The organism is Pseudomonas sp. CBZ-4, from assembly GCF_000346755.1.
Classification (GTDB): Bacteria; Pseudomonadota; Gammaproteobacteria; order Pseudomonadales; family Pseudomonadaceae; genus Aquipseudomonas.
In genome coordinates this window covers 171,424-228,928 of sequence record NZ_ANNV01000164.1, presented here as the reverse complement: position 1 = coordinate 228,928, position 57,505 = coordinate 171,424, and the positions used below count along the sequence as shown (strand labels likewise).

Below are 57,505 nucleotides of genomic sequence, written 5' to 3'. Positions count from 1 at the left end.
ATGGCGCTGCCCGCACTATTGATCAATGCTGTGGCTTTAACGGTGGCCTTCCCGGGGGCGGCGCTGCTGGCGATTACGCGCCTGCGCGAGCAGCGCGCGATGGCTGACCTGACCACGCAAAGCGAACAGCGCGCGATTGACCAGCCGATGCTGTTTCTGGATGTGCGCACCGAACGGGCGCATCGCTTGGCATACCGTATCGGGTTCGCCTGTCTGGGGTTGGCGCTGCTTGTTTCTTGGATCAGCACCCGCCTCTAAAACACACCACAAAACCAAATGTGGGAGCGGGCTTGCCCGCGAAAGCGGTGTGTCAGGCAAAGATGCATTCACTGACCCACTGCAATCGCGGGCAAGCCCGCTCCCACACAAGCTATCTCCCACATTTTTACAGCGGGATGCCCGCCTTGACGCGATACTGATTGCGCACCGGCGTCGCATACTGCACCACCAGAAACGGCCTATGCTCAACCGGGCATTCGTTCAAGCGCCGTTCCCACTCCGCCTTCGCCTTGGCCAGTTCGTCCGCCGGGAACACCTCGGCCGCCGTCGGCACCTGCAATTGCGGGTCAGCCTCGCTCCACTGCGCATACGCCAGGTAATGCACCGGAAACAAGCGATAACCGCCGAGAATCTGCCGGTCCATTTCCATCGCCAGCACTTTGGTGTCTTCAAAACGCTCGGTGATTGGCGGCGCGAAGTTCACATGCACCCGGCCCTTGTAGCCGGTGATGCCCAGGGCGATGCTCACGTCATCTTCGCCCGGCGCCTTGCAGTAGGTGCCGGTGGTGGCGCGGATGTACAGCTCGCGGGCCTTGGCCGAATCGCAGGGGTCGTATTCGTAGCTGATGGACACCGGCGTCAGGTTCAGCGACTGGATCACCTCGGCAAACGGCTCGTCCTTGCGGCTGACGTGGAACATCTTGAGGATCGCCGACTCGGTACGGTCATCCCCATCCTTGGCGCGGCCTTCGGCCTGGGCGATCCAGATCGACTCGCCGTCGTTGCGGATCGAATGGTTGATATAGGCCGACAGCAAGTTGAACGCCGCCATCTTTTCTTTTCGCCCGGTGATCGAGCGGTGCACGATAAAGCTCTTGTTCAGGCGCATCAGGTCGCTGACAAACGGCTTTTGCAGCAGGTTGTCGCCGATGGCGATGCGCGGCGTCGGCAGGCCGGCGTGGTACACGGCGTAGTTGACGAAGGCCGGGTCCATCACGATGTCGCGGTGGTTGGCCAGGAACAGGTAGGCGGTGCCGGACTTGAGCTGCTCGACGCCGGTGTAGGTCACGCCGTCGGTCGCGCGGTCGATGGTGTGATCGACGTAGTACTCGACTTTGTCCTGCAGCGTCGCCACGGTGGTGACGCCGGCGAATTCACGGCGCAGCTTGCGGGCGATCATCGGCTTGAGCAGCCAGCCCAGGGCGCCGGCGAAGCGCGGAAAGCGGAAGTGGGTCAGGATGTCCAGAAAGGCCTTGTCACTGAACAGCCGGTCCAGCACTGCCGGGACTTCGCTGTCGTTGTAAGGTCGGATGGTATCGAATTGGCCCATCATGCTCTCTTGTTAGAAACGGCTAGGGTAAGTAAAGGAAATGCCAGGGAGCGGTCCGGGAAATGGGCCCGGCCGGAAATAGCCCTGTAAATAGACCGGCGATTATACGCACAAGTCACTCTGGAGGCTGCGATGCTGGAAACCGCGACGTACGATTGTCCTTATTGTGGTGAAGAGGTTGAGACAACGGTGGATTTGTCTGGCGGTGACCAGAACTATATAGAGGACTGCCAGGTGTGTTGCCGCCCGATCATTTTCGATCTACAGGTCCATGGCGACGAGTGGATGCTTGAAACCCGCAGCGAAAACGAATGACAGGACCGCCCATGCAGCGAATCTACGAACCGGAAAACCTGATGGAGGGCGAGTTGCTGCAACAGATGCTCGCCAGCGAGGGTATCGAGGCGCATCTGGTGGGGCGCCATCTGCTCGGTGGCACGGGCGAGCTGCCGATTTTCGGCCTGCTGGGCCTGGAGGTGGACAATGACCAGGCCGTGTGCGCCCGTGAGTTGATTACCGCCTACATCGGCGCGCAACCCATGCCGGGCGATGAACCCGACAGCTTCCCCGACGTGTTGGTCTGTTAGGCTGTCGGTCGGTTTACCCAAGAGTCGTGTTGCCCCATGTGTGGACGTTATGCCCTGTTTCGCTGGAACCCCTCGTTTGCTGCCTTGCCGGGCTTTCCGGCCGACCAGCAGGCCCAGTGGAACATCTCCCCGAATGACTCGGTGCTGATCCAGCGCGCCGACGCCGGCCAGCGCACCCTGGCCCGTGCGCGCTGGGGCCTGACGCCGCCCTGGCTGACCGACCTTTCGCGCACGCCCGCCCATGCCCGCGCCGAAACCCTGGCCGAGCAACCGATGTTTCGCGAAGCGTTTCGCCAGCGCCGTTGCCTGCTGCCCGCCAATGGCTTCTACGAATGGCGCGGCACCCAGCGCAAGCGCCCGTACTGGTTGACGCCGGGGGAGGGTTCCACGCTGTTTTTTGCGGCGATCTGGGAAGCCTATCCGGTGCAGGAGCAAGTCTGGCTGAGCACGGCGGTGGTCACCCAGGCGGCGCAGAGCCAGCGCCGGCCGCTGATCCTGGATGCGGCGGGGCAGGAGGCCTGGCTTGATCCCGAGACGCCTTTGCACACGCTCCAGGCGTTGCTGGCCAGTGAACCGGCTGCGTTGCGCGAGCGCGTGCTGGCCAATATGGTCAATGACCCGAAGCTGAACGGGCCGGAGTGTTTGACGCCAGGTTGAGCGCTGCGTGGGACGTATCTGAAATTCTGCGGTTACACGTCTGTTGTATCTGGCGTCGATACAAATGACCGCCTACGATACGCGCCATGTTTTCAGGGAGAGTGTCATGAAGAAATCATTGGCGATAAACGTTTTGGCAGCCGCGCTGCTGCTGGCTGGTTGCCAGTCGGTCAACACCACCAGCGGCGGTGCCGTCGGCGTGGAGCGCAAGCAGTACATGTTCAGCATGCTGTCGAGCCAGGAAGTCGACCAGATGTACGCCCAGTCCTACCAGCAGACGTTGGGTGAGGCCAGCAGCAAGGGCCAACTGGACAAGAGCAGCGCCAATGCCAAGCGTGTGCAGGCCATCGCCAACCGCTTGATCGCCCAGGCACCGACCTTCCGCCCCGATGCGGCGCAGTGGAAGTGGGAAGTGAACCTGATCAAAAGCGACGAGATGAATGCCAACTGCGGGCCTGGCGGCAAGATCTTCGTTTACAGCGCGTTGATCGACAACCTCAAGCTGACGGATGACGAACTGGCCGCGGTGATGGGCCATGAAATCGCCCACGCCTTGCGCGAGCACGGCCGCGAAGCCATGTCCAAGGCCTATGGTATCCAGATGGCGAAGCAGGGCGCGGGCGCGCTGTTCGGCCTCGGCCAGGACAGCCTGGCATTGGCCGATACCGTGGCCAACTACGGCATGACCTTGCCCAACAGCCGGGCCAATGAAAACGAGGCAGACCTGATCGGCCTGGAGCTGTCGGCTCGCGCCGGTTACAACCCGAATGCGGCGATCACGCTGTGGAACAAGATGGCCAAGGCTTCGGAAGGGGCGCCGCCGGAGTTCATGAGCACTCACCCGGCGTCGGATAGCCGGATCGCTTCGTTGCAAGCGGCGATTCCGAAGGTGATGCCGCTGTACCAGCAGGCCAAGAAATCTTGATCCTGTGAAGATCCAAGTGTGGGAGCAGGCTTGCCTGCGATAGCGGTATGTCAGCTTGCACATCCCTAGCTGACCCACCGCAATCGCGGGCAAGCCCGCTCCCACATGGGATTGGGTTTACAAATCTAGATCCAGCCGCTGCTCTGCATCGCCTTGTACACCGCAACCACCGCCAATACGAAGAACGCCGTCGCCGCCAATCGACGAATCAAGGTCAGCGGCAGCTTCTCGGCCGCAAAATTCCCCGCCAGAACCACCGGCACGTTGGCAATCAGCATGCCCAGGGTGGTGCCGATAATCACCAGCCACAACTCGGGATACTGGGCCGCCAGCATCACCGTGGCGATCTGGGTCTTGTCACCGATTTCGGCCAGGAAGAACGCGATCAGCGTGGTCAGGAACGGCCCGAACTTGCGGGTGGTGCTGGCTTCGTCGTCGTCGAGTTTGTCTGGCACCAGGGTCCACAACGCGGTGGCGCAGAAGCTTGCCGCGAGGATCCAGTGCAACACCGCATCCGAGAAGAAGCTGCCAAACCACGCCCCCACGGCACCGGCCGCCGCATGGTTGGCCAGGGTCGCAGCGACGATGCCGGCGATGATCGGCCAGGGTTTGCGAAAGCGTGCGGCCAGGATGAGCGCGAGCAGTTGCGTCTTGTCGCCGATTTCGGCCAAGGCAACGATTGCGGTAGGAACGAGTAATGAATCCAGCATCAGGTAGGTTTCCAGGGGCGGGTCGACACGGCTATGACACGTACAGCCTTCCCGCCCCGGGTAAGGTGTGCGTGTCATAGGTCTTGTCAAACCCCGGTCCGTCTGTGCGGACACCTGGGTCGCATACGCCATGGCCTGTTGACCAAGTATGTTGACGTATGCCGGACGAGCATGGCGCTCGTGGGAGACTACTCCCCTAGGACGGAGCGGATTCTGCCTAGGCAAAACCCATTCGGCAAGCCTTCTTTTTCAAACGCCCGTCAGCCGCGCTTGGCACGGTAGATGCGGAAACCATTGCCTTCGGCCTTGATTGCGCACACGCCCAGATGCTCTTCGATCAGCGGTTGGTACTTCAGGAAGCTATTGGCGACCAACCGCAGTTCGCCGCCTTTTGCCAGGTGTTTCGCCGCTTTTCGCAGCAGGTTCTCCGTGGCGAAATAATCCGTGTGCACGCCGACATGGAACGGCGGGTTGCTCAGAATCGTGTTCAAGCCCATCGGTGCGGCGTCGATCCCGTCGCCGGTCAGCACCTCGGCTTCCAGACCATTGGCTGCCAGGGTCAGGCGGCTGCTGGCGGCGGCGAAGGCATCCACGTCGAGCATCGTTACCGTGTTATGCGGGTAACGCCGCTTGACCGCAGCGCCCAACACGCCCGCGCCGCAACCGAAGTCCAGCAGGTGACCGCTGGGCAGTTTGTCCAGATGCTCCAGCAGCAGTTCAGTGCCGCGATCCAGGCGACCGTGGCTGAACACGCCCGGCAGGCTCACGACCTTGAGCGGCCCTTCAGGCAGCGGCACTTCGAAGACCTGGGCCAGGCTTTCCAGCTCGGCCGCTTGCGGCGCGTTGGCCACGGTGACTTGCCACAGTTGGCAATGCCGCGCGTTGTCCAGCTTGCGTGGCTTGCCGAAAGGGATCATCTGCTTGGCGGCGCTTTCGATACCGCCTTTTTTCTCGCCCACCAGAAACAGCTCGGCGCCGGGCAAACGTGCGGCCACGGCATTGAGCAGGTAGTCGGTGAGGTCCTTGGATTTGGGCAGGAAAATCACCGCCGCATCAAATGCGCGCTCGGGCACATTGACCCCGAACTGGCTGCGTTCGGGGAAGCGTGCATCGAGTGCCGCCTGGTCGCCGGCGTGCCAGCACCAGCCGTGGGCGTTGGGCAGGCGACCGAGCAGGTCGTCGGCGGGCAACCCTACCAGCAGCAGGTTGCCTTGAAAAAGTTCGGCCTGACGAAGCAGTACTTCACTGCGCGGATCCATGGTCTGCTCCTTGAAAAGGAGCGCAGTTTATCAACTGACGACGCGTAGCGGGGCGCCGCTGAAAAAGCCCCGGGCGTTTTCCGCCAGTTGGCCGACGATGCGCTGGCGCGCTTCGCGACTGCCCCAGGCGTTGTGGGGCGTGACGATCAACCGAGGAATGTCGCCGGCCAGCAGCGGATTGCCGTTGACCGGTGGCTCCACGCTGAGCACGTCGGTCGCCGCGCCGCCCAGATGGCCGTTGCGCAACGCATCGGCCAGGGCCTGTTCGTTGATCAAACCACCGCGTGCGGTATTGACGATAAACGCGCCCGGCTTGAGCAGCGCCAACTCACGGGCGCCGATAAAGTCACGGGTGTGTTCGTTGAGGGGGCAGTGCAAGGTCAGGGCATCCACCTGGGCCAGCAGTTCATCCAGCGGCACGCGATCGGCGCGGGCAGGGCGCCCGGGAATCGCCCCGAGCAGCACGCGCATGCCAAAGGCTTCGGCCAGGCGCGCCACGGCGCTGCCCAACTCACCGTGGCCGAGCAGGCCGAGGGTCTTGCCTTCCAGCTCGACAATCGGATGGTCCAGCAGGCAGAACTGCTTGGCTTGCTGCCACTGGCCGGCACTGACGTCCCGTTGATAGTCCTGCAAGCGTGTCGCCAGGTTCAGCAACAGCATGATCGTATGCTGCGCCACCGACGGCGTGCCGTAACCCTGGCAGTTGCTCACGGTGATGCCCAGGGCGCGGGCGGCTTGCAGATCGATATTGTTGGTACCGGTGGCTGACACCAGGATCAGCTTTAGGTCCGGGCAAGCCGCCAGGGTTTCGGCGTTGATCGCGATTTTGTTACTGATCGCCACCTGGGCGCCCTGCAGGCGTTCGATCACATTCTGCGGCGTGGTCTGTTCGAATAACTGGAGGTTGCTGAAGCTGTTTTGCAGCTCGCTGAGGTCGAGGTCTCCCAGGTCCAGGGAGGGGTGATCGAGGAAGACCGCGCGGCGATTGTTCGTCATCAACTGTACCTTTTGCGACAGGGTTCGAAGGCGTAATCTCCCGAGCCTATCAGATGAAATAATCAGTTACTTGAATTGGAGCGCGCATGTACGTCGCCGAGTTTTTGACCGTGGCCTTGATTCACTTGTTGGCGGTGGCCAGCCCGGGCCCGGATTTCGCCGTGGTGGTCCGTGAAAGTGTTACCCACGGCCGCCGTGCCGGGACCTGGACCGCGCTGGGCGTCGGCTCGGCGATTTTCCTGCACGTAGGGTATTCGTTGCTGGGGATTGGCTTGATCGTGTCCCAGTCCATCGTGCTGTTCAACGCGCTGAAATGGGCCGCCGCCGCGTACCTGCTGTACATCGGCTTCAAGGCCCTGCGTGCCAAGCCGGCAGCGCCTGCCGCCGAAGGCGAGTTGCACCGCGAAGCCGGCGAGCGCACCCCGCGCGGGGCCTTTACCGCAGGGTTCGTGACCAATGGCTTGAACCCCAAGGCGACGTTGTTCTTCCTGTCGCTGTTTACCGTGGTGATCAATCCGCACACGCCGTTGGCGATCCAGGCGGGTTATGGCCTGTACCTGGCGGTGGCGACGGCGGTGTGGTTCTGCCTGGTGGCGATGTTGTTCAGCCAGCAGCGCGTGCGCGCGGGGTTTGCGCGGATGGGGCATTGGTTTGATCGGACGATGGGCGCGGTGTTGATTGCTATCGGTGTAAAGCTGGCCTTCACCAGCATGAAATAAGACGTGAGTGAACACAGTCCCTGTGGGAGCGGGCTTGCCCGCGATGGGGGCCTGTCAGCCGACACATTTGTTAGCTGGCATGCCGCAATCGCGGGCAAGCCCGCTCCCACATTTGATCTTCATCTACCCACGATGATGGCGCAAAGCTAGCATTCACCCCCTCTGCAAATCATTCCTTTGGCTGATTTGGCTGAAACATAAGCGCTCTACAGTGCAGATCTTTCAGCCAAGACCGTGCAGTCATAAAAAGGGATTCGTATGTTGCAGACCCGTGTTATCCCGCCCGCCGAAGGCGCGTACCAATACCCGTTGTTGATCAAGCGCCTGCTGATGTCCGGGGCCCGCTACGAGAAAACCCGCGAAATCGTGTACCGCGACAAGCTGCGCTACACCTACCCGACCCTGATCGAGCGCGTCGCGCGCCTGGCCAATGTGTTGAGCGAAGCCGGGGTCAAGGCCGGTGATACCGTGGCGGTGATGGATTGGGACAGCCATCGCTACCTGGAATGCATGTTTGCCATCCCGATGATCGGCGCGGTGATCCACACCATCAACGTGCGCCTGTCGCCGGAACAGATCCTCTACACCATGAACCACGCCGAGGACCGCTTCGTGCTGGTCAACAGTGAGTTCGTGGGCCTCTACCAGGCGATTGCCGGGCAGCTCACCACCGTCGACAAGACCCTGCTGCTGACCGATGGGGAGGCGAAAACCGCCGAGCTGCCCAACCTCGTCGGCGAGTACGAAACCCTGCTGGCCGCCGCCAGCCCGACCTACGATTTCCAGGACTTCGACGAGCATTCCGTCGCGACCACCTTCTACACCACCGGCACCACCGGCAATCCCAAGGGCGTGTACTTCACCCACCGCCAACTGGTGCTGCACACCATCGGTGTGGCGACCATCATGGGCAGCGTCGACAGCGTGCGGCTGCTGGGCACCAACGATGTGTACATGCCGATCACGCCGATGTTCCACGTGCATGCCTGGGGCCTGCCGTATGTGGCGACCATGCTCGGCCTCAAGCAGGTCTATCCCGGGCGCTACGACCCGGAATACCTGGTGGAGTTGTGGCGCAAGGAAAAGGTCACGTTCTCCCACTGCGTGCCGACCATCCTGCAAATGCTGCTCAACGCCAAGGCGGCGCAGGGCGTGGACTTTGGCGGGTGGAAAATCGTCATTGGCGGCAGTGCGCTTAACCGCACGCTGTACGAAGCGGCCAAGGCGCGTGGGATCCAGCTGACGGCTGCGTACGGCATGTCCGAGACCGGGCCGTTGGTGTCTTGCGCCCACCTCAACGAAGAGTTGATGGCCGGCAGCGAAGACGAGCGCACCACCTACCGTATCAAGGCCGGCGTGCCCGGTCCGTTGGTGGAGGCGGCGATTGTCGACGGTGACGGCAACTTCCTGCCCGCCGATGGCGAGTCCCAGGGCGAACTGGTACTGCGCGCGCCGTGGCTGACCGAAGGCTATTACAACGAGCCGCAGAAGGGCGCCGAGCTGTGGGAAGGCGGCTGGATGCACACCGGCGACGTGGCCACACTGGACGCGTTTGGGGTGATCGATATCCGTGACCGCATCAAGGATGTGATCAAGACCGGTGGCGAGTGGATTTCGTCCCTGGCCCTCGAAGACCTGGTCAGCCGTCACCCGGCGGTACGCGAAGTAGCGGTGGTGGGGATTGCCGATCCGCAGTGGGGCGAGCGCCCGTTTGCCTTGCTGGTGGTGCGTGATGGCCATGTGATAGGGGCTCGCGAGCTCAAGGAACACCTCAAGCCGTTTGTGGAATTGGGCCATTTGAGCAAGTGGGCGATCCCGAGCCAGATTGCCGTTGTTACGGAAATTCCCAAGACCAGTGTCGGCAAGCTCGACAAAAAGCGTATCCGCATCGACATCATTGAATGGCAGGCCAACAACAGTACGTTCCTGTCCACCCTCTGACGCCCCTCGCCGTGCCCGTTCGGGCACGGCAACGCTCTATCTGGCACCTTTACTTGTGATTTGCCGATTTTCAGCCATCCTTGCCGCGTCGGCCCTCGCCGACGTGGCGAAAGGGTTGAGGCAGACGGGTCGGTGATGCAAATCACACTTTAGAGGGATCAAGCACTACCCCCTGCTGGCTATAGTCCCCCCTGAGTTTTTCAAGGATGTTGCGCTTCGGGCCATGGGGGCTCGGTTGCCGTCCGGCATTGGAATCGTTGTATTCCGGCCGTTACATGCATCCAGAAGATTGAACTCACTGCCATAACAATAATGCACATGGAGTAGCGTCGATGACCTCAGTAAACCAGTTCTGGCGCCGGGCAAGACTGCCCCTGGCCGTCAGTCTCGCTTCTACGCTCGCCGGGCCCGCATTCGGCGTCAGTTTCAACGTCGGTGAAATCGAAGGGAGTTTTGACTCGTCTCTTTCCGTGGGTGCCAGTTGGTCTACAGAAAAAGCCAACAAGAACCTCATCGGTTCCAACAACGGCGGGCATGGTCTCTCGCAGACGTCTGACGATGGGCACTTGAACTTCAAGCGCGGCGAAACGTTCTCGAAGATCTTCAAGGGCATCCACGACCTGGAACTGAAGTACGGCGACACCGGTGTATTTGTGCGTGGCAAGTATTGGTACGACTTCGAACTCAAGGATGAAAGCCGTCCGTTCAAGGACATCAGCGACAGCAACCGCAAGGAGGGCGCCAAGTCCTCGGGCGCGCAGATCCTCGACGCCTTCATCTACCACAACTACAACATTGCCGACCTGCCGGGTTCGGTGCGTTTCGGCAAGCAAGTTGTGAGCTGGGGTGAAAGTACCTTCATCGGCGGCGGTATCAACTCCATCAACCCGATCGACGTGTCCGCGTTCCGTCGTCCGGGGGCCGAGATCAAGGAAGGCTTGATTCCGGTCAACATGTTCTACCTGTCGCAAAGCGTGACGGACAACCTGTCGGTGGATGGTTTCTACCAGTTGGAATGGGACCAGACCGTTGTCGATAACTGCGGGACATTCTTCTCGCAGCCAGACGTGATTGCCGACGGTTGCGACAATAACCTGGCAGTGCTGCGAACCAAGCAAGGCTTGTCCAATGCCTTGCCGGCGCCGTTCCGGAATGCGGCATTTGGCGCACTGGCGGCCCAGGGCGTGAACTTCGGCTCACCGGATGAAGGCGCCATCGTGCGTCGTGGTCCTGATCGTGATGCACGGGACAGCGGTCAATTTGGTTTCGCCGCCCACTACATGTTCGAGCCGTTGGACACCGAGTTCGGCGCTTACTTCATGAACTACCACAGCCGCGCGCCGATCTTCAGCGGGCGCGGGGCGGCGGCGAGCAAGTACAGCCCTGCCAACCTGGTTAGATCATTGATGGGGCAGGGTTTGTCCCAGGGGCAAGCCAGCGCGATCGCACCATCGCTGTTGCCGTTCGTGGTTGCGGGCAATTCGAGTTACTACGTTGAATACCCTGAGGACATCCGTCTGTACGGCCTCAGCTTCTCCACCACATTGCCTACCGGCACCGCGTGGAGCGGTGAGATCAGCTACCGCCCGAATGCGCCTGTGCAGCTGAACACCACGGACATTCTGTATTCGGGGCTGACGCCTCTGGCCGCCGTAAACCCGGCAGCCGCCAACTATTCGGTACTGCAAGGCAAGGCGGATCAGGATCAACCGGGCTATCGCCGTAAAGAAGTCACCCAGCTGCAAACCACCTTTACCCACTTCTTCGACCAGGTGATGGGCGCTGAACGACTGACGGTTGTCGGTGAAGTCGGCTTCACCCACGTGGGCGGCCTGGAAAAAACCTCCAAGGCCCGCTACGGCCGCGACCCTAGCTACGGCCCTGGCCCGCTGCCAAACAACACGTGCCAGACCTTGAACAGCGGAACCTTGACTGGGGCCGCACAGAACAACCTGTCGCGCTACTGCGAAAACGACGGCTTCACCACGGCCAACTCCTGGGGTTACCGCGCTCGCGCCATCTGGGATTACAACAGCGTGTTTGCGGGTATCAACCTCAGACCGAGCGTGGCTTGGTCCCATGACGTGAGCGGCTATTCGCCAGGCCCTGGTGGCAACTTCGAAGAAGGCCGCAAGGCTGTCAGCCTTGGGTTGGATGCGGAATACCAGAACACCTACACCGCCGGCCTGTCGTACACCAACTTCTTTGATGGCAAGTACACCACGGTGGATGACCGGGATTTTGTTGCGCTCAGCTTCGGCATGAACTTCTAAGCGACCGTATTTCAGGAAGAACCAGCATATGAAAATAACCAAAAGTCTGTTGCACGTGGGTGTGCTTGGGCTGTCGATCCTGGCGAGCAACGTCATGGCGGCAGTCTCGGCGAGCGAGGCCGCCAAGCTCGACACAACCCTGACCCCGATGGGCGCTGAACGCGGCGCCAACGCTGCGGGCACCATCACCGCCTGGCAACCCTTGGCGACCAACGCCGGCGGCGTTGATGCCCGTGGTTTCCTGGCCAACCCTTACGCCAGCGAGCAGCCCAAGTTCGTTATCACCGCGCAGAACGTCGATCAGTACAAGGACGCGTTGTCACCTGGGCAGTACGCGATGTTCAAGCGCTACCCGGACACGTTCAAGATGCCGGTCTACCCGACCCATCGTGGCGCCACGGTGCCGGCTGATGTGTTTGCCTCGATCAAGAGGAACGCCACCAGCACCAACCTGGTGTCTGGCGGCAACGGCCTGGAAAACTTCGAGTCCGCCATTCCGTTCCCTATTCCGAAAAGCGGCGTCGAAGTCATCTGGAACCACATCACCCGCTATCGCGGCGGCAGTGTGACGCGCCTGGTGACCCAGGCTACTCCGCAAACGAACGGTTCCTACAGCCTGGTGTATTTCCGCGATCAGTTCGTTTTCCGCGACAAGATGAAGGACTACGATCCGAAAAATCCGGGAAACATCCTGTTCTACTTCAAGCAGGAAGTAACCGCGCCAGCACGCCTGGCGGGTACCGTGTTGCTGGTGCATGAAACCCTGGACCAGGTGAAGGAGCCACGTTCGGCGTGGGTCTACAACGCTGGCCAGCGCCGTGTGCGCCGGGCCCCGCAAGTGTCCTATGACGGCCCGGGTACCGCCGCCGACGGCCTGCGCACCTCCGACAACCTCGACATGTACAACGGCGCGCCGGATCGCTACGACTGGAAGCTGGAAGGCAAGAAAGAGATGTACATCGCCTCCAACAGCTACAAGCTTGACGACCCGAAACTCAAGTATGCCGACATCATCAAGGCCGGCCACATCAACCAGGACCTGGCCCGTTACGAGCTGCGTCGCGTCTGGCACGTGGTCGCCACCTTGAAGGAAGGCCAGCGTCACATCTACGCCAAGCGTGACTTCTACATTGACGAAGACACCTGGCAGGCAGCGGTGATCGACCAGTACGACGGTCGCAACCAGCTGTGGCGCGTGTCTGAAGCCCATGCCGAGAACTACTACGACAAGCAAGTGCCGTGGTACGCCCTGGAAGCCATCTACGACCTGCAATCCGGTCGCTACCTGGCCCTGGGCATGAAGAACGAAGAGAAGAAGGCGTATGACTTCGGCTTCACCGCTACCACCAGCGACTTCACCCCAGCGGCCCTGCGCCAGGATGGTGTTCGCTAAACCGCGATAACTCACCCATGTGGGAGCTGGCTTGTGTGGGAGCTGGCTTGCCTGCGATAACATCACCTCGGTATGTCTGATAGACCGAAGTGATGCTATCACAGGCAAGCCAGCTCCCACATTTGCTTGTGTCGAATTTTTTTGTCGCAGTTCTTTTTCAGGCAAATGTTGCAAAGATCTACAAACCTGCTGCTTTTACCGCTAGTCTGCGGACATCTGCAATGCCGACAACAGCCTTCTACAAGAGCCCGGCGATGACTGATCTGTCCCGAATCCAAGGGCCTGCCAGTGCGGTGATTCCGACCCTGGAAGGTCGCTTCTACAGGCCCCCCCTGCCTGACGGCTACGTGCTGCGACCGCGGCTGTGCGAACGGCTGGCTGCCGGGCTGGACGGGCGTCTGTTGCTGGTCAGCGCGCCGGCGGGGTTCGGCAAGAGTTCGCTGGCGGTGGAGTTCTGCCAGAGCCTGCCCGCGCACTGGCAAAGCCTGTGGCTGGGCCTGAGCCCACGGGACAATGATCCCGGCCGCTTCCTGGAGCGCCTGCTCGATGGCTTGCAGCACTATTTTCCGCAACTTGGCGCCCAATCCCTGGGCCTGTTGAAGATGCGCCAGCGTCATCAACCGTTCGCCTTTGAAGAATGGCTCGATGGCCTGCTCGACGAGTTGACCGTCCACCTGTCCACCCGTGCGCCGCTGTTGCTGGTGCTGGATGACTATCATCTGGCCCAGGGCCCGGTGCTCGACCGCTGCCTGCAATTTTTCCTCAATCATTTACCCGATGGCCTGGTGGTATTGGTCACCAGCCGCCAGCGTCCCGATTGGCACCTGGCGCGGCTGCGTTTGTCACGGCACTTGCTGGAGCTGCATGAGCAAGACCTGCGCCTGACCCATGCCGAGTCCCTGGCCTTACTGGACCGCCACAGCAGCTCATTGCGCGGCGAAGCCCTCGACAACCTGATCCGCCGCAGCGAAGGCTGGGTGGCTGGCCTGCGCTTCTGGGTGCTGGCGGCTTCCGAAGCTGGCAGCGACGGCGCGTTGCCGCAAAGCCTGCATGGTGGCGAAGGGCTGATCCGCGATTACCTGCTGGAAGAGGTCATCGACTGCCTGCCCCCGGAAGTGCAGGCGTTCCTTTACGACACCGCGCCGCAAGAGCGGTTTTGCAGCGAATTGTGCGACGCCGTCCGCGAAGCCCACGACAGCGCCGAAATCCTGCGCTACCTGCAAGCCCACCAAGTGTTCCTGGTACCGCTGGACGACCAAGGCCACTGGTACCGTTATCACCATCTGTTCTCCGACTTGCTGCGCACCCGTCGCGCCAGCAGCAACGTGTTGCCGCCCGCCAGCCTGCATTTGCGCGCCTGCCGCTGGTTCAATGCCCAGGGCTTGATCGACGAAGCAGTGGAGCAGGCGTTACGCGCCGGTCACCTGGATGTGGCGGCCAACCTGGTGCAGAACCTGTCCGAAGAGCAACTGCTGGCCGAGCAGAATGTCGGCATGCTGCTGCGCTGGAAGATGGATTTGCCTGACAGCCTGCTGATCAGCACGCCGCGCTTGATCGTGCTCTACAGCTGGGCCCTGGGCCTGGCGTGCCAACTGGATGCGGCGGAAGAATTGTCCGGCTACCTCAGCCGCTTCCTGCCGGCGCCGTCGGCCACCGCGCAAAAATCGATGCTGGCCCAGTGGCTGGCGCTGAGCGGGATCATCGCGCGCGGCCGGGGTGATCGCGAGCTGACCCAGCGTTATTGCACTGAAGCGCTGGAAAGCCTGCCGCAGCGCCGTTACGGCCAGCGGTTGATGTGTCTGTCGACGCTCTCCAACCTGGCCATCGTCGATGCCGACCTGTGGCGCGCGCGGGGCCTGAACCGCGAATCCCTGGAGCTGGCGCAGCGTGTCGGCAATCCACTGTTTGAAGCCTTGGCCCACTACGATCGCGCACGCGTCCTACAGGCTCGGGGCGAAATCCTGCGTTCTTTGGACGAAGTCCGCCAGGGTTTGCAGCGTTTGCAAGGGCTGGCACCGCAGCGGCTGTACGCGGTGCGCGCACGCCTGGCGCTGTACGAAGGCTACTTGTTGCTGATGCGCTGCCAGCCCGAAGCCGGGATCGTGCGTTTGCGTGCGGGCCTGGCCGAAGCCCGCGCTTGCCGTGATATCAGCGTGCTCATCGGGCATTGCGTGATCGCCAACTACGAAGGGCGGCGTGGCGAGTTCCCCAAGGCATTCGCTGAACTGGCCGAGGCCGAGCGCTTGATGCATATCTGGGACGTGCCGCCGATCTACTACCTGGCGATGATCACCCTGATCAAGTGCGAACTGTGGCTGGCACAGGGCCGCACCGACCTGGCCGATGCCTGGTTGACCCGGCTGGGGCAAACCTACAACGGTGAACACGCTGCGGCCGCGCCGGAATTTCATCCACACCTGCCGCAGCATATCGGTTTGCAGCAGGCCGCGCTGGATGCCACGCGCCATCAATCTGCTGCCGCCCTGCATCGCCTTGAAGAGCTGGCGCAACAGGCACATAACAGCGGCCGGCAGATGATCGCCCTCATGGCCCTGACCCAGCAGGCGCAGTTGCTGCTGGAGAGCGGTCAAGACGCCAGGGCGCGCCTGATCGTGGCTCAAGCCCTCGAGTCGGGCGCCGGTGGCGCTTTGCAACCGTTCCAGCGCCTGCTGGAGAACCACCCCGAGTGGATGCGCGAACAACTGGGCAAGGATCCCCATGGCCTCTTGAACCTAGCGCTACTGGCGATGTTGCCGGCGGTCGTAGTGGCGGACGCCGTGCCGATGCAGGAAACCCTGAGCGCGCGGGAGATGGCGGTGCTGCAATTGATCGCCGAGGGCTGTTCGAACCAGGAAATCAGCAACCGGTTGTTCATCTCCCTGCACACGGTCAAGACTCACGCGAGCCATATCAACAGCAAGCTGGGCGTGGAGCGGCGCACCCAGGCGGTGGCGCGGGCGCAGGAATTGCGGTTGATTGGCTGACGCCTGAGGCCAGTCTGGTTTAATAGTGCAATTGTTCCGGCGATAGTCGCCCGACAACGCCATGTGATTTGCACTAGAGGACCGTTCATGGAAACCCTGACCCCGACACTTATCCGCGAAACCTTCCCCGTCGGCCCCTTGCAGTGCAACTGCAATGTCACGCGACTGGCGATGACGTTGATTTATAAGGTGTTTGTATAAAAACCTCTTTTATTTCAAATGTTTGTGTTCTTGCAGTGATGTGCGTTTCTAAGCGTACTTTTGCAGTGTTTTGCTCTCGCAGTGTGCCAAAATTGTGCCCGCATAATTGTTGTGTCAGAGCTCTAGGCCTTTCTGAATCCTCTTCAAAAACCCTTCTGATGTGAACCCTCAAAACCAGTCACTGGCAGGGTGACCCGACTCGGGCACTTTCTAGCACTCTGTAGCAATGTCCTGCTGTGCGTATCTGTGCGATGCGGTAATCAAGGTAAAACTCTTTCCAAATATTCACCTACAAGCGAAGTAGGTAACTCGAGAACCTGTGCGCATTCGAACCAACCAATGCGTGTCGAGGCCTGTATGGCCTGGCCAGGAGTCTTGAGGATGAAAGCGCTACTTACCGTTGATGATCTGTCTGGTTGCATTCATAAATCGGTCACAAGCATTCGCAGCGACGTAACCCGCAACCCGCTGTCCTTGCCACCGATCTGTCGGCTACCTGGCACCAAAAGGCTTCTATGGCGCGCAGAAGACGTAGAGCACTGGTTGGCAGATCACGTATCAGGTTTTGCTCTGACGACAGGGACAGCCACCGATGAGGCTGTTAAAGCCAAGCCGGGTCGGCCTACAAAGTCGCAACAAATCAGAAAGCAGAAGACTCGTTTGCCTTCATCAGGAAGCCACAGCAGCACAGCCTCTGTTGGTGTCTGATCATGAGTTTTGGCTGTACTTCCAATCCTCCAGGTACATTCGACGCACGCATACAAAAAATTCGCGCCAAGTCGCCGCAAACGGTGACACCTCCGGTACAGCTCCCGCTTTGGCCGGACTCCACGCGAGGAGTCCCGAATGTTTGGCTGCGGTGCGCATTGTTTGCAGGTATTCAAGGCAAGGGGCGAAAGGCCTTGAAGCGTGAACTGCTAGCTACTGTCGATGGAGTCGAGATTCGCTTTTCTGGATGGCAGCTTGACCAATCAGATTTAGACGTCTGGGAAACGGTCATTCATTTGGCACGCCATCATAGGATCGGCAACCGAGTTCAGTTCAGCGAAGTTCAAGTGTTAAAGACATTGAAGCGCTCCACAGGAACCAGCGATCGATTGTGGTTGAGATCAGCACTGGTCCGTCTTGCGGGGGCAACAATTGAAATGAAATATGGCAACCTCATGTTCTTTGGAGCATTGCTCAAAGGGGCTGGGGACGAGATGACCGGCTTGTACGTCATAGAGCTTGAGTCACGGCTTGAGGCGCTATACATGGCAGGCTGGACTCAAATCGAATGGGATGAGCGTGTACTCCTCAGACGCAAACCACTTGCTCTGTGGCTCCATGGTTGGTTTTGCAGCCATGCCGAACCTTTCCCTCTTGGCATAGATACAATTCAACGGCTGAGTGGGAGCGTGAACGCGCATCCGGCCAGTTTTAAACGTCAGCTGAGTAAAGCGCTTGATGAACTTGTTTTGATTGGGGCTCTCGTCTCATGGAGGTTGAGTGGTCACCGGGTATGTGTGATTCGCACACCAACATCAAGCCAGCAACGTCATTTGATTAAGAAAAAACGTAAAGGGGGTCGGTAAACACACCTACCGCCCCCAGCCAATAAGGACGATTGTGTCCGCGTAAATCTTTGCGTAGCCGATGGACATGCGTGCAGGCACTGAGACGGCGCTGGCAAGGTAGTCGCTGTGTTCGGAGCGGCGAAGTCGCACTGTGCTTATCTGTTCGCCAACCGCCACGCCAGGACTAACGGTGCGATCAATTTGGTTGACACAAGTCTCACCTTGTATACGATGCAATCGAGCGCGAAATCAGTGGCCTTCAGCGGCAATGACTTGCGTAGGAACCCCGGCGATGGCTGAACATTGGCGTAGGGTGAGACCTCCACACCCCTGCTTGAGGGTGTGTATATGAATATCAAGCTCCAAATTCGAGGGCTACTGTCACCAGTAGCCCTTTTCTTTGCCCTCAAAAAACCGTGTAGCGCTTGTAGAGCAACTCGCCATAACAATGCTTGTTGAGCGATTTGGCGTCGGTGGGCATGAGGTTCAAAACATCTTTCCATCGATGACCAACGCTTACATCCGTCCGGCCAAGTCATCTAAGTGGCCGCCCATTTATCCATGCAAGGTTTGTTGGGCAGACGCTTACAAAAAACTGGGTAGGTGAGCCTGTGGATAAGTGCATTTTTGGACGTGGGATACGATGCACCAGGACATGGGATGCGATGCACTCGAAATGGGATACGGTGCACAGAGTTGTGGGATACGATGCACGAAAGTATGGGATACGATGCACACTATCCACAGGGTATAATCGGCTGTAGGCCTTGCGCAGCAAGGGATAGCGCAGCGTGGAGAAAATGCCCTAATCCTTTTTTAATCCTTATTTAATCAAAGAGATCTCACTGTCCCTCTTGTGTTAACAACTCTGAAGCTAAGTGGGCCGTGCTGTTTTGTCAGCAGAATGGCCGGGACGCTGACACTTGAGTGATTCAGCGACGTCACCATCACGCATCGCTACTGACCCAGTCGAACTTCAGGTCATCCCATCGTTTGGAATTGGGATGGATCGCTAAAGGGTCGCTAGCATATTTTCTGGCAGCGTCGTCAGATGGTGGATACCTCAATCCAGCCTTCTCACAGTAATCTGGATACGATTGTAGCTTTATGGTTTCCATCCGAATTAGTTCGTCTTTTAGGTCGTCAAGTATGCCTAGTAGAATTAGCCTGAGTTGAATGTCGGAATTGGATATGCATTGAAATAGGCCTCTATAAGCTCCTATTCCATCGGAGTTTATTTTAAATAATCTGATCGCGTGAGTGTGCAACCTGTAAAGGGCAACGGCCTCTATAAAGTATTCGAACGGCAGCTCGTGAAAATTTGATTCCGTTGCGAGCATTACTTCGCCTTCGAATATCCTCAATGCTTCGCAAATGTCGTATTGGTTGTTTTGGTTGTAAAGTTCATCATTGCATGACTTGTCATTCATGAAGTGCGCATCTACATTTATCCTGGTTTTGCAAAGTTTCCAGAGCTGGTCGGGCTCTCCCCATAATGCATGCCAAATGTTTGATGGACCTTTGTGAAAGAGGTCTTGTGCATCGCTAAATAGTTCCTGTAATAGATCCAGCTGCTCATTCTGTAATGCTGTGCTTCCTTTAAAGCTACCTGTCCATCTATTGCTCTCGGCTGTATTGGCTCGGTTGTATAGTCCTTCTTTTATCATCTCTTGGTCGAACCACCTTGCGAAAGTGTCCGCGAATGGCAAGGTAACTCGCAACGATAGCTCATTTACGAGCGCCTTTGTTCTAAGGCGATTTCGGAAAACTCGAGTCTGTTTCTCGGAAAATGAGGTTGTCATGGCCATCAAGGTGGATTTCCAGAAAAATTTATACCTGCAAATCTATACCAACCTGACGCAATCTGCATCTGTCCAAATCGCTTTCGATATTGTCTGGGAGCTTGCTGCCGGTATATCGAAATTTATCCATTCGATATACCGGAATCATATGAAGTCAATAATAGATTTTCTACAGGGTAAATACGGCTCACTGATGACCATTGATCAGTTGGCACAAGCCCTAAGTCGCAAGCCATCAGGGCTTCGTGGCGTACTGCAGAAACCAACGGAGCCCTGGATGTTTGAATTGAATCGGGTTAAGCGGCGTATTGGGCGACGTATTTACTTCCCTACGGATGCTGTAGCCGCATTGCTTAACGGCGACCTTGATCGCCAAGATTATGATTAATTCGATATGCCTGGCCAATTAAAGAGTATTGGCTGTAATAGAGCATCAGCGCCGACCGGTGGCCATAAAAAATTGAGGGGCAAAACGCAGTTGAAGAATCTAGCTTCCCTAGGAGCGATCATGAAGTCATTGTCACTGAGAATAGCGGAGCGCGTAGCAGCTTCGATAGACGCATCAACAGGGGATAAAAATCGGGCCGCATTCATCCTGCTGAGAGCCGAGATCCAAAGCGCTATTGATCACGGTTGCTCGATTTTAAAAATATGGGAGGTACTACGAGATGACAATTCAATCAATTTTGGCTATCAGGCGTTTCGGCGTTACGTCCACCAGCTTTGCTCGAAATCAGATGGGTGAGTGTCGCAATCGCTAATAAAGCGTTGCTAAGCCGATCCTCTACCTTTCTTAAGTCGATCAACCGTTCTTAGTACGGTCAAAACCTGATTAGGAGCGTTCTTATAGCGAATAATATTGATTGTCCGAGATAAAACACCGCATTACTTACCAAAACAACACCCGATTGAAGGCTAGAGGAGCATCGAAGTGCAGGGCAAGATAGGTGAGGTTAGCTAACCGGCAAGCCGGTCAGCCAATTTCACTATCACTCATTCGCGCCTGCCGGCACTCAACGTGGACTTGCTCTGCGAGGCCATTCGCATCCGCGAAGTGAAGTTCACCATGAACATATGAGGAAACCGTTATGCAAACGAAGAAGCCTGGTCTCGACACCAGAAAACATGGCAAGCACTTGCGAGTGCCCGTTCTACCCGACGAGGAAACCCTGATTAAAGAAAATGCTGCCCGCGCAAGCCTGACTGTCGCGGAATATCTGAGGCGCCTTAGTTTGGGGCATGTGATTAAGGGGACGATCGACTCGGAGAACGTGCTGAAGCTCGTAAGGATCAATGCTGATCAAGGACGTCTGGGAGGGCTCCTTAAGCTCTGGCTGACTGACGACCCTAAGCTGGCGTTAGCCAACATCGCTTGGACGCCGGGCGTTGTGAGGGCACTGCTGAAGCGCATAGAAGCCAATCAAGACAAAATGCTACGACTGGTGCAGTCACTCAAATTTTAGCCGCTAAAAAACCAATCTTTCAGAAACGTGCTTCCCTTTGGATGTTGGCGCAGCCAGGAAGGACAATCGGCACGCAGGCGACGAAATACACATTAAGGGCTGGCCACCCAGGTCGGCGCCAAAGCAGACCATAGCTACAGACCCGGTGATTCGGTCGTGATGCTGCTTGCTGGCAAGTCTGGTTATGCTAGGGACTTTCCACTGTGTTTCGATGGTTGACTCATGGCGATTATCCCAGGCTTTCCCGAAGCGGCTTTTTGAAGGGGTGGCGACCCCACCAAGGCTTCGCCTCTCGTTTGGCTCGCTCCCAGTCGTGCTTGAGTAAGAATGCCAGTCGCTTGGAAAACTCAGGGAGTCGCTTCGCCGGTTCTTTGCTGTCATCAAGCTTCTCTATGCACTTGAGTATGGCGACATCCTCAGGATCGTGCGGATTCAGCAACAACTCAAATACCATCCGCAACTCGACTAGCGATGGGTTTTCACCCTCGAGGGGTATCTTACTCGCCACCCGGTGCACCTTGATCGCATTGACCCTAATCTGCTCTCGCCATTTAGCGCGCTCTTGAGTGACATTCTCGATTTGAATCTTCCGCTCTGAGTTCACGAGACTGACATAGCCTCCGACTAGAGCGGCCACTACTGCGGATGTTAGCAATGTCTCAATCATCGACACATTTTTTTCCTGGTCACCGTGAATGTCATGTTCAGAGGGGGGCATCAACAATCAAGTCGACAGCGTTGTCCACTATGGACGGACGGCGCGCAGCACCGGCAAGCTTGCGACCATCGGACAGGACCAAGCCACGACCCCAAAAGCGCAGCCCGGTACCTAGCTGCTGCCCCGGTAGCTAAACCGCCACGTGGAATCGGGCGGTCCCTCGAACGAAGGTCTGCGTTGTCAGTTTGCATGGAAGCGGCGTAGCACCGACCACAAGGTCGAAGCGGCCTAACGCGCAAGCCTGCAATCTTATCGTGCCACTATGCCAAATTTCGGTACTATTCGGCTATGCAGGATTCTCCGAAAGGTCGCGAAATGGACTTCACCCTTGTTATTTCCCATGCGCAGTGCACGCGGAAGCTCTACATGAGCACAGACAGGCTCCAGAACTCGCTTCGGAAAAAGTGCCAATACCTCAGTAGCCTTGTAAACCCACCTCAGAGCCAACCCAAAGCATCTGTGCTCGAGCATCAACCTCACAGGTGGCCGCCCTTACAAAACCGAAACGTCGTTAACGTTACCCAAAATTTTGACCTTTTCGACGTCAGAGCGGCAATGCTCGAACTGCGGAAACGCGCCACACGTATGCACCATAAAATCGGATACAAACGCAGCTCAGCCATCTTGAGACTGCTAGGGGTTTTCCAACTACCCACCGAAGCAGAGCAAGCTAGCGATACAAAAGTTGGACTTAAAAAGAGGCGCATCCCATTTTGACAAAAATGCACAACGCCCACGCTGTTAGCGTCCTAGTCCGAGGGGCAAACAATAGAAATGAGCGCATCAAATGTTCACTTCTTACTGCGCAGCGCACAGAGCTAAAGCAAATTAAAATGTTTCTGGCTTTAAAGGTGAGACCTTGACCAAGACAAATAAAGCAGCGAATTCCGGTGTAGAAGCCCTGCTAGGTTTTGAGTTTCAACGCAATTGCGCGCTGTACTTATTGCTTAATAACTACGCGCAAATTAGCAGCCGAGAATTTTTCTTATGCATAGAACATCACGATGACTTTTTATTTTGCTACAGATCGGACTGCCTCAGCAACATAGAATCGATTGACTCATATCAAGCAAAAAAACTTTCAGGCGGGATGTGGACGATTGATGCGCGATTTGCCGAAATCATAGCTAAGATGCTTGACGTTGGAAATGATTTAAGAAACGATCCATCGCCAAAGTGCAAAGATTACGCGCATAGCTTAACTTTCATATCAAACACCGACATCAAATTAAGCTACGTACCAAAAAAAGCAGAAAAGCAAAAAGGCAAAACTGACGTAATCCACCTTCTCAACGAGCAAAACAGCGAAAGCCGTTATGATGACATCCCTGAAGAGATAAAAAACAAAATAAAAGAAAAGGTACGCGAACACTGTACCAAAGAATCAAGCACCTTCAACGAGGCAGAATTTAGCAATCTACACATCCAGTGGGTAGATTTTCCCCGTAACAAAAACTCTCAAAAAGATATATTAGTCGGTTTGATGCATAGAGAATTTCCTCATATTCCAGACCATTCAGCAGCGGTCGAACTGCTTCTAAGTCTCTTTAGAGATGTCGAAGCCGTATACAACCAGCGCAAAATTATCAACCTGCTCGACAAAACCAAAAGGGTTGAGGGCTTCGAAATAAAAAAAGCAATTAATGTTATTGAGACAGAGCAGAAAGCATTCGAACTATGGCGCGCCAACTCAGTAGAGCTAACACGGAAGTTTCGCGTTCCTCTAGGAGTTCAAAGGAGTCACGAAAATTACATCAGAAACACCTTCGAACTCCTAAAGGATATGAGCAACAACGAACACCAAATAATAAAAACCTTTATCAAAGAAAATGATTACACTCTCGATTTCTACTCTTATGAAGAAATGTTTGACGCGTACACAATCAGCATCAAAAATACTAATAACATAAATCTAAAAGATATTGATATTTTCTTTGCTGCGCTATGTGCGTTTGTAGAATACTACAGCGGGAATTAAAAATGAGTGCAACTCTAACGTTTGACCGGCTATTTGTCAGTTCCGAATCACATGACGTCTGCTTCTACGGTGAATTTTCGCCAGGTGCGAATATAATCAGCGGCCGTAATACTTCGGGAAAGAGCTCACTCATACAGAGCTTACTGTACACATTCGGCGTTAATGATCTCAAAGAGAACCTTAGTGAAATCCTTAACTGTCACCCAACATTCAGAGTAGACTTCTCCAAGACAGTTGAGGGTCAGAAAGACAAATACTCAATTATAAGAACACAAAGTTCGATTTACGTTAAAGAACCGACTGGAAAAGTAGTCCCTTTCCATGGCATCAATGCTGACAATAGTGCCGAGCACATCGCGCTGAAGGAATACGTGCGAAGCCTGGTCGGATTTAATCTGCAGCTTGAACAGAAAGGGGAGCTAAAATCAGCCCCTCTCGAAAGCATGTTCCTGCCGTATTATATTTCTCAGTCTGTAGGCTGGGTGTATTTGCGAGAGTCGTTTTCAAACCTTCAATACTACAAAGGATTCAAAGACGACTATCTAGACTACTACCTAGGCGTAAGCAATAATTTTGATCGTGTTGAGCACAGGCAGCTTACACAAAAAAGAGATAAATTATCATCCGACGTTAGCAATCTCAGACGATACGGAAAAAAAGCAGAATTCCAATTCGCAAACCTTGTCGACGAAGAGTTCGGAGCACAGGCAGAGGAGTACATTGATAGCTACATAAAAATGTCGAGCTCACTGGAGGAAGAAAGAAGAAAGTACATAAACCTTTGCAATAAGCTTTCCTTGCTGCAAAATCATCACAAGATTCTTAAAAGAACAAAAAGCAACATCAAGAAACAAAACTATAATGATGTGGATCGCTGCCCGGCCTGCACACAAGTTCTTACCTACTCGCTGGAGGGCTTATACAGCCATTATCAAAAATACAATGACACCGTAGAACTTGAGTCACACATCACAGAGCAGTTAACAGATAAGAAATCAGAGATTCATACGTCCAGCAAGAAAATTACGAGCATATCCAATGAAATACTTAACAACTACGGCACACTACTAAACAACACCATTGATGGAGTTACTTTTGATCGGTGGATGTCAAACAAAGCTAACGTCGTGCTATACAGAAAAATGCAAGCCGACATTGAGAGGTTCGGCGATGAGCTAGAAAACATAAAGACTTCTCTTGGCTCAATGGCTACAGAAAAGGAAACCTTATCCAAGCGAGCCAACAAAGAAACTGAATTTAAAAGGCTTTTTGTAAAATACATGTCGCTATTGGAACTCAAACCGCTGACCGACAGTAGATATCTAGATCTTTACAAAATCAGTTCTTTCCCTAGGCAAGGGGTTGAACTTCACAAGACCGTTATGGCTTATCACTTTGCACTTAACTCTTTAATCGCAAATTCAAAATCTGCTCATAGGCTACCATTCTTGCTAGATGCGATACTCAAAGAGGATATTGACGAAACGAACCTCAATATTATCCTGTCATTCATTGGTAATAATCTACCTTCGGACACCCAGGCTTTCATCTCTATATCTGAGCACGTCAAAGACGAAGCCGGTTCTGATGAGACTTTAAACCCCATAGAAAGAATAAAAGTCAGCGCAATAAAAGATACTTATTTCCCGGAAAACTCGAAACTTATTTGCATTGGAGGAGGCAAATCAGAACGTAGCTTCCTTTCTCAGCCTCTCAATAAGCATCAAGAGATGCACATGAATACCGTCGAGATAACGGCAGTTTGATATGCTAAAGAGCCCTACTAATGAGAAGACAACTTACTCTGACCCTAGGCCTCTGCCTGCTGAACCGCGAGGAACGGTCTGACTACCGTTTCTCGTCGCAAAAAGGTACACTCTCAGGTTTCTGCGAATTTCACGAAATTTCGCTCAAGCCTAGTAGTTACGGTAGCTACAGCTTATTTTACCTGCTCTATACTACTACCAGTTTCATTAGGCTTGCAGCGTTCACAAGCAACTCATAATCCTTTGGTCCACGATTCGAGTCCGTGCGGGTCCATCGTCTTGATATCCGCCTGTTACACGCCTTTTTTCGTCTAGGGATGGGTAGCTTCGAATCGCTAGCCTCCGTTAGCTCCAAAGGCCGTAAGCCAAAACCAGGCTTAGCTCTTTATCGTGCAAGCCGATAGAATCCAATCCCTTAATGCAGTCAGAGCACTACTGTGATGGAACACCTGGACACCATTCTCATCCGATGGGGCAAAACAGGCGGGACTGAACCTGCCAGGTACCAGCTGAGTCAGCTTGGTATGCCGCTGCAAGAACCAGCTGGCGATGACGCCTACGTGGCATACCTACGTCCGTCATCAACCAGTCAGGGCAGTCATCACTCTCGATGTTCTGCACAGCCTCGGCTAATGCGCTACTCAAGTGACCGAGGTTGGATAGCGAATTATTCGACGAAGCGTACATTAAAAACAAAATAATTCTCTGCCGAGTCTGAGCGGACCGTATGTATTCGGACGTGGGGACAATATCTACAGCCAGCTTCACTTTTCACAAAGAAAAAAGCATTATGAATAAAGCACAGAATTTCAGGAATAAAATCTGCAAGTGTCTCGATTACGAGAACACAATACAATGTCAGAAGATAACGATAAACAGGTCAGACTTAAAACTTTACATCAAGGAATATGATGAAGTTCAAGACGCAAAGAAATCCTGGCACTTGCCGCTAACAGTGCTAATTTCTCTTTTAATAGCGCTAACAACCACCAGCTTCCAGCCAAGCGTAACTATACCAATACTGAACCATCCAATTCAGATGCCCGATGGAATGAGTGCGGTCCTATGGTGTGCGACCATTGTGTTCACCATCTGGACAGTACTTGCAATTTTTAAATCTGCTAAGGCGGAAAATCCACTCGAACTCCTTTTAAGAAAGATAGATACATCAATCCTAAACAAGCCGGACAGAACGTCTATTTTCATAATAAAACGAGATGCTCATAGCAAAATTGAACTTCTCGTAGAAAAGAAAGGATCTTGGGCATGCTATTTTTTGCCCTATGTTAAACAGGTAGCGCTAACGGAGTACACAAACAATCAAAAAGAAGGTACCACTAAGTCTTTAGGTGATAAGCTAGGGATTGATGCAAAGAATATTAAAATCGATTTGCTGCAAGAGTTCAATTTTAAATCAGAAAAATTTGACCCTCCGCAAAAAGTAGTAAAGGAATATCACTTCGAAGTTTTTCATGTAAAAATCACCGGTAGTGGACTGCAGGGCGATGTTTTCAATGTTGGTGATAGAGTTTATCACTGGAAGACATTGAATGAGCTAGAAGAAGACCAGAACACAAAAAGAAATAACAAAGATATTCTGAATCATCTGAGAGACAACTACAACGATTTAGTCTTGAATGTCAGCAACCACAATGTCTAGTCATATGCTTGATGTAATATGGAATATTACTTTAGTCTGTCCATGGGATTGCAAATTTTGCTGCACCGATGCCGTCCATGTCGCCTCAAAAAACAGTAATATAATTGTAAGGGAGCACTCTTTAAGAAATATCACATTTGTCGAAAAAAGCACTGAATCATTATTTAAAGAAAAATATCCAGAAGTGATTCCAACTAAGTTCGACCTTGCACTTCTGGATAGACAAATCTCGGGAAAAGAGCCTACGTACGAGGAGAAAATTAAAATACTGAACCATCTAAAAGGTTACGAGGTAAAAATCGATTTTGCGGGTGGTGACCCCCTAGCATGCTATGAAAATTATTTGCTAATAAAAGCAGCTTCAAAGTTATTTGGAAAAGAATCTATATCAATAACGTCCACTGGAGCCTTTATAAAAAAATATGGTGCTCAAGAAGTGGCTAGCTTCATTGGAGAGTACGAATTTACTTATGATGAGCCTTCTGGTAGCCCCCAAGGTTCTAGACCTTTAGGGTATAACTCGTCAAATCTTAGAATTGCAAAAAAGTTTTCAGACCTTGGTGTCCGTACAAAAGCGCAGCTACCAATGCACGCCGGAAATATGGCGGTACACAGAATTAAAAGAATATATTCAGATCTTTGCGAAGCTAATATTAGCGAATTATTATTAATGCGAACATTTCCCGTGGGGCGCGGCGAAGAGTATCTGCGTACACATAAATTAACCAGGGAGGAAACAATTGACATCATTGAAAACTTCAAAGGAATAGAGGATAAAACAAAAACCAATATACGCCTCCAGTGCGCATTAAAGCATCTATACAGCCACAAGGAAAAAAGCAATCCTTGCGATCTCATGCATAAGTCATTTGGTATAAATTTTATGGGGGACTTGCTAATTAGTGCGTGGGCTAATAATGAAAAAGGCTTACCCCTCAGTGAGGACTTTGTATTAGGCAACCTTTGCAAGCAAAGCTTTAAGGAGATCTCTAATACTGATAGGTTTCATAGATACAAAAAACGGCTTGACGAAAATTTTGGTCACTGCAAGATATTTTCGTACATGGCGGCAACTAAAAAATCTGAGGACGGTATCTTTCAGAAAACTGATCCTTTGTATAGCGAATTATAAGTAGTAATAGTAAATTGTTAGCGGGTTCGGTTTAATTTGTAGTGCGCGGGTATAGCTTAAGCCTAATTAGGCCGAAGCACAAAAAGCAGTATCCGATCGGTGTTGTCCTCCGTTTTTATTGATTGCGTTAAATTGCGCTCAGCCCATCTATCACTCTAATTTCAACTCCATTATACCTACGATAATTTAGGCGCGATTTCACAGGGCTCTCTGCGCTTCTAGTTAACTCATAATCAGCAAGTCGAATTAAGTGAGCTTCTTGGCTAAGTCCTCCGTTTTTGGATGGTAATAGCGCATGAGCATGCGCGTATCTTGATGGCCCGTGATCTTGGTCAGTTCGTGCAGCGGGAAGATTTCCGCTAGACGCGAGGTTGCCTCATGGCGTAAATCGTGGAAGCGCAAATCCATTAGGAACGGATCGGCCTCGATGCGCTTGTCGATATTTTCCTGTGATAGTTTCTTGTGTTTGAGGTGAAGGGACAGACCTTCCGTGTAGGCGTGGCGTGCGTTGGCGATAGCGTTTGCAAATGCCTTAGTTATTGAGTCCGGCCGACTCCGAAAACAGCGACCGTCGTCTCGCTCAGCAAGGTTTTTCAATATGCCCGCTGCCTTGCTGGAGAGGGGGACGCCGCGGGAAGAGCCGTTCTTGGTTATCAGCAGCAGAGCAACTCGCTTGTCTAGATTGACGTTAGCGCTTTGCAAGCTAGTAATTTCACTGCGGCGCATTGCTGTTTCCACTGCGAAGGTCATGATCTGTGGTAGCTCGGTCGAACGAGAGTAGCGGCAGATCATTTCGAGCTCGTCCACGTGTTCGTACAGCAGCTTCCCACCTTTTTGTGTCCATACATCGGCGCTGAGAATTCGTCGCTCGCGTGAGTCGTCAACACTTGGTTGGCGGATGAGTTCGACCGGATTGGTCAGAGACTCCATACGCCACTCTTTCCGGGCGATGGTGAATACGTGAGAGATCAAGGCGAGTTCGCGGCGCACCGTGGCTGGAGCCAGGCCCTCTTCGAGGCGACTATCACGGTAACTCGCCATATCGGAGCCACGAATGCTGGCAAGGGAGCGAAGGGCCAATGGATGACGTTGCATAGCTTGGATGCGTGACAGCTCGGATGCACTACTGCGTTTTTTGCAGGTTATCTCTTTGGCGTACAACTCCAAGGCGCTGGCAAAGGAGGTCGCTTCAGCTTCGCTGCGACTGACGAATACTCCAGCATCCATTTCACGCTCAATCATGGTTGCCCAAGTTTTTGCTTCGAGCTGGGTATTGAATGTGCGTGTCTGTTGGGGCCACCCTTTACGTCTGATCTGGGCGTGCCATTGGTGGGGGCCTTTTTTCCTAAACGTCGCCATCGTTTTTCGCACTGTGCCAAAAATGTGCCATTAACTTTACAGGAACACCCATGGAACCCGCAAAGCCCGCGATAATCCGCGAAACCTTCCCCGTCGGCCCTTTGCAGTGCAACTGCACCATCATCGGCGACCCCATCACCAAAAAAGCCATCGTGGTCGACCCGGGCGGCAACCACGAATTGATCCTCGCGCGCCTGGATGCGCTGGGCCTCAAGGTGGTGAGCATCATCCATACCCATGCCCATCTGGACCACTTCCTGGCTTCCGGCCAGTTGAAAGAGAAGACTGGCGCCACCTTGCACCTGCACAAGGAAGACCAATTCCTGTGGGACAACCTTGAGATGCAGTGCCAGATGTTTCGCGTGCCCTACACCCCGGTGCCATCGCCGGATCGCTGGCTGGAAGATGATGAGGAACTGGCCTGCGGTTGTGGCGTAGCGCTGCATACCCCGGGGCATACACCGGGTTCGATGAGCTTCTGGTTTGCCGATGCCAAGCTGCTGATTGCCGGTGACACCTTGTTTCGGCGCGGCGTGGGGCGTACGGATTTGTGGGGCGGCGACCAGGCGACCATCGTGCGTTCGATCAAGCAACGCCTGTATACCCTGGACGAAGACGCGACGGTCGTGACCGGGCATGGGCGGGACACGCGACTGGGTGACGAGATGCGTGAGAATCCATTTGTCAGGGCTTGAGAGCCCCTCGGTATTTTTCTGGAAACCCCGTGGCCACTCTCCGACGAAACTTACAGAGAAAAAGACAATTCCCGTTCAGCCAGCGTCTGCTAGGGTTTTAGTGTGCTCACCTGTTGTAGCGCGGGTGCCTGCCGCCCATGGAATTTTTGCCCTTTCTCGTGTTCCAAGCTCGGCACAGGTCCATTGCCAATGTCCTCTGCATCACAGAATGCAAAAGTAGGAGCTTCCTTCATGTTCACTTCCCGTCGTCTGCTTGTTGTCGCTACCGTCGTAGCCCTGTTATCCGGCTGCGCTACGCCTAACCCTTATGACGGCAGCAGCCAGGGGCAGGCAAGTAATGAATCCGGCGGAATGAGCAAGACCGCCAAATACGGTGGCCTGGGTGCCCTGGCCGGTGCATTGGCCGGTGCGGCCATCGACCATAACAACCGTGGCAAGGGCGCGTTGATTGGTGCCGTGGTGGCCGGCGCGGGTGCTGCGGGTTACGGCTACTACGCCGACCAGCAAGAGAAGAAGCTGCGTGAAAGCATGGCCAATACCGGGGTTGAAGTGCAACGCCAGGGCGACCAGATCAAGCTGATCATGCCGGGCAACATCACCTTTGCCACCAACTCGGATGCGATCTCCAGCAGCTTCTACCAGCCGCTGAACAACCTGGCCAACTCCCTCAAGCAGTTCAACCAGAACACCATCCAGATCGTCGGCTACACCGACAGCACCGGCAGCCGCCAGTTGAACATGGACCTGTCCCAGCGCCGTGCGCAGAGCGTGGCCAACTACCTGACCTCCCAGGGTGTGAGTTCGGCCAACCTGAGTGTGCGGGGTGCCGGCCCGGATAACCCGATCGCCAGCAACGCCGACGTCAACGGCCGTGCCCAGAACCGTCGCGTAGAAGTGAACCTCGGCCCTATCCCTGGCCAGCAGTACGGCCAGCCAGGCGCTCAGGCGCCGCAGCAGAACAACCAGTTCCAGGGCAATCCGTACTCGCAGTACCAGTAACGCCGCAGCAATAAAAAGGGCGCCGTGCAGTCAATGCACGGCGCCCTTTTTTGTGGCCGTCGGTTACATCAGTCGATGTACTCGAACACCTTGACGATCTTCTGCACGCCGGACACGCCCTGCACCAGGTTGGCCGCGCGGGTGGCTTCCGCCTGGGTCAACAGGCCCATCAGGTAGACGATGCCGTTGTCGGTGACCACTTTGATCCGGGAGCCGGGAATGGCGTTGTCGGTCAGCATCTGGGCCTTGATCTTGGTGGTCAGCAGCGCATCATTGCTGATGGCCAGCAGGGTGATCGGGTCCATGACCTGCAGTTCGTTGTGGACCTTTTTCACGCGCTGCACGGCCGAGGCGGCTTGTTCAGCCTGGGTCTTGAGGTCGGCACGCGGGGTTTGGCCGGCCAGCAGGACTACGCCGTTGAAGCTGGTGACGACGATGCGCGAGGCGCCGTTGCCCAGGTCGGTAGCGGCTTTGGCGACGTTGACCTCGACCTTGGTTTCGATCAACGAGTCGTCGATCTTGCTGCCGAAGGTGCGAGTGCCCTTGTCGTCCTGGATCGGGGTGTCACGTGTTGCGGTGATGGCGGTGCTGCAACCGGTGATAGCAAGGCACAGCGTGATGGCCAATAGGCTGAGGCGGTTAACGGTCATTCTTCACTCCCAAACAATTGGCTGTCGATCAGATCGCACAGGCAGTGGATCGCCAGCAGATGGACTTCCTGGATACGTGCGGTGACATTGGCCGGGACGCGAATCTCCACGTCCTCTGGCAGTAGCAGCGAAGCCATGCCGCCGCCGTCGCGACCAGTCAATGCTACGACAACCATTTCGCGATCATGTGCGGCCTGGATCGCTTGAATAATGTTTGCCGAGTTGCCGCTGGTGGAAATCGCCAGCAGCACGTCGCCGGGTTGGCCCAGGGCGCGGATCTGCTTGGAAAAGATTTCGTTGTAGCTGTAGTCGTTGGCGATCGAAGTGATCGTCGACGAATCGGTGGTCAGGGCGATGGCTGGCAGGCTCGGGCGTTCGCGTTCGAAGCGGTTGAGCAGCTCGGACGAGAAGTGCTGGGCATCACCCGCCGAACCGCCGTTGCCGCACGAAAGCATTTTGCCCTCGTTGAGCAAGGCGTTGACCATGACCTGACTGGCTTGCTCGATGTGCGGTGCAAGTACGTCCATCGCCTGTTGCTTGGTGTCGATGCTGGCCTGGAAAAGCTGGCGAATTCGGGATTGCATGTCCATCTGTGTGACCTTAAGTAGCGCGGCTGTTTGGCACAGGAATGTGCAGCCCGCAAAGCAAAGAGCAAAAGTGTGTGGTGAAGATGTCCGGCGAATCAGCTGTCGAAGGCATCTTTGAGCCAGTTCAGATCAGCCTGACCAGACGGTGTGCGTTCTATGGCAACCACATCGAAACGGCAGGGGGCGTCGGCCCAGCGATGCTCTTTTTGCAGGAAAAACTGCGCGGCGAGTATCAGCTTCTGACGCTTGCGCTCGTCAATACTGGCGAGCGCGCCACCCCATTGTGCGTGTTTTCTGTAGCGGACTTCGACGAATACTACTGTATCGCCCTCAAGCATGACCAGATCAAGCTCACCGCGTTTACATAACCAGTTCTGCGCCAGAAGGCGCAGACCCTGCTGTTGCAAATGTTTCAGAGCTTGCAGTTCGGCATCCTTGCCGCTTTGTGCGCTGGACCGCTCGGGCATCAGCGCGGCGTGTCGGGCAGGCGCTGGATGTCACCGCCGACGAACTTGGCCCATGGCATCTGGCGGTCAACACGTTGGCTGGCGCTGATGCCCAGGTTGCCAGAGAGGCCGTCGATGCGGGTGTCCGGCAATGCCTTGAGCTGACCCAGGCGCGGCGCCAGGCGATAGGCGTCAACGCCCATCGCGTACAGGCGACCCAGGCTGCCATTGGCTTGCGGCCATTGTGCGGCAACCTGGTTGCGCAGCGGGTCGGTGCTGTTGAGCAGCCAAGGGGTTTCGCAGAACATCACGTTGGTCATGTCCAGGTACTGGTTCTTGTCGCCACTGGCGCTGAATACGTGGGACGTCGCATACACCGGTACGTCACCGGCGTACTGGAAGTTCAGGGTCGGCTTGATCTGCTGGGCCAGTTGCGGGGTCACGGCCAGGAAGATGAACTCGATGTCCTGGCGGCGCGAAGGTTGTGCGGCAACGTCGGTGCCGACGGTGCTTTGCAGGCTCTTGGCGCGACCTTCGCTTTTGCGCAGCTGGAACAGGTCGGCGATCTGCTGGGCGAGGGCGACGGGTTGATCGACGTATTCGACGCCGACAACGGTGCCGCCATTGGCTTCCCAATCCTGACGGAAGGCTTTGTAGACACGCTCGCCCCATTCGCCACGCGGGACCATGGCGGCAGCGCGATGCAGGCCGTCGGCACGGGCGCGGCGCGAGACTTCGCGGGCTTCGTCTTCAGCCGCCAGGCCGAACTGGAACAGCTGCGCCGGGTTCTGGTCGGCCTCGCTGTAGTTCAGGGCGAGGGTAGTGATCGGCAATTGCGGGCGGGCGCTCAGCTGTTTGACCAGTGGTTTTTCCAGCGGGCCGACCACCAGTTGCACGCCGGCCGCCTGGGCCTTGGCGTAGAAGTCATCGATGGAGGTCAGGCGCGAGCTGTCGAAGAACTCGATGACCGGCGGCTTCTGCCCGGCTTGCTCAGCCTGGTAGTGCGCGGCCATGAAACCTTCGCGCAGTGCCTTGCCCACGGAAGCCAGCGGGCCCTCCTGTGGCAACAGCAGGGCGATCTTGGTCAGGGGCTGGCTGGCCAGCTCCTTGAGCTTGGTCAGCGGTGTCGGCAGTTGCAGTGCTGCCGGATGGCCCGGGTTCTGCGCGCGCCAGGTATCGATGGCAGCTTGTTGTTGCTCCAGGGTACCGGCGCCCTTGACCGCCTGGGCCAGGGAGATCCAGCCGTCGAGCGTCGGGTTGCCGCTGGCTTGCAGCTGGTCGGCAGGCACTGCGGCAATCAGGGCCCAGATGGCTTCGTGATTGCTTTTGGCGGCATCGCCGCTGAGCAGCGGAGCCATGGCCACGCGCTCGCGGGCAGCGGCGAGTGTCTGGCCGTCTGCTTCATAGGCGCGGGCATGCACGCTGCCGGTGCGCAGCTGCTGCTCGGTCGGCAGGTCCTTCAGGCTGAGCAGGCTGGGATGGCTGAGCGCCGTCAGTGCGGCCTTGGGCTGGTTGCGCGCCATGGCCAGTTCGGCGGCCAGGGTGCTGGCAAAGACTTGCGCGGCGGGCTTGAGGACATCCAGGGGCACTTGCGCAAGAATCTGCGACGAGCGGCCAGGGTTGTTCTGCTTATAGGCCATGTCTGCCGCACTCAGGCGCAGCAATGCGGCCTTTTCTGGCGTCTTGGCGGAGGTGGCCTGTTCGAGCAATTGCTCGATACTGGCATCCGGGGTCCGTGGAAGGTCGCCAAGGCTGGACGAGGGCGAGCTGGCGCAGGCCGCCAGGAGGGCAGCGAGGCAGAGGGCGGAGAGCAGCCGCAGGCAAGCGATCATGTAAGTGTTCCTGATACCGATCAAATTAGCGTGGAATTGTACCCAAGCACTGGCCCAGGCGCGATGTTACTGGCGTGAAACCGTCGAATTAGGTCGTGCAAATGTTGCCAGCAGTCATCTGCGGCTGAGGGTGAGGGCATATTATCGAGGCGCCTACGCGCTACAATGCGACTTTTCCCAACCATCGAGGTGTGCGTTTTGACTGCTCCAGGTCCTTTGAATTCCACTGCAGGCTCGCTTTTTGTCGTGGCGACGCCCATTGGCAACCTGGACGACATCAGTGCCCGGGCGCTGAAAGTGTTGCGCGACGTTAAATTGATCGCGGCCGAAGACACGCGGCACTCCCAACGCCTGATGCAGCATTTTGGTATCAGCACGCCACTGGCGGCCTGCCACGAACACAATGAACGTGAGGAAGGCAGCCGTTTTATCGTGCGCCTGCTGGCGGGCGACGATGTGGCACTGATCTCCGATGCGGGCACGCCGTTGATCTCGGACCCGGGTTATCACCTGGTGCGCCAGGCGCGTGTCGCTGGTATCAATGTAGTGCCTGTTCCGGGGGCGTGCGCGCTGATTGCCGCATTGTCGGCGGCGGGCCTGCCGTCGGACCGCTTTATTTTCGAAGGTTTCCTGCCGGCCAAGGCGGTGGGGCGGCGTGCGCGCCTTGAGGCGGTAAAGGAAGAGCCGCGCACATTGATCTTCTATGAAGCACCCCATCGCATCCTTGAATGCTTGCAGGATATGGAGCTGGTCTTCGGCGGCGAGCGCCTGGCGCTGCTGGCCCGCGAGCTGACCAAGACCTTCGAGACCCTCAAGGGCCTGCCTTTGGAAGAGTTGCGGGCGTTTGTCGAGGGTGACAGCAACCAGCAGCGCGGCGAGTGTGTGGTGCTGGTCGCTGGCTGGACGGCGCCGGAGAGTGAAGACGCCGTGGGCAGCGAAGCCATGCGCATCCTCGACCTGTTGCTCAAGGAGATGCCCCTCAAGCGTGCCGCTGCGTTGGCTGCGGAAATTACCGGTCTGCGCAAGAATGTGTTGTATCAAGTAGCGCTGGATAAACAGAAAGGCGAATAGTTCAGGGGTTAAAGCTGTATTTCGTCTGAACGTGATGGCAATTCTGAACTTTTATTACTTGTCCTAAGTCCGCCGTGCCGTTAACCTGCGCGGCGGAGAGTCGATTGGACAGTCGCTGCCCTCTATGAAAATTAGGGGGGGGAGGAAAGTCCGGGCTCCATAGGGCGAAGTGCCAGGTAATGCCTGGGAGGCGTGAGCCTACGGAAAGTGCCACAGAAAATAACCGCCTAAGCGCTTCGGTGCCGGTAAGGGTGAAAAGGTGCGGTAAGAGCGCACCGCACGACTGGCAACAGTTCGTGGCTAGGTAAACCCCACTTGGAGCAAGACCAAATAGGGTCCCAAGGCGTGGCCCGCGCTGGGACCGGGTAGGTTGCTAAAGGTGTCCAGTGATGGCCATCGTAGACGAATGACTGTTCAAGACAGAACCCGGCTTACAGATCGACTCTCCACCTTTTTTCCTTCTGTCCGAATCTCGGGCAGAAACCCGGTAGTAACGCAAGAATCCCTCCCTGCCGAATCATTGGCAGATGCATCTTCGTAATACCAAAAAAATCTTACTCTTAATAAATTACTTTAACTTCGAGCCATAGCTCTTTGAGCTGTTTGTGCTTGTCGGGTCAAAAACAACGCCAAACTCTCGTTTCTCCTCCCTTTACGCTCCTAAATCTCCGTTCTGTAAGGCTTTTCCTTGAATCCGCGCCTTGACGGTGTGGTGGGCGCATTCCTATAGTGTGCGCAAGTGGCGGAAAGTGGCACAAAGTGGGTTTTTTGAACGTAAAACGCTAAAATTTGGAGAAACGCATCTGTGTTTCGCGGAGCTAACGCTATCAGTCTCGATGCAAAAGGCCGTCTCGCTATGCCGAGCCGGTATCGTGACGAGCTGATTTCGCGTAGTTCCGGGCAGTTGATCATCACCATCGATGCCGTTGACCCTTGTTTATGTGTTTACCCCCTCGACGAGTGGGAGCTGATTGAAACCAAGTTGCGTGCCCTGCCTTCATTGCGTGAAGAAAACCGTCGCCTGCAGCGTTTGCTGATTGGCAACGCCGTCGACCTCGAGCTCGATGGCAGCGGCCGTTTCCTGGTGCCACCGCGTTTGCGCGAGTACGCCAAGCTGGACAAGCGCGCAATGCTGGTGGGCCAACTGAACAAGTTCCAATTGTGGGACGAAGATGCCTGGGATGCTGTTTCTGCAGCTGACCTGGCTGCTATTCAACAACCGGGCGCCATGCCTGATGAACTGCGTGATTTGATCCTGTGACTATTGATAGCGGCTTTAACCACATCACCGTATTGCTTGACGAAGCCGTTGAGGCTCTCGCCGTGCGCGCGGATGGTTGCTATCTGGATGGCACATTCGGCAGAGGCGGGCATAGCCGGTTGATACTTAGCCAGCTCGGGTCCGACGGCAAGCTCCTCGGGTTCGACAAAGACCCCCAAGCGATTGCCACCGGGCAAGCGCTAGCGGCCGAAGACGGCCGCTTTGTCGTTGTGCAGCGCAGCTTTGCCGAGCTGGGTGCCGAAGTGGCCGAGCGCGGCATGGCAGGCAAGGTGGCCGGGGTCTTGCTCGACCTGGGCGTGTCTTCGCCACAGCTTGACGACCCGGAGCGCGGCTTCAGTTTCATGAACGATGGCCCCCTCGACATGCGCATGGACCCGACCCGGGGCATCAGCGCTGCGCAGTTCATCGCCACCGCGCCCCATGAAGAAATCACCCGCGTATTCAAGGAATACGGTGAAGAGCGCTTCGCCGGCCGCATGGCCCGTGCCGTGGTCGAACGTCGTGAAATCCAGCCGTTCGAACGCACCGCCGACCTCGCCGAAGTGCTGAAAGTCGCCAACCCGGCGTGGGAAAAGGGCAAGAACCCGGCAACCCGTGCGTTCCAGGGCCTGCGCATTCACGTCAACAACGAATTGGGCGATCTGGAAGCGGGCCTCGAAGCCGCGCTGGATGCCTTGGAAGTGGGCGGTCGCCTGGTGGTAATCAGCTTCCACTCCCTCGAAGACCGTATCGTCAAGCTGTTCATGCGTCGCCTGGTCAAGGGTGAGTCCGACAACCTGCCGCGCAACCTGCCGGTACGTTTCGAAGCCTTTGTGCCGAAAATCAAAATCCATGGCAAAGCGCAGTTCGCTTCCGAAGCCGAACTCAAGGCCAACCCACGCTCCCGCAGCGCTGTCATGCGCGTTGCCGAGAAGCTGCGGTGAGCAAGCTTTTTGCCAAGCCCCTCCCGGGCGGCAGCTTCTTCATGATGCTGCTGTACGTCGGCGTGCTGGTGTCCGCGATTGCGGTGTCCTACAGCGCCCACTACAACCGCCAATTGCTCAACACCCTGTATGGGGAGTTGAGTGTGCGCGACAAGGCGCAAGCGGAATGGGGCCGGCTGATCCTGGAACAAAGCACCTGGACGGCCCATAGCCGCATCGAAGTGCTGGCCACCGAGCAGCTGAAAATGCACATTCCTGGCGCGGCCGAAGTCCGCATGGTGGCGCCATGATGAAACTCGAAGGCGCACTCTACCCATGGCGCTTCCGCCTGATGCTCGGCTTGCTGGCATTGATGGTGGGCGCAATTGCCTGGCGGATCATCGACCTGCAAGTGGTCGATCGCGACTTCCTGATCGGCGAGGGCAACGCCCGCAGCCTGCGTCATATCCCGATTCCTGCGCACCGCGGCCTGATCACCGACCGTAACGGCGAGCCCCTGGCCGTCAGTACCCCGGTGACCACCCTGTGGGCCAACGCCAAGGAATTGCAGGTGGCCAAGGATCGCTGGCCAGCACTGGCCAGTGCTCTTGGCCAAGACCCGAAAGCCCTGGCCGAGCGCCTCGAAGCCCAGGCCAACAAAGAATTCATCTACCTTGTTCGCGGTCTCACCCCTGAACAGGGCCAGCAAGTGCTCGACCTTAAAGTCCCCGGTGTCTATGGCATCGAGGAATTCCGTCGTTTCTATCCCGCCGGTGAAACCACCGCCCATATGGTCGGCTTTACCGACATCGACGACCACGGTCGCGAAGGCGTGGAACTGGCCTACGATGAATGGCTGGCCGGGGTTCCCGGCAAACGACAAGTCATCAAGGATCGGCGCGGCAGACTGATCAAGGATGTCCAGGTCACCAAAAACGCCAAGGCCGGTAAGCCCTTGGCGTTGTCGATTGACCTGCGCCTGCAATACCTGGCCAACCGCGAGCTGCGTAACGCGATCATCGAGAACGGCGCCAAGGCCGGCAGCCTGGTGATCATGGACGTGAAGACCGGCGAGATCCTCGCCATGGTCAACCAGCCGACCTACAACCCGAACAACCGTCGCAACCTGCAGCCGGCGATGATGCGTAACCGCGCGATGATCGACGTGTTCGAACCCGGTTCGACCATGAAAGCCATCTCCATGAGCGCCGCCCTCGAAACCGGACGCTGGAAGCCCAGCGACAAGGTCGAGGTGTATCCGGGTACCTTGCAGTTGGGCAAATACACCATTCGTGACGTGTCCCGCACCGAAGGTCCGGTGCTGGATCTGACAGGTATCCTGATCAACTCCAGTAACGTGGGCATGAGCAAGGTCGCCTTCGATATCGGTGGCGAAACCATCTACCACCTGGCGCAGAAAATCGGCCTGGGCCAACCCACCGGCCTCGACTTCCCGGGCGAGCGCGTGGGCAACCTGCCGAACTACCGCGACTGGAAAAAAGCCGAGACCGCCACGCTGTCCTACGGCTACGGCCTGTCGGTGACCGCGATTCAACTGGCCCACGCTTTCTCTGTATTGGCGAATAATGGCCGCATGGTTCCACTGAGCCTGATCCATGTCGACGAAGCGCCGAAAGCCACCCAGGTGATCCCGGAAAACGTCGCCAAGACCATGCAAGGCATGCTGCAACAAGTGATCGAAGCCCCACGCGGTGTGTTCCGTGCGCAAGTGCCGGCGTACCACGTGGCAGGCAAGTCCGGTACCGCGCGGAAAACGTCGGTGGGCACCAAGGGCTATGCCGAAAACTCCTACCGCTCGCTGTTCGCCGGCTTTGGCCCGATGAGCGACCCGCGCTACGCCATCGTCGTAGTGATCGATGAACCAAGTAAAGCAGGCTACTTCGGTGGCCTGGTATCGGCGCCGGTGTTCAGCAAAGTGATGTCCGGCACCCTGCGCCTGATGAACATCACGCCGGACAACCTGCCGCCGACCCAACAAGCGAACGCCGGACCACCGGCCGCTGCCGTAAAAGCCAATGGAGGGCGCGGCTGATGTCTCTGAGCCTGAACAAGATTTTTGCCCACGCTGGCCGCGATCTGCTGATCCGCGAGCTGAGCCTGGACAGCCGCAATGTGCGTGCTGGAGACCTGTTCCTGGCTGTGCCGGGTGGCAAGGTCGATGGTCGTGACCATATCGCCGATGCCTTGCAACGCGGTGCGGCGGCAGTGGCGTATGAAGTGGAAGGCGCCACCGTGCTGCCGATCACCGACGTGCCGTTGATCCCGGTCAAGGGGCTGGCCAAACAGCTGTCGGACATCGCCGGGCGTTTTTATGGCGACCCGAGCCGCCACGTCAATCTGGTGGGGGTCACCGGCACCAACGGCAAGACCAGCGTGACCCAGTTGGTCGCCCAGGCCTTGGACCTGCTCGGCCAGCACTGCGGCATTATCGGCACCCTCGGCACCGGTTTTTATGGCGCGCTGCACAGTGGCCTGCACACCACGCCGAACCCTATCGCCGTGCAAGCGACCCTGGCCGACCTGAAAAAGGCCGGCGCCAAGGCGGTTGCCATGGAAGTCTCGTCCCACGGTTTGCATCAGGGCCGCGTTGCTGCGCTGGCCTTTGACGTGGCGGTGATGACCAACCTGTCCCGCGATCACCTGGACTACCACGGCACCATGGAGGCCTACGCCGCCGAAAAGGCCAAGCTCTTTGCCTGGAATGACCTGAAGTGCCGGGTGGTGAACCTGGACGACGAATTCGGTCGCCAGTTGGCGGCGCAAGAGCATGAGTCGCGCCTGATCAGCTACAGCCTGGAAGATTCCAGTGCGTACCTGTATTGCCGCGATGCGCAATTTAATGACGAGGGTGTGCGCGCCACGCTGGTGACGCCACAAGGCGAGCACCACTTGCGTAGCAGCCTGCTCGGTCGCTTCAACCTGAGCAACGTCCTCGCCGCTGTCGGCGCGTTGCTCGGCCTGGATTACGCCCTGGACGAAATCCTGCGGGTGCTGCCCAAGCTGGAAGGCCCGGTCGGGCGCATGCAGCGCTTGGGTGGCGGCTCGCAGCCGCTGGTGGTGGTCGACTATGCCCACACCCCGGATGCCCTGGAAAAAGTCCTGGTTGCCCTGCGTCCCCATGCCAAGGGCAAATTGCTCTGCCTGTTCGGCTGCGGCGGCGACCGTGATCGCGGCAAGCGTCCGTTGATGGCCGAGATCGTCGAACGTCTGGCTGATGGCGTGCTCGTCACCGACGACAACCCGCGCAGCGAAGACCCGCTCCAGATTTTCGACGACATCCGTGCCGGCTTCAAAGACGCATCCAAGGCGGAGTTTGTCGCCGGCCGTGGCGCCGCCATTGCCCAGTTGATTGCCAGCGCCGGTGTTGACGACGTCGTGGTGCTGGCCGGCAAGGGTCACGAGGACTACCAGGAAATCAACGGCGAACGCCATGCCTTCTCCGATCTGGTCGAGGCCGATCACGCCTTGACCGCCTGGGAGGTCGCCCATGCTTAAGGCGATGACATTCAGCGAACTGACCCAGGCCCTGGCGGCCCGTGTGCTGTCGAGCGATTGCCGCTTCGACGGTGTCAGTATCGACAGTCGCAACATTAAACCGGGCCAATTGTTCGTCGCCTTGGCGGGTCCGCGTTTCGATGGTCACGACTACCTGAATGACGTCGCGGCCAAAGGTGCCGTGGGCGCCTTGGTGCAACGCGAAGTGGCCGATTCCACCTTGCCGCAATTGCTGGTCGCCGATACCCGCCTGGCCCTCGGCCAGTTGGGCGCGCTGAACCGTGCCGCGTTCGATAAGCCGGTTGCCGCCATCACCGGCTCCAGCGGCAAGACCACGGTCAAGGAGTTGCTGGCCGGCATCCTGCGCACGCGCGGCCCGGTGCTCGCCACCCGCGGCAACCTGAACAACGATTTCGGCGCACCGCTGACCCTGCTCGAACTGGCCCCGGAACACACGGCGGCCGTCATCGAGCTGGGCGCATCGCGCATTGGCGAGATCGCCTACACCGTGGCGCTGACCAAGCCCCACGTGGCGATCATCAACAACGCCGGTACCGCCCACGTCGGCGAGTTCGGCGGCCCGGAGAAGATCGTCGAAGCCAAGGGCGAAATCCTTGAAGGCCTCGATGCGTCGGGCACTGCGGTATTGAATCTGGACGACAAGGCCTTCGAGACCTGGCGTGTACGCGCCGCCGGTCGCAAGGTGCTGACGTTTGCCGTGCTCAATGCCGCGGCTGATTTCCATGCTTCCAGCATCACCGTTGATGCCCGTGGTTGCCCGTCCTTCACCTTGCACACCCCGCAAGGCAGCGAGCAGGTGCAGTTGAACCTGCTGGGCAACCATAACGTCGCCAATGCACTGGCCGCCGCCGCCGCCGCTCACGCCCTGGGCGTGTCGCTGTTTGGTATCGCGACCGGCCTGGGCGCCGTGCAGCCGGTCAAGGGCCGTACCGTGGCGCAGTTGGCGACCAATGGCATGCGCGTGATCGATGACACCTATAACGCCAACCCGTCCTCCATTAATGCCGCCGTTGATCTGCTGAAGGGCTTTGCCGGGCGCAAGGTTCTGGTGCTGGGCGATATCGGCGAGTTGGGCGACTGGGCTGAGCAAGGCCACCGCGAAGTCGGTGCCTATGCCGCTGGCAAGGTCGACGCGCTGTATGCCGTCGGGACGAACATGGCCCACGCGGTCAACGCCTTCGGCGCCGGCGCGCGGCACTTCGCGACCCAGGCCGAACTGATCCAGGCGCTGACTGCGGCCGAACAAGACAAACAAACCACTATTTTGATCAAGGGATCGCGCAGCGCGGTGATGGAAAACGTCGTCGCGGCCTTGTGTGGCTCAAGTACGGAGAAACATTAATGCTGCTGCTGCTGGCTGAGTATCTGCAACAGTTCCACAAAGGCTTCGCGGTCTTTCAGTACCTGACCCTGCGCGGGATCCTGGGTGTGCTGACCGCGCTGTCGCTGTCGCTGTTTCTGGGACCGTGGATGATCCGCACCCTGCAGAACCTGCAAATTGGTCAATCGGTTCGTAATGACGGCCCGCAGTCGCACCTGTCCAAATCCGGCACCCCGACCATGGGCGGCGCGCTGATCCTGTCGTCCATCGGCATCAGCACCTTGCTCTGGGCCGACCTGCACAACCGCTACGTGTGGACGGTGTTGCTGGTGACCCTGTTGTTCGGCGCCATCGGCTGGGTCGATGACTACCGCAAAGTGATCGAGAAGAACTCCAAGGGGCTGCCAAGCCGCTGGAAGTATTTCTGGCAGTCGGTGTTCGGCCTGGGCGCAGCGATTTTCCTGTTCATGACCGCGCCAAGTGCGGTGGAAACCACCCTGATCATCCCGATGCTCAAGGACGCCAGCATTCCCCTGGGCGTGGGCTTCGTGGTGCTGACCTATTTCGTGATCGTCGGCTCCAGCAACGCGGTGAACCTCACCGACGGCCTCGACGGCCTGGCGATCATGCCGACGGTGATGGTGGGCGGCGCGCTCGGTATCTTCTGCTACCTGTCGGGTAACGTGAAATTCGCTGAATACCTGCTGATCCCTTATGTACCGGGCGCAGGTGAACTGATCGTGTTCTGCGGCGCGCTGATCGGTGCCGGCCTGGGTTTCCTGTGGTTCAACACCTACCCGGCGCAAGTGTTCATGGGCGACGTCGGCGCACTGGCGCTCGGCGCAGCCCTGGGCACCATCGCCGTGATCGTGCGCCAGGAAATCGTGCTGTTCATCATGGGCGGTGTGTTCGTGATGGAAACCCTGTCGGTGGTCATCCAGGTGGCCTCCTTCAAGTTGACCGGGCGCCGCGTGTTTCGCATGGCGCCGATTCACCACCACTTTGAACTCAAGGGCTGGCCTGAGCCGCGTGTGATCGTCCGTTTCTGGATCATCACCGTGATTCTCGTGCTGGTCGGCCTTGCCACCCTGAAACTGAGGTAGAAACGAGTGTCCCTGATCGCTTCAGACCACTTCCGCATCGTTGTCGGCCTCGGCAAGAGCGGCATGTCCCTGGTTCGCTTCCTGGCGAACCGGGGCACGTCGTTTGCCGTGGCCGATACGCGGGAAAATCCACCGGAGCTGGTCACGCTGCGCCGTGACTACCCGCACGTGGAAGTGCGTTGTGGCGAGTTGGATGTCGAGTTTCTGTGCCGTGCCGATGAGCTCTACGTGAGCCCCGGCCTGGCCCTGGCGACACCGGCCCTGCAAGCCGCCGCCGCCCGTGGCGTGAAGCTGTCCGGCGACATCGACCTGTTCGCGCGTCACGCGAAGGCGCCGATCGTGGCCATCAGCGGTTCCAACGCAAAAAGCACCGTGACCACCCTGGTCGGCGAGATGGCGGCTGCGGCCGGCAAGCGCGTCGCCGTGGGCGGCAACCTCGGTGTGCCGGCGCTGGACCTGCTCAGCGACGACGTCGAGTTGTACGTGATGGAACTGTCGAGCTTCCAGCTGGAAACCACTCACGACCTCGGCGCCGAAGTGGCTACCGTGTTGAACGTGAGTGAAGACCACATGGACCGCTACAGCGGCCTGCCGGCCTATCACCTGGCCAAGCACCGGATCTTCCGTGGCGCCAAGCAGTTTGTGGTCAACCGCCAGGACGCCCTGAGCCGTCCGCTGATGGGCGAGGGCATGCCTTGCTGGACCTTCGGCCTCGGCAAACCCGACTTCAAAGCCTTCGGCATTCGTGAAGAGAACGGCGAGAAATACCTGGCCTTCGAATTCCAGAACCTGATGCCGGTGCGCGAGCTGAAGATCCGTGGCGCCCATAACCAATCCAACGCCCTCGCGGCGTTGGCACTCGGGCATGCCGTGGGCTTGCCGTTCGATGCCATGTTGTCGGCCCTGCGCAGCTTCGGCGGCCTTGAGCATCGCTGCCAATGGGTGCGCGAGCTCGACGGCGTCAACTACTACAACGATTCCAAGGCCACCAACGTCGGCGCGGCATTGGCTGCCATCGAGGGCCTGGGTGCCGATATCGACGGCAAGCTGCTGCTGATCGCCGGTGGCGATGGCAAGGGCGCCGACTTCAAGGACCTCAAAGGCCCGGTCGCCGCACATTGCCGCGCCGTGGTGCTGATGGGCCGCGACTCCGACCTGATCGCCGCCGCCCTCGGTGACGCGGTGCCGCAAGTGCGCGCCACGTCCCTGGACGACGCGATTGCCCAGTGCAAGGCCCTGGCCCAGCCGGGCGATGCGGTGTTGCTGTCGCCGGCGTGCGCCAGCTTCGACATGTTCAAGAACTACGAAGAGCGCGGCCAGTTGTTCGCCCGCGCCGTGGAGGCGTTGGTATGAGCCTCGGTCTGAGAAACATCATCAAGCCGTACCCGTCGCCGATCATCACCGGGCGCGGCATCGACCTTGATTTCCCGATGCTCGCCGGTTGCCTCGCGCTGCTGGGCCTGGGCCTGGTGATGATCACGTCGGCGTCGTCCGAAGTGGCCGCCGTGCAGTCGGGCAACACCCTGTACATGATGATCCGTCACCTGGTGTATCTGCTGCTCGGCCTCGGCGCCTGCATCGTCACTATGATGATTCCCATCGCCACCTGGCAGCGCCTGGGTTGGCTGATGCTGATCGGCGCGTTTGGCTTGCTGATCATGGTGATCCTGCCCGGCATCGGCCGCGAGGTGAACGGTTCGATGCGCTGGATCGGCTTCGGTGCGTTCAACGTGCAGCCGTCGGAAATCGCCAAGGTGTTCGTGGTGATTTACCTCGCCGGTTACCTGGTGCGTCGCCAGAAAGAAGTGCGTGAAAGCTGGATGGGCTTCTTCAAGCCGTTCATCGTGCTGCTGCCCATGGCCGGCCTGTTGCTGATGGAGCCCGACTTCGGTGCCACCGTCGTGATGATGGGCGCCGCAGCGGCGATGCTATTCCTCGGCGGCGTCGGCCTGTTCCGCTTCACCTTGATGGTGGTACTGGCCGTCGCGGCCGTGACCATCCTGGTGCAGGCGCAACCCTACCGGATGGCCCGTCTGATTACCTTTACCGACCCGTGGTCCGACCAGTTCGGCTCCGGCTACCAGTTGACCCAGGCGCTGATTGCCTTTGGTCGCGGCGAGTGGCTGGGCGTGGGCCTGGGCAACAGCGTGCAGAAGCAGTTCTACCTGCCTGAAGCCCACACCGACTTCGTGTTCTCGGTACTCGCCGAAGAGCTCGGCGTGGTGGGTTCGCTGTGCACCGTCGCGCTGTTCGTGTTCGTGTGTGTGCGCGGCATGTACATCGGCTTGTGGGCCGAGAAGGCCAAACAGTATTTCGCCGCGTATGTGGCGTACGGCTTGTCGTTCCTGTGGATCGGCCAGTTCCTGATCAACATCGGCGTGAACGTCGGCCTGCTGCCGACCAAGGGCCTGACCTTGCCGTTCCTCAGTTACGGCGGCAGTTCGTTGGTGATTTGCTGCGCCTGTCTGGGCTTGTTGCTGCGCATCGAGTGGGAGAGTCGAACCCACTTGGGCAGCGAAGAGATGGAATTCAGTGAGAGCGATTTTGCCGAGGAGCCAACCCATGGGCGCTAACGTGCTGATCATGGCGGGCGGCACCGGGGGCCATGTGTTCCCGGCCTTGGCCTGTGCGCGTGAATTCCAGGCCCGTGGCTACACCGTGCACTGGTTGGGTACGCCGCGCGGTATCGAAAACGACCTGGTGCCGAATGCCGGTTTGCCGCTGCACCTGATCAACGTCACCGGCCTGCGTGGCAAGGGCAAGTTGTCCCTGCTCAAGGCGCCGTTCGTGTTGCTCAAGGCGGTGTGGCAGGCGCGCAAGGTGATTCGCGAAGTGCAGCCGGTGTGTGTGCTGGGCTTTGGTGGTTATGTGACCGGCCCGGGTGGCGTCGCCGCCAGGCTCGCCGGCGTGCCGGTGATCGTGCACGAGCAGAACGCCGTGGCCGGGACTGCCAACCGCCTGTTGGTGCCTTTGGCCGCACGGGTGTGCGAGGCCTTCCCGAAGACGTTCGATGCATCGGCCAAACTGCGCACCACCGGCAACCCGGTGCGCACCGAACTGTTCATGGACATTGCTCGCGAAGCACTGAGCGGGCGCAAGGCGCACCTGCTGATCATGGGCGGAAGCCTGGGCTCCGAGCCGTTGAACAAACTGCTGCCGGAAGCCCTGGCGCAACTCCCTGTGGAATTGCGTCCCGAGGTCTTCCATCAGGCTGGCAAGGATCACGGTGAAGTCACCGCCACGCGCTATCGCGAAGCCGGTGTCGAGGCGAACGTGCAGCCCTTCATCAAAGACATGGCCCAAGCCTATGGCTGGGCCGACCTGGTGGTCTGCCGCTCCGGCGCGTTGACCGTCAGTGAACTGGCCGCTGCCGGTCTGCCGTCCTTGCTGGTGCCTTTGCCCCACGCCATCGACGATCACCAGACCCGCAACGCCGAATATTTGGCCGGGGAGGGCGCTGCCTTCCTGCTGCCGCAAAGAACGACTGGCGCCGCCGATTTGGCCGCACGCCTGACCGAGGTTTTGATGCAACCGGAACGACTCAACAGCATGGCGAGCACCGCAAGCCGCCTGGCCAAACCTGACGCAACCCGCACCGTGGTCGATATCTGCCTGGAGGTGGCCCATGGTTGAGAATCAGAAAGCCATGCCACAACCGGAAATGCGCCGCATCCGTCGCATCCACTTCGTCGGTATCGGCGGCGTGGGCATGTGCGGCATTGCCGAAGTGTTGCTGAACCTGGGCTACCAGGTGTCCGGCTCGGACTTGAAAGAGTCGCCGGTCACCGATCGCCTGAAAAGCTTCGGCGCCCAGATCTTTATCGGCCACCGTGCCGAGAACGCCGCCGAAGCCGATGTGCTGGTGGTGTCCAGCGCCGTGAACACCTCCAACCCGGAAGTCGCCACCGCCCTTGAGCGCCGTATTCCGGTGGTGCCACGTGCCGAGATGCTGGCCGAGCTGATGCGTTATCGCCACGGCATCGCCGTCGCCGGTACCCACGGCAAGACCACCACCACCAGCCTGATCGCCTCGGTGTTCGCCGCCGGTGGCCTGGACCCGACCTTTGTGATCGGTGGCCGCCTGAATGCAGCCGGCACCAATGCACAACTGGGCACCAGCCGTTACCTGATCGCCGAAGCCGATGAAAGTGACGCGAGCTTCCTGCACCTGCAACCGCTGGTCGCCGTCGTCACCAATATCGACGAAGACCACATGGCCACCTACGACGGCGACTTCAACAAGTTGAAGAAAACCTTCGTCGAGTTCCTGCACAACCTGCCGTTCTACGGTTTGGCGGTGGTGTGCCTGGACGATCCGGTGGTGCGTGAGATCCTGCCGCAGGTCAAGCGCCCGACCGTGACCTACGGTTTCAGCGAAGACGCCGACGTGCGTGCGATCAATGTGCGTCAGGAAGGCATGCAAACCTTCTTCACCGTGCTGCGTCCTGATCGCGAGCCGCTGGATGTGTCGGTGAACATGCCGGGCAACCACAACGTATTGAACTCCCTGGCGACCATCTGCATCGCCAGCGACGAGGGCGTCAGCGATGAAGCCATCGTCGAAGGCCTGTCGCGTTTTGCCGGCGTGGGCCGACGCTTCCAGGTGTACGGCCAACTGCCGGTTGAAGGCGGCGACGTGATGCTGGTGGACGACTACGGTCACCACCCGACCGAAGTCGCGGCCGTGATCAAGGCCGTACGCGGTGGCTGGCCGGAGCGCCGCCTGGTGATGGTCTACCAGCCGCACCGCTACAGCCGTACCCGCGATCTGTACGACGACTTCGTCAATGTATTGGCCGATGCCAACGTGCTGCTGCTGATGGAGGTGTACCCGGCCGGTGAAGAACCGATCCCGGGCGCCGACAGCCGCAAGCTGTGCAACAGCATCCGTCAGCGCGGTCAACTGGACCCGATCTATATCGAGCGTGGTGTGGACCTGGCGCCAATCGTCAAGCCGCTGCTGCGTGCCGGCGACATCCTGCTGTGCCAGGGCGCCGGTGACATTGGTGGCCTTGCCCCGAAATTGCTGGCGAGCCCGTTGTTTGCCGCCGCCGAGAAGGTGAAGTCGAAATGATCACTGACTACGCCTCTTTGTTCTCCAAAATTGCCCCTGCCGACTTCGGTCGCGTAGCGGTGTTGTTCGGCGGCAAAAGCGCTGAACGCGAAGTCTCGCTCAAGTCCGGCAATGCCGTGCTCGAAGCCCTGCAAAGTGCTGGCGTGAACGCGTTCGGCATCGATGTGGGCGATGACTTCCTCGCCCGCTTGCAGGCCGAGAAGATCGACCGCGCCTTCATCATCCTCCACGGCCGTGGCGGTGAAGACGGCAGCATGCAAGGCCTGCTGGAATGCGCCGGCATCCCGTACACCGGCAGCGGCATCTTTGCTTCCGCGCTGGCCATGGACAAGCTGCGCACCAAGCAGGTGTGGCACAGCCTGGGCATTCCAACGCCGCGTCACAGCGTTTTGTGCAGCGAAGACGATTGTATTTCTGCAGCCAAGGAACTGGGCCTGCCTTTGATCGTCAAACCTGCCCATGAAGGCTCCAGTATCGGCATGGCCAAAGTGAACTCGGCCGCCGAATTGATCGACGCATGGAAAGCGGCAAGTACCTACGACTCACAAGTGTTGGTGGAACAGTGGATCCAGGGTCCCGAGTTCACCATCGCCACCCTGCGTGGCCAGGTGTTGCCGCCTATCGCATTGGGCACGCCCCACACCTTTTACGACTACGACGCCAAGTACGTGGCTTCCGATACCCAGTACCGGATCCCGTGCGGCCTCGACGCAACCAAGGAACAGGAATTGATGGACCTCACGGCGAAAGCCTGTGAGGCGCTGGGTATCGCCGGTTGGGCGCGGGCAGACGTGATGCAGGATGATCAAGGGAATTTCTGGTTCCTGGAAGTCAACACCGCACCGGGCATGACCGATCACAGCCTGGTACCCATGGCTGCTCGTGCAGCGGGTCTGGACTTCCAGCAGTTGGTGCTGGCGATCCTTGCAGCAAGCATTGAGCCTAGAGGCTAACGGACATGAACGGCGCATCGCTTCGACATCAGCAACCCCCAGCACCCGGCCGCAAGCCGGTGCCACGGGGTGCCAGCCGCATGGTGGCTAAAGAGCCGATGTCGGCGCGCCTGCCGAAAGCCAACTTTGGTTTTCTCAAGGCGCTGTTCTGGCCGGTGTTGCTGGTGGTGCTGGGCTTCGGCACTTATGAAGGCGCACAGCGTCTGTTGCCGTATGCCGACCGGCCGATCACCAAGATCAGCGTGCAGGGCGACTTGAGCTACATCAGCCAGCAGGCGGTACAGCAGCGCATCGGCCCGTACCTGGCGGCGAGCTTCTTTACCATCGACCTGGCCGGTATGCGCGGCGAGCTGGAACAGATGCCGTGGATCGCCCACGCCGAAGTCCGCCGCGTGTGGCCGGACCAGGTGACGATCCGCCTGGAAGAACAACTGCCCGTGGCCCGTTGGGGCGACGAAGCGCTGTTGAACAACCAGGGGCAGGCGTTTACCCCGCGTGAACTGGCCAACTACGAGCACCTGCCGCAGTTGTTCGGGCCGCAGCGGGCGCAGCAGCAAGTGATGCAGCAGTACCAGGCCTTGAGCCAGATGCTGCGGCCCATGGGCTTCTCCATTGCACGCCTGGAATTGCGTGAACGGGGCAGCTGGTTTTTGACCACCGGGGCCGGCAGTTCCGGCCCGGGCATCCAGTTGTTGCTCGGACGCGACCGCTTGGTGGAAAAGATGCGCCGCTTTATTGCCATCTATGACAAGACCTTGAAAGAACAGATTACGAACATTGCGAGCGTCGACCTGCGTTACGCCAACGGCCTTGCCGTCGGCTGGCGTGAACCGGCTGCGCCCACGGCAGCGCAACCCGCTGTCGCGAAGAATTAAGAAGAGGCAGGACCCATGGCAAACGTGCAAAGCGGCAAAATGATCGTCGGTCTCGATATCGGCACCTCCAAGGTGGTGGCGCTGGTCGGCGAGGTCGGAGAAGACGGCGTAATCGAGATCGTCGGTATCGGCACGCATCCGTCCCGGGGCCTGAAGAAGGGCGTGGTGGTGAACATCGAGTCCACCGTGCAATCGATCCAGCGCGCCATCGAAGAAGCGCAGCTGATGGCCGGTTGCCGGATCCACTCGGCGTTCGTTGGCGTGGCGGGCAACCATATCCGCAGCCTGAACTCCCACGGCATCGTGGCGATCCGCGACCGTGAAGTCAGCGCCGCCGACCTTGAGCGTGTACTCGACGCAGCCCAGGCCGTGGCGATCCCGGCTGACCAGCGCGTGCTGCACACCCTGCCGCAGGACTACGTGATCGATAACCAGGAAGGCGTTCGCGAGCCCCTGGGCATGTCGGGCGTACGTCTGGAAGCCAAGGTCCACGTGGTGACCTGCGCCGTCAACGCCGCACAGAACATTGAAAAATGCGTGCGCCGCTGCGGCCTGGAAATCGACGACATCATTCTGGAGCAGCTGGCATCGGCTTACTCCGTGTTGACCGACGACGAAAAAGAACTGGGCGTGTGCCTGGTGGACATCGGCGGCGGCACCACCGACATCGCGATCTTCACCGAAGGTGCGATCCGTCACACCGCCGTGATCCCGATTGCCGGTGACCAGGTGACCAACGACATCGCCATGGCGCTGCGCACACCGACCCAGTACGCCGAAGAAATCAAGATCCGCTACGCCTGCGCCCTGGCCAAGCTGGCGGGCGCCGGCGAGACCATCAAGGTGCCAAGCGTGGGCGACCGTCCACCGCGCGAACTGTCGCGCCAGGCCCTGGCCGAAGTGGTCGAACCGCGCTACGACGAGCTGTTCACCCTGATCCAGGCGGAGCTGCGTCGCAGCGGCTACGAAGATTTGATCCCGGCCGGCATCGTGCTGACCGGTGGCACCTCGAAGATGGAGGGCGCGGTCGAACTGGCCGAGGAAATCTTCCACATGCCGGTACGCCTGGGCGTGCCCCATGGCGTCAAAGGTCTCGGCGACGTAGTGCGCAACCCGATTTATTCGACTGGCGTGGGCTTGCTGTTGTACGGCCTGCAAAAGCAGACCGACGGCATTTCCCTGTCGGGTCCGAGCATCCGCGACAGCTACCGCAGTGACGACGAGGCGAAAGCGCCGTTGTTCGAGCGGTTGCAAGCGTGGGTCAAAGGCAATTTTTAAAGCTTTACCGCAACACCGCTGGAAGCAGTAGGCGAAAAAACTAGAGAAAACGAAAGGAGAGGGAACATGTTCGAACTCGTAGACAACATCCCCGCAAGCCCGGTCATCAAAGTGATCGGTGTCGGCGGTGGCGGCGGCAACGCTGTCAACCATATGGTCAAGAGCAACATTGAAGGCGTTGAATTCATCTGCGCCAACACTGATGCCCAGGCGCTGAAAAGCATCGGCGCGCGGACCATCCTGCAATTGGGCACCGCGGTGACCAAAGGCCTCGGCGCTGGCGCCAACCCGGAAGTCGGCCGTCAAGCCGCCCTGGAAGACCGCGAGCGTATTGCCGAAGTGCTGCAAGGCACCAACATGGTGTTCATCACCACGGGCATGGGCGGCGGTACCGGTACCGGTGCTGCACCGATCATTGCCGAAGTGGCCAAGGAAATGGGCATTCTGACGGTTGCTGTCGTGACCCGTCCGTTCCCGTTCGAAGGCCGCAAGCGCATGCAGATCGCCGACGAAGGCATCCGTCTGCTGTCTGAAAGCGTCGACTCGTTGATCACCATTCCCAACGAGAAGCTGCTGACCATCCTGGGCAAGGACGCGAGCCTGCTGTCCGCTTTCGCCAAGGCTGACGATGTACTGGCCGGTGCCGTTCGCGGTATCTCCGACATCATCAAGCGCCCGGGCATGATCAACGTCGACTTTGCCGACGTACGTACCGTGATGAGCGAAATGGGCATGGCGATGATGGGCACTGGCTGCGCCAGCGGTCCGAACCGTGCGCGTGAAGCCACTGAAGCGGCCATCCGCAACCCGTTGCTGGAAGACGTGAACCTGCAAGGCGCTCGCGGCATCCTGGTGAACATCACCGCCGGTCCTGACCTGTCCCTGGGTGAGTACTCCGACGTGGGTAGCATCATCGAAGCCTTCGCGTCCGAGCACGCCATGGTCAAGGTCGGTACCGTTATCGATCCGGACATGCGCGACGAGCTGCACGTGACCGTGGTTGCCACCGGCCTGGGTGCCAAGATCGAGAAGCCTGTGAAGGTCATCGACAACACCCTGCACACCAGCCAGGTGAGCCAGGCGGCTGCTGCTCCAGCGCCTTCGCGCCAGGAACTGCCGTCGGTGAACTACCGTGACCTGGACCGTCCGACCGTGATGCGCAACCAGGCTCAGGCCGGTGCTGCGGCGTCCCGTAGCCCGAATCCGCAAGATGATCTGGACTACCTGGACATCCCGGCATTCCTGCGTCGTCAGGCCGATTGATGGAATGTATCAGGGCTATGAAGGTGATTGGTGTTCAGCAAAGGTCTGGTCTGCTATTATCGCCAGCCTTTGTTGATACCAGTTCGCAATTTGCGCTCAAGCGGTCCAAGCCATGATTAAACAACGCACCCTGAAGAATATTATCCGTGCCACAGGTGTAGGTCTGCACTCCGGGGAGAAGGTATACCTGACCCTCAAACCTGCACCTGTCGACACCGGCATCGTGTTTGTTCGTGCCGACCTGGACCCTGTGGTGCAGATTCCTGCTCGCGCGGAAAACGTTGGCGAAACCACCATGTCGACCACATTGGTCAACGGTGACGTCAAAGTGGACACGGTGGAGCACTTGCTCTCGGCCATGGCTGGCCTGGGCATCGATAACGCCTACGTCGAGCTCTCCGCGTCTGAAGTCCCGATCATGGATGGTAGCGCTGGACCTTTCGTATTCCTGATTCAATCTGCCGGCCTGGAAGAACAGGACGCAGCCAAGAAGTTCATTCGCATTCTGCGGGAAGTGACAGTAGAAGACGGCGACAAGCGCGCCACCTTCGTCCCGTTCGAAGGCTTTAAAGTGAGCTTTGAGATCGATTTCGATCACCCGGTATTCCGTGACCGCACCCAAAGTGCAAGCGTGGATTTTTCCAGCACTTCGTTCGTAAAAGAAGTCAGCCGCGCCCGTACCTTTGGTTTCATGAGTGACATCGAGTACCTGCGCAAGCACAACCTCGCACTCGGCGGCAGCGTTGAAAACGCCATTGTGGTCGACGCGGATGGTGTACTGAACGAAGACGGCCTTCGCTATGAAGACGAATTCGTGAAGCACAAGATCCTCGATGCAATCGGTGACCTCTACCTGCTGGGCAATAGCCTGATAGGCGAGTTCAAAGGCTTCAAGTCGGGCCACGCCCTTAACAACCAGCTGCTGCGCAAGTTGATTGAGCAGACAGACGCTTGGGAAGTCGTGACCTTCGAAGATGCCAGCACCGCACCGATCTCTTACATGCGTCCCGTTGCGGCGGTGTAAGTAACAACTCTCTTTCTTTAGTTTTGAAAGGCTGCCTTCGGGTGGCCTTTTTTTATGCCTGCGGTTTCCGATAACGGCATTGCTCAAATCTGTGGGAGCTGGCTTGCCTGCGATTGCATCACCGCAGTGTGACTGACACACCCAGGTGCCTGCATCGCAGGCAAGCCAGCTCCCACATTGATCGGGTTCACAGATCCTGTAGCGCCGACGCATCCACGATCCGGTTGCGCCCGGTGTGCTTGGCTTCATACAGCGCCTGGTCCGCACTCAACAACAGCGCCTCCAGCGACACGCGGCTGCGCTTGTCCCACGTGCTCAGCCCAATGCTCACCGTGATCGGCCGCTCGTCCCCCGCCACCCGCGGCAAATGTTCGATGCTGCTGCGGATGTGTTCGGCGATCACCTCGGCGCCCCTGGCATCGGTGTGCGGCAACACCACCGCAAACTCTTCGCCGCCATAACGTGCCGCCAGGTCGGCAGGGCGGCGGATATTGGTGCCGATCACCTGGGCCACGGTGCGCAACGCTTCGTCGCCACCGTGATGGCCGTGGCGGTCGTTGAAGGCCTTGAAGTGGTCCACGTCGATCATCAGCAGCGTCAGCGGCTCGGCCGAGCGTTGCGCCCGGTCCCATTCCAGGCGCAGGCGCTCATCGAGGATACGGCGGTTGGCCAGGCCGGTGAGGGCGTCGGTGGCTGCCAGTTCTGACAGCACCCGCTCGGTGCGATAACGGCGGCGCAGTTCCCGGCGCAGCATCCAGGTCAGCCACAACAAACCAATGCACAGCACGCCGGTGGCACCGGCGGTCAGCAGCGCGGCGCGTTCCCAGGGTGCGAACACGTCTTCGCTGGACAGGGCCACCACCACGATCAGCGGCAATTCACCGACGTTGCTGAAGGTGTACAAGCGTTCTTTACCGCTCATGGAGGAGATCGCCCGGAAACTGCCTTCACCTTCACGCAGCATGCGTTTGAAGTTGGGCCGATCGCTGAGGTCCTTGTCGATCATTTCGCGTTCCAGCAACGGCTGCTGGGCGAGGAGAATGCCTTGGGTATTCATCAGGTTCACGGTGCTGCCATTGCCGATGGTCAGGCGATTGAACAATTGGTCGAAATAAGCGAGGCGCATGGTTGCCACGGCTACCCCGGCAAATTCCCCGTCCGGTCCCGATACCCGCCGGCTGAACGCGATACGCCAGACTTGATCGCAGGCGCAGCGGATCTTGAACGGGCGGCTGATAAACAGGCCTGCCTGGGCGTTGTTCTGATGAACTTGAAAGTAATCGCGGTGGGCGAAGTTGCGCGGCGACGGCCACAACGTCGAAGAGTCGGCAACCACCGCGCCGTTGGCGTCCAGCAACAACACTTCGCCTTTGAAGGGCGCCGCCGTGGATTGATCAAACTGCACCAGGTGCTGGATATCCGCGGGCACTTGCGCGAGGTCCTTGCGCGTGGTGGCAGCGATCAGCCCTTGCAGTGCCAGGTCGTAGAGTTCGACGTTACGCAGCACGTCGGCATTGATCAGTTGGGTAATGTTGGTGGTGGCGCGCTTGGCCGCCTGCAGGGTGCTGGCGTGTTCGCGGATCAGCAGTGCCGCGACGATGACCATGATAAGCACGACCGTGAGGCCACTGCCCAGCAGCAGCAATAGCTCTGGGCGTAAAGGCAGGGTACGACCACGGTCTTGGCTCATCGGGCAGACTTCAGCACTTGGGATGCTGGCAGTTTAGTGCTACCCGATGAAAATTAAATAGTTGGTTAAGAAAGAAAGTTCGCGGCTTAGAACACGTTGATCGGGTAGTCGACGATCACGCGGTATTCGTCCACGTCATTGTCCACGGCCGAGTAACCATTGCTGCCACGGTTGGTCGCCCACTGCAGGCGCACGGCCAAGTCCTTGGCCTTGCCGCCTTGCACCACGTATTTGAGGTCAATGTCCCGTTCCCAATGCTTGGCGTCCTTGCCATCGGCGCTGTACCAGCGGCTGTAGCCACGGCTTTGCGGGTCGACCTTGGTCAGGTCGGTCTTGCCGCTGATGTAGGACACGGCCGAGGTCAGGCCTGGCAGGCCGAGGCCGGCGAAGTCATAGGCGTACTTGAGCTTCCACGAGCGTTCGTTGGGGCCGTTGAAGTCCGAGTATTGCTGGGAGTTGTCCAGGTACACGCTGTCGCCCTGGGTGATGTAGTCAAATGGGGTGTTGCCGTTGACTCGCTGGTAGGCGGCGGTAACGCTGTGATGACCCACGCCGACGGTGAAGTGCAGGCTGTAGGTGTTGTTGTCGATATCCCCCAGCAGCGACTGGCCGGTGTCCTGGGTGTGGTAGTAGTGCAGGCCCGGGTTGAGGCTGACCAGGTCGTTCAGGGCGTAGGTGTAGTCAAGGTCATAGTAGTACTGGTTCCACACATCCTTGAGTTCGGAGGCGTAGAGGTTGCTGGTCAGCCCGGGGATACCGCTGAACGATACACCGGCCCAGTTGATGTGCTGGGCGTCGGTATGGCTGGGCAGGGCGCCGTAGCTGGTGCCGATGCGCTGGTGGCCGCTCTGGTTGTAGAGCTTGGTGAAGCTGGCCTGGCCGCCTTCGAACATCCAGCCGTCGAAGCTGTGGTTGTTCAGGCTGACGCCGCGAAAGGTCTGCGGCAGCATGCGTGTCATGCCGCCGGCGATCACCGGGTTGTTGAGGAACAGGTCGCCGGCCTTCAGTTCAGTGTCGAATGCGCGCATCTTCAAGGTGCCGCCAGCGGTGGAGAACGAGCCGGGCGCCTTGCCGTTGCCACCGCCGTAGGGAAGGATGCTGGAGCCGTCGGTGCCGCCACCGCCGTCGAGCTTGAGGCCGAGCATGGCGTGGGCGTCCAGGCCAAAGCCGACGGTGCCTTGGGTGTAGCCGGATTCAAAGGTGCCGAGAAAGCCTTGGCCCCATTCCTTGCTGTCATCGGTGTGAATATCGCGACGGTCGCGGTTCATGTAGTAGTTGCGGGTGTTGATCGTGAG

51 protein-coding genes, 1 other RNA gene and 1 riboswitch (1 of these 53 cut by a window edge) are annotated in these 57,505 nt (G+C 58.0%); of the genes, 39 read left to right on the top strand and 13 right to left on the bottom strand.

Annotated elements, in window-relative coordinates:
- The gene (locus B348_RS0124830) at positions 1–258 is read left to right on the top strand and encodes a hypothetical protein (protein ID WP_017738735.1); all 258 of its coding nucleotides are present in this window, start codon (positions 1–3) and stop codon (positions 256–258) included.
- Positions 259–385: 127 nt separating this feature from the next.
- On the opposite strand, the gene B348_RS0124825 is transcribed toward B348_RS0124830, so the two are convergent.
- The gene (locus B348_RS0124825) at positions 386–1,549 is read right to left on the bottom strand and encodes a 1-acyl-sn-glycerol-3-phosphate acyltransferase (RefSeq protein ID WP_017738734.1); all 1,164 of its coding nucleotides are present in this window, start codon (positions 1,547–1,549) and stop codon (positions 386–388) included.
- A gap of 132 nt (positions 1,550–1,681) precedes the next feature.
- On the opposite strand from B348_RS0124825, the gene B348_RS0124820 reads away from it, so the two are divergent.
- The 4 genes from B348_RS0124820 to B348_RS0124805 all read left to right on the top strand — a co-directional run bounded on the left by B348_RS0124820 (position 1,682) and on the right by B348_RS0124805 (position 3,718).
- Positions 1,682–1,864, top strand: coding sequence for a CPXCG motif-containing cysteine-rich protein (locus tag B348_RS0124820; RefSeq protein ID WP_017738733.1), 183 nt, complete (start codon positions 1,682–1,684; stop codon positions 1,862–1,864).
- A gap of 11 nt (positions 1,865–1,875) precedes the next feature.
- The gene (locus B348_RS0124815) at positions 1,876–2,136 is read left to right on the top strand and encodes a putative signal transducing protein (RefSeq protein WP_017738732.1); all 261 of its coding nucleotides are present in this window, start codon (positions 1,876–1,878) and stop codon (positions 2,134–2,136) included.
- Between the two features lie 36 nt (positions 2,137–2,172).
- A complete protein-coding gene (locus B348_RS0124810) occupies positions 2,173–2,793 on the top strand; it encodes an SOS response-associated peptidase (RefSeq protein WP_017738731.1) in 621 nt (206 codons plus the stop codon).
- 106 nt (positions 2,794–2,899) lie between these two features.
- Positions 2,900–3,718, top strand: a complete 819-nt coding sequence (locus B348_RS0124805; RefSeq protein ID WP_017738730.1) for a M48 family metallopeptidase — start codon at positions 2,900–2,902, stop codon at positions 3,716–3,718.
- A 125-nt stretch (positions 3,719–3,843) separates the two neighbouring features.
- On the opposite strand, the gene B348_RS0124800 is transcribed toward B348_RS0124805, so the two are convergent.
- The 3 genes from B348_RS0124800 to B348_RS0124790 all read right to left on the bottom strand — a co-directional run bounded on the left by B348_RS0124800 (position 3,844) and on the right by B348_RS0124790 (position 6,683).
- The gene (locus B348_RS0124800; RefSeq protein WP_016974259.1) at positions 3,844–4,428 is read right to left on the bottom strand and encodes a TMEM165/GDT1 family protein; all 585 of its coding nucleotides are present in this window, start codon (positions 4,426–4,428) and stop codon (positions 3,844–3,846) included.
- An 89-nt stretch (positions 4,429–4,517) separates the two neighbouring features.
- Positions 4,518–4,637: riboswitch (yybP-ykoY riboswitch) on the bottom strand.
- A 51-nt stretch (positions 4,638–4,688) separates the two neighbouring features.
- Complete coding sequence (locus B348_RS0124795) at positions 4,689–5,687, bottom strand: class I SAM-dependent methyltransferase (protein WP_017738729.1); 999 nt, start codon at positions 5,685–5,687, stop codon at positions 4,689–4,691.
- 30 nt (positions 5,688–5,717) lie between these two features.
- The gene (locus B348_RS0124790) at positions 5,718–6,683 is read right to left on the bottom strand and encodes a 2-hydroxyacid dehydrogenase (protein WP_017738728.1); all 966 of its coding nucleotides are present in this window, start codon (positions 6,681–6,683) and stop codon (positions 5,718–5,720) included.
- A gap of 86 nt (positions 6,684–6,769) precedes the next feature.
- Between B348_RS0124790 and B348_RS0124785 the strand changes: the two genes are divergently transcribed.
- The 7 genes from B348_RS0124785 (at position 6,770) to trfA (ending at position 17,768) form a co-directional block, all read left to right on the top strand.
- Positions 6,770–7,402 (top strand): LysE family translocator, encoded by a 633-nt coding sequence (locus B348_RS0124785; RefSeq protein ID WP_017738727.1) that lies wholly within the window; start codon positions 6,770–6,772, stop codon positions 7,400–7,402.
- Positions 7,403–7,660: 258 nt separating this feature from the next.
- The gene (locus tag B348_RS0124780; protein WP_017738726.1) at positions 7,661–9,343 is read left to right on the top strand and encodes a fatty acid--CoA ligase; all 1,683 of its coding nucleotides are present in this window, start codon (positions 7,661–7,663) and stop codon (positions 9,341–9,343) included.
- Between the two features lie 332 nt (positions 9,344–9,675).
- Complete coding sequence (locus B348_RS0124775; RefSeq protein WP_026137047.1) at positions 9,676–11,616, top strand: DUF1302 domain-containing protein; 1,941 nt, start codon at positions 9,676–9,678, stop codon at positions 11,614–11,616.
- Positions 11,617–11,644: 28 nt separating this feature from the next.
- Complete coding sequence (locus B348_RS0124770) at positions 11,645–13,009, top strand: DUF1329 domain-containing protein (protein ID WP_017738724.1); 1,365 nt, start codon at positions 11,645–11,647, stop codon at positions 13,007–13,009.
- Between the two features lie 254 nt (positions 13,010–13,263).
- On the top strand, positions 13,264–15,993 hold the full coding sequence (locus B348_RS0124765; RefSeq protein WP_017738723.1) for a LuxR C-terminal-related transcriptional regulator: 2,730 nt from the start codon (positions 13,264–13,266) through the stop codon (positions 15,991–15,993).
- 582 nt (positions 15,994–16,575) lie between these two features.
- Positions 16,576–16,902, top strand: a complete 327-nt coding sequence (locus B348_RS1000000131265; protein ID WP_081609285.1) for a hypothetical protein — start codon at positions 16,576–16,578, stop codon at positions 16,900–16,902.
- 2 nt (positions 16,903–16,904) lie between these two features.
- Positions 16,905–17,768 (top strand): plasmid replication initiator TrfA, encoded by an 864-nt coding sequence (gene trfA, locus B348_RS0124755; protein WP_032865174.1) that lies wholly within the window; start codon positions 16,905–16,907, stop codon positions 17,766–17,768.
- Positions 17,769–18,697: 929 nt separating this feature from the next.
- Here the strand turns inward: trfA and B348_RS0124745 are convergent.
- Positions 18,698–19,417 carry a hypothetical protein gene (locus B348_RS0124745; protein ID WP_157356557.1) on the bottom strand — a complete coding sequence of 240 codons (720 nt, stop codon included), beginning with the start codon at positions 19,415–19,417 and terminating at the stop codon, positions 18,698–18,700.
- Positions 19,418–19,550: 133 nt separating this feature from the next.
- On the opposite strand from B348_RS0124745, the gene B348_RS1000000131870 reads away from it, so the two are divergent.
- From B348_RS1000000131870 to traJ, 3 genes are all read left to right on the top strand, one after another.
- Positions 19,551–19,940, top strand: a complete 390-nt coding sequence (locus B348_RS1000000131870) for a hypothetical protein (protein WP_017738720.1) — start codon at positions 19,551–19,553, stop codon at positions 19,938–19,940.
- A 6-nt stretch (positions 19,941–19,946) separates the two neighbouring features.
- Positions 19,947–20,297 (top strand): TraK family protein, encoded by a 351-nt coding sequence (locus tag B348_RS1000000132300; protein WP_371105911.1) that lies wholly within the window; start codon positions 19,947–19,949, stop codon positions 20,295–20,297.
- Positions 20,298–20,640: 343 nt separating this feature from the next.
- Entirely contained in the window at positions 20,641–21,015 is a 375-nt protein-coding gene (gene traJ / locus B348_RS0124735) for a conjugal transfer transcriptional regulator TraJ (RefSeq protein ID WP_017738719.1), read from the top strand.
- A gap of 229 nt (positions 21,016–21,244) precedes the next feature.
- Here traJ and B348_RS01000000130300 read toward each other — a convergent pair whose 3' ends face one another.
- Positions 21,245–21,688 (bottom strand): hypothetical protein, encoded by a 444-nt coding sequence (locus tag B348_RS01000000130300; protein ID WP_157356556.1) that lies wholly within the window; start codon positions 21,686–21,688, stop codon positions 21,245–21,247.
- A gap of 904 nt (positions 21,689–22,592) precedes the next feature.
- On the opposite strand from B348_RS01000000130300, the gene B348_RS0124720 reads away from it, so the two are divergent.
- From B348_RS0124720 to B348_RS1000000131655, 4 genes are all read left to right on the top strand, one after another.
- On the top strand, positions 22,593–23,711 hold the full coding sequence (locus B348_RS0124720; RefSeq protein ID WP_026137044.1) for a dsDNA nuclease domain-containing protein: 1,119 nt from the start codon (positions 22,593–22,595) through the stop codon (positions 23,709–23,711).
- Between the two features lie 2 nt (positions 23,712–23,713).
- Entirely contained in the window at positions 23,714–25,477 is a 1,764-nt protein-coding gene (locus B348_RS0124715; RefSeq protein ID WP_017738715.1) for an ATP-binding protein, read from the top strand.
- A 790-nt stretch (positions 25,478–26,267) separates the two neighbouring features.
- Positions 26,268–27,137 carry a hypothetical protein gene (locus tag B348_RS0124710; RefSeq protein WP_017738714.1) on the top strand — a complete coding sequence of 290 codons (870 nt, stop codon included), beginning with the start codon at positions 26,268–26,270 and terminating at the stop codon, positions 27,135–27,137.
- The gene (locus tag B348_RS1000000131655; RefSeq protein WP_157356555.1) at positions 27,115–28,269 is read left to right on the top strand and encodes an SPASM domain-containing protein; all 1,155 of its coding nucleotides are present in this window, start codon (positions 27,115–27,117) and stop codon (positions 28,267–28,269) included. Before B348_RS0124710 ends, B348_RS1000000131655 begins: the two co-directional genes overlap by 23 nt.
- A 246-nt stretch (positions 28,270–28,515) precedes the next feature.
- On the opposite strand, the gene B348_RS0124700 is transcribed toward B348_RS1000000131655, so the two are convergent.
- Positions 28,516–29,511 carry a tyrosine-type recombinase/integrase gene (locus tag B348_RS0124700; protein WP_256204499.1) on the bottom strand — a complete coding sequence of 332 codons (996 nt, stop codon included), beginning with the start codon at positions 29,509–29,511 and terminating at the stop codon, positions 28,516–28,518.
- 167 nt (positions 29,512–29,678) lie between these two features.
- Between B348_RS0124700 and B348_RS0124695 the strand changes: the two genes are divergently transcribed.
- The gene (locus B348_RS0124695; RefSeq protein ID WP_017738711.1) at positions 29,679–30,323 is read left to right on the top strand and encodes an MBL fold metallo-hydrolase; all 645 of its coding nucleotides are present in this window, start codon (positions 29,679–29,681) and stop codon (positions 30,321–30,323) included.
- A 231-nt stretch (positions 30,324–30,554) separates the two neighbouring features.
- Positions 30,555–31,322, top strand: a complete 768-nt coding sequence (locus B348_RS0124690; RefSeq protein ID WP_026137042.1) for an OmpA family lipoprotein — start codon at positions 30,555–30,557, stop codon at positions 31,320–31,322.
- Positions 31,323–31,390: 68 nt separating this feature from the next.
- Here B348_RS0124690 and B348_RS0124685 read toward each other — a convergent pair whose 3' ends face one another.
- The 4 genes from B348_RS0124685 to B348_RS0124670 form a co-directional block, all read right to left on the bottom strand.
- Entirely contained in the window at positions 31,391–31,972 is a 582-nt protein-coding gene (locus B348_RS0124685) for a BON domain-containing protein (RefSeq protein ID WP_017738709.1), read from the bottom strand.
- On the bottom strand, positions 31,969–32,562 hold the full coding sequence (locus B348_RS0124680) for a phosphoheptose isomerase (RefSeq protein WP_017738708.1): 594 nt from the start codon (positions 32,560–32,562) through the stop codon (positions 31,969–31,971). Before B348_RS0124680 ends, B348_RS0124685 begins: the two co-directional genes overlap by 4 nt.
- 92 nt (positions 32,563–32,654) lie before the next feature.
- Entirely contained in the window at positions 32,655–33,026 is a 372-nt protein-coding gene (locus B348_RS1000000131255; RefSeq protein WP_026137041.1) for a YraN family protein, read from the bottom strand.
- Positions 33,026–34,837: a penicillin-binding protein activator gene (locus B348_RS0124670; protein ID WP_017738706.1), complete on the bottom strand. Its 1,812-nt coding sequence runs from the start codon at positions 34,835–34,837 to the stop codon at positions 33,026–33,028. Before B348_RS0124670 ends, B348_RS1000000131255 begins: the two co-directional genes overlap by 1 nt.
- Positions 34,838–35,002: 165 nt before the next feature.
- On the opposite strand from B348_RS0124670, the gene rsmI reads away from it, so the two are divergent.
- The 18 genes from rsmI (at position 35,003) to lpxC (ending at position 54,520) form a co-directional block, all read left to right on the top strand.
- A complete protein-coding gene (gene rsmI, locus B348_RS0124665; RefSeq protein ID WP_177325353.1) occupies positions 35,003–35,908 on the top strand; it encodes a 16S rRNA (cytidine(1402)-2'-O)-methyltransferase in 906 nt (301 codons plus the stop codon).
- Between the two features lie 96 nt (positions 35,909–36,004).
- Positions 36,005–36,358: RNase P RNA component class A (gene rnpB, locus B348_RS1000000130545), an RNA gene on the top strand.
- Positions 36,359–36,713: 355 nt separating this feature from the next.
- Entirely contained in the window at positions 36,714–37,169 is a 456-nt protein-coding gene (gene mraZ / locus B348_RS0124660) for a division/cell wall cluster transcriptional repressor MraZ (RefSeq protein ID WP_003171868.1), read from the top strand.
- Positions 37,166–38,113: a 16S rRNA (cytosine(1402)-N(4))-methyltransferase RsmH gene (gene rsmH / locus B348_RS0124655; RefSeq protein WP_026137039.1), complete on the top strand. Its 948-nt coding sequence runs from the start codon at positions 37,166–37,168 to the stop codon at positions 38,111–38,113. Before mraZ ends, rsmH begins: the two co-directional genes overlap by 4 nt.
- The gene (gene ftsL, locus B348_RS0124650; protein WP_017738702.1) at positions 38,110–38,403 is read left to right on the top strand and encodes a cell division protein FtsL; all 294 of its coding nucleotides are present in this window, start codon (positions 38,110–38,112) and stop codon (positions 38,401–38,403) included. The genes rsmH and ftsL overlap by 4 nt, the downstream gene beginning before the upstream one ends.
- Entirely contained in the window at positions 38,403–40,145 is a 1,743-nt protein-coding gene (locus B348_RS0124645) for a penicillin-binding protein 2 (protein ID WP_017738701.1), read from the top strand. Before ftsL ends, B348_RS0124645 begins: the two co-directional genes overlap by 1 nt.
- Positions 40,145–41,608, top strand: a complete 1,464-nt coding sequence (locus B348_RS0124640) for a UDP-N-acetylmuramoyl-L-alanyl-D-glutamate--2,6-diaminopimelate ligase (protein ID WP_017738700.1) — start codon at positions 40,145–40,147, stop codon at positions 41,606–41,608. The genes B348_RS0124645 and B348_RS0124640 overlap by 1 nt, the downstream gene beginning before the upstream one ends.
- Positions 41,601–42,971, top strand: coding sequence for a UDP-N-acetylmuramoyl-tripeptide--D-alanyl-D-alanine ligase (gene murF, locus B348_RS0124635; protein WP_026137038.1), 1,371 nt, complete (start codon positions 41,601–41,603; stop codon positions 42,969–42,971). The genes B348_RS0124640 and murF overlap by 8 nt, the downstream gene beginning before the upstream one ends.
- The gene (mraY, locus tag B348_RS0124630) at positions 42,971–44,053 is read left to right on the top strand and encodes a phospho-N-acetylmuramoyl-pentapeptide-transferase (protein ID WP_017738698.1); all 1,083 of its coding nucleotides are present in this window, start codon (positions 42,971–42,973) and stop codon (positions 44,051–44,053) included. Before murF ends, mraY begins: the two co-directional genes overlap by 1 nt.
- Before the next feature lie 6 nt (positions 44,054–44,059).
- The gene (gene murD / locus B348_RS0124625) at positions 44,060–45,406 is read left to right on the top strand and encodes a UDP-N-acetylmuramoyl-L-alanine--D-glutamate ligase (protein ID WP_017738697.1); all 1,347 of its coding nucleotides are present in this window, start codon (positions 44,060–44,062) and stop codon (positions 45,404–45,406) included.
- Positions 45,403–46,626: a putative lipid II flippase FtsW gene (ftsW, locus tag B348_RS0124620; protein WP_017738696.1), complete on the top strand. Its 1,224-nt coding sequence runs from the start codon at positions 45,403–45,405 to the stop codon at positions 46,624–46,626. Before murD ends, ftsW begins: the two co-directional genes overlap by 4 nt.
- Positions 46,616–47,686 carry an undecaprenyldiphospho-muramoylpentapeptide beta-N-acetylglucosaminyltransferase gene (gene murG, locus B348_RS0124615; protein WP_017738695.1) on the top strand — a complete coding sequence of 357 codons (1,071 nt, stop codon included), beginning with the start codon at positions 46,616–46,618 and terminating at the stop codon, positions 47,684–47,686. The genes ftsW and murG overlap by 11 nt, the downstream gene beginning before the upstream one ends.
- Complete coding sequence (gene murC / locus B348_RS0124610) at positions 47,679–49,127, top strand: UDP-N-acetylmuramate--L-alanine ligase (protein ID WP_017738694.1); 1,449 nt, start codon at positions 47,679–47,681, stop codon at positions 49,125–49,127. The genes murG and murC overlap by 8 nt, the downstream gene beginning before the upstream one ends.
- Positions 49,124–50,080, top strand: coding sequence for a D-alanine--D-alanine ligase (locus B348_RS0124605; protein WP_017738693.1), 957 nt, complete (start codon positions 49,124–49,126; stop codon positions 50,078–50,080). Before murC ends, B348_RS0124605 begins: the two co-directional genes overlap by 4 nt.
- Positions 50,081–50,085: 5 nt before the next feature.
- Complete coding sequence (locus B348_RS0124600; RefSeq protein ID WP_026137037.1) at positions 50,086–50,955, top strand: cell division protein FtsQ/DivIB; 870 nt, start codon at positions 50,086–50,088, stop codon at positions 50,953–50,955.
- A 15-nt stretch (positions 50,956–50,970) separates the two neighbouring features.
- Positions 50,971–52,233 (top strand): cell division protein FtsA, encoded by a 1,263-nt coding sequence (ftsA, locus tag B348_RS0124595; protein WP_017738691.1) that lies wholly within the window; start codon positions 50,971–50,973, stop codon positions 52,231–52,233.
- 66 nt (positions 52,234–52,299) lie between these two features.
- Positions 52,300–53,496, top strand: a complete 1,197-nt coding sequence (gene ftsZ / locus B348_RS0124590) for a cell division protein FtsZ (protein WP_017738690.1) — start codon at positions 52,300–52,302, stop codon at positions 53,494–53,496.
- Between the two features lie 112 nt (positions 53,497–53,608).
- The gene (lpxC, locus tag B348_RS0124585; protein ID WP_003171886.1) at positions 53,609–54,520 is read left to right on the top strand and encodes a UDP-3-O-acyl-N-acetylglucosamine deacetylase; all 912 of its coding nucleotides are present in this window, start codon (positions 53,609–53,611) and stop codon (positions 54,518–54,520) included.
- 187 nt (positions 54,521–54,707) lie between these two features.
- Here the strand turns inward: lpxC and B348_RS0124580 are convergent, their stop codons facing one another.
- Both B348_RS0124580 and B348_RS0124575 read right to left on the bottom strand, forming a co-directional pair.
- Positions 54,708–56,210 (bottom strand): sensor domain-containing diguanylate cyclase, encoded by a 1,503-nt coding sequence (locus B348_RS0124580; RefSeq protein WP_017738689.1) that lies wholly within the window; start codon positions 56,208–56,210, stop codon positions 54,708–54,710.
- Positions 56,211–56,296: 86 nt separating this feature from the next.
- Positions 56,297–57,505, bottom strand: partial view of an OprD family porin gene (locus tag B348_RS0124575; protein WP_017738688.1) — the 3' portion only. It continues 114 nt past the right edge of the window; 1,209 of the gene's 1,323 nt are visible here — the last part of the coding sequence; its start codon lies off the right edge, out of view; the stop codon is at positions 56,297–56,299.

What these genes read in the sequence shown, in the direction of transcription:
- B348_RS0124830 (WP_017738735.1), top strand. Translation starts at nt 1, where the DNA reads ATGGCGCTGCCCGCACTATTGATCAATGCTGTGGCTTTAACGGTGGCC.
- B348_RS0124825 (WP_017738734.1), bottom strand. Translation starts at nt 1,549, where the DNA reads ATGGGCCAATTCGATACCATCCGACCTTACAACGACAGCGAAGTCCCG.
- B348_RS0124820 (WP_017738733.1), top strand. Translation starts at nt 1,682, where the DNA reads ATGCTGGAAACCGCGACGTACGATTGTCCTTATTGTGGTGAAGAGGTT.
- B348_RS0124815 (WP_017738732.1), top strand. Translation starts at nt 1,876, where the DNA reads ATGCAGCGAATCTACGAACCGGAAAACCTGATGGAGGGCGAGTTGCTG.
- B348_RS0124810 (WP_017738731.1), top strand. Translation starts at nt 2,173, where the DNA reads ATGTGTGGACGTTATGCCCTGTTTCGCTGGAACCCCTCGTTTGCTGCC.
- B348_RS0124805 (WP_017738730.1), top strand. Translation starts at nt 2,900, where the DNA reads ATGAAGAAATCATTGGCGATAAACGTTTTGGCAGCCGCGCTGCTGCTG.
- B348_RS0124800 (WP_016974259.1), bottom strand. Translation starts at nt 4,428, where the DNA reads ATGCTGGATTCATTACTCGTTCCTACCGCAATCGTTGCCTTGGCCGAA.
- B348_RS0124795 (WP_017738729.1), bottom strand. Translation starts at nt 5,687, where the DNA reads ATGGATCCGCGCAGTGAAGTACTGCTTCGTCAGGCCGAACTTTTTCAA.
- B348_RS0124790 (WP_017738728.1), bottom strand. Translation starts at nt 6,683, where the DNA reads ATGACGAACAATCGCCGCGCGGTCTTCCTCGATCACCCCTCCCTGGAC.
- B348_RS0124785 (WP_017738727.1), top strand. Translation starts at nt 6,770, where the DNA reads ATGTACGTCGCCGAGTTTTTGACCGTGGCCTTGATTCACTTGTTGGCG.
- B348_RS0124780 (WP_017738726.1), top strand. Translation starts at nt 7,661, where the DNA reads ATGTTGCAGACCCGTGTTATCCCGCCCGCCGAAGGCGCGTACCAATAC.
- B348_RS0124775 (WP_026137047.1), top strand. Translation starts at nt 9,676, where the DNA reads ATGACCTCAGTAAACCAGTTCTGGCGCCGGGCAAGACTGCCCCTGGCC.
- B348_RS0124770 (WP_017738724.1), top strand. Translation starts at nt 11,645, where the DNA reads ATGAAAATAACCAAAAGTCTGTTGCACGTGGGTGTGCTTGGGCTGTCG.
- B348_RS0124765 (WP_017738723.1), top strand. Translation starts at nt 13,264, where the DNA reads ATGACTGATCTGTCCCGAATCCAAGGGCCTGCCAGTGCGGTGATTCCG.
- B348_RS1000000131265 (WP_081609285.1), top strand. Translation starts at nt 16,576, where the DNA reads ATGAAAGCGCTACTTACCGTTGATGATCTGTCTGGTTGCATTCATAAA.
- trfA (WP_032865174.1), top strand. Translation starts at nt 16,905, where the DNA reads ATGAGTTTTGGCTGTACTTCCAATCCTCCAGGTACATTCGACGCACGC.
- B348_RS0124745 (WP_157356557.1), bottom strand. Translation starts at nt 19,417, where the DNA reads ATGATAAAAGAAGGACTATACAACCGAGCCAATACAGCCGAGAGCAAT.
- B348_RS1000000131870 (WP_017738720.1), top strand. Translation starts at nt 19,551, where the DNA reads ATGGCCATCAAGGTGGATTTCCAGAAAAATTTATACCTGCAAATCTAT.
- B348_RS1000000132300 (WP_371105911.1), top strand. Translation starts at nt 19,947, where the DNA reads ATGCCTGGCCAATTAAAGAGTATTGGCTGTAATAGAGCATCAGCGCCG.
- traJ (WP_017738719.1), top strand. Translation starts at nt 20,641, where the DNA reads ATGCAAACGAAGAAGCCTGGTCTCGACACCAGAAAACATGGCAAGCAC.
- B348_RS0124715 (WP_017738715.1), top strand. Translation starts at nt 23,714, where the DNA reads ATGAGTGCAACTCTAACGTTTGACCGGCTATTTGTCAGTTCCGAATCA.
- B348_RS0124710 (WP_017738714.1), top strand. Translation starts at nt 26,268, where the DNA reads ATGAATAAAGCACAGAATTTCAGGAATAAAATCTGCAAGTGTCTCGAT.
- B348_RS1000000131655 (WP_157356555.1), top strand. Translation starts at nt 27,115, where the DNA reads ATGTCAGCAACCACAATGTCTAGTCATATGCTTGATGTAATATGGAAT.
- B348_RS0124700 (WP_256204499.1), bottom strand. Translation starts at nt 29,511, where the DNA reads ATGATTGAGCGTGAAATGGATGCTGGAGTATTCGTCAGTCGCAGCGAA.
- B348_RS0124695 (WP_017738711.1), top strand. Translation starts at nt 29,679, where the DNA reads ATGGAACCCGCAAAGCCCGCGATAATCCGCGAAACCTTCCCCGTCGGC.
- B348_RS0124690 (WP_026137042.1), top strand. Translation starts at nt 30,555, where the DNA reads ATGTTCACTTCCCGTCGTCTGCTTGTTGTCGCTACCGTCGTAGCCCTG.
- B348_RS0124685 (WP_017738709.1), bottom strand. Translation starts at nt 31,972, where the DNA reads ATGACCGTTAACCGCCTCAGCCTATTGGCCATCACGCTGTGCCTTGCT.
- B348_RS0124680 (WP_017738708.1), bottom strand. Translation starts at nt 32,562, where the DNA reads ATGGACATGCAATCCCGAATTCGCCAGCTTTTCCAGGCCAGCATCGAC.
- B348_RS1000000131255 (WP_026137041.1), bottom strand. Translation starts at nt 33,026, where the DNA reads ATGCCCGAGCGGTCCAGCGCACAAAGCGGCAAGGATGCCGAACTGCAA.
- B348_RS0124670 (WP_017738706.1), bottom strand. Translation starts at nt 34,837, where the DNA reads ATGATCGCTTGCCTGCGGCTGCTCTCCGCCCTCTGCCTCGCTGCCCTC.
- rsmI (WP_177325353.1), top strand. Translation starts at nt 35,003, where the DNA reads ATGCGACTTTTCCCAACCATCGAGGTGTGCGTTTTGACTGCTCCAGGT.
- B348_RS0124645 (WP_017738701.1), top strand. Translation starts at nt 38,403, where the DNA reads ATGAAACTCGAAGGCGCACTCTACCCATGGCGCTTCCGCCTGATGCTC.
- B348_RS0124640 (WP_017738700.1), top strand. Translation starts at nt 40,145, where the DNA reads ATGTCTCTGAGCCTGAACAAGATTTTTGCCCACGCTGGCCGCGATCTG.
- murF (WP_026137038.1), top strand. Translation starts at nt 41,601, where the DNA reads ATGCTTAAGGCGATGACATTCAGCGAACTGACCCAGGCCCTGGCGGCC.
- mraY (WP_017738698.1), top strand. Translation starts at nt 42,971, where the DNA reads ATGCTGCTGCTGCTGGCTGAGTATCTGCAACAGTTCCACAAAGGCTTC.
- ftsW (WP_017738696.1), top strand. Translation starts at nt 45,403, where the DNA reads ATGAGCCTCGGTCTGAGAAACATCATCAAGCCGTACCCGTCGCCGATC.
- murG (WP_017738695.1), top strand. Translation starts at nt 46,616, where the DNA reads ATGGGCGCTAACGTGCTGATCATGGCGGGCGGCACCGGGGGCCATGTG.
- murC (WP_017738694.1), top strand. Translation starts at nt 47,679, where the DNA reads ATGGTTGAGAATCAGAAAGCCATGCCACAACCGGAAATGCGCCGCATC.
- B348_RS0124605 (WP_017738693.1), top strand. Translation starts at nt 49,124, where the DNA reads ATGATCACTGACTACGCCTCTTTGTTCTCCAAAATTGCCCCTGCCGAC.
- B348_RS0124600 (WP_026137037.1), top strand. Translation starts at nt 50,086, where the DNA reads ATGAACGGCGCATCGCTTCGACATCAGCAACCCCCAGCACCCGGCCGC.
- ftsA (WP_017738691.1), top strand. Translation starts at nt 50,971, where the DNA reads ATGGCAAACGTGCAAAGCGGCAAAATGATCGTCGGTCTCGATATCGGC.
- ftsZ (WP_017738690.1), top strand. Translation starts at nt 52,300, where the DNA reads ATGTTCGAACTCGTAGACAACATCCCCGCAAGCCCGGTCATCAAAGTG.
- lpxC (WP_003171886.1), top strand. Translation starts at nt 53,609, where the DNA reads ATGATTAAACAACGCACCCTGAAGAATATTATCCGTGCCACAGGTGTA.
- B348_RS0124580 (WP_017738689.1), bottom strand. Translation starts at nt 56,210, where the DNA reads ATGAGCCAAGACCGTGGTCGTACCCTGCCTTTACGCCCAGAGCTATTG.